This is a genomic window from Candidatus Poriferisodalis sp. (assembly GCF_965214215.1).
Classification (GTDB): domain Bacteria; phylum Actinomycetota; class Acidimicrobiia; order Acidimicrobiales; family Poriferisodalaceae; genus Poriferisodalis.
In genome coordinates this window covers 1,780,663-1,838,333 of record NZ_CBDCBD010000003.1, presented here as the reverse complement: position 1 = coordinate 1,838,333, position 57,671 = coordinate 1,780,663, and the positions used below count along the sequence as shown (strand labels likewise).

The window sequence follows — 57,671 nt, the reverse complement described above, 5'->3', positions numbered from 1 at the left end:
CACGAAGATGCGGGCCACCACTTCCTTGCCCTCGCCGCCCTCGTCGACGTACGGGCGGACCGTGGCAACGTCGTCGGCCGAGAGCCAGTTGATGATCGCGCCGTCGGCCTCGCTGCCCGCCAGTCTCAGCATGCCGGGGCGCAGGGCAGCGAGCAGGATCGGCGGCTGGACCTCGGGCGGTCGGCCGAGACGGAAGCCCTGCACCTCGAAGGTGTCGTAGGTCTCGCTGATCCGCTCGCCGGTCAGGGCCTGGCGCAAGAACCGCGCGGTGTCACGCGTTCGTTTGAACGGCTCGTCGAAGGGGATTCCGTTCCAGCGCTCGACGATGACGTTGGAGGATGCGCCGATGCCCATGGCGAAGCGGCCGGGCGCGGCTTCACAGATGGCCGCCGTCTGCTGGGCCAACAGGGCAGGCCCACGGGTGAAGACCGGGATGATGGCGATGCCCAGTCGCACGTCAGGCACCCATTGGCTGGCCAGAACGAGCGGGGTGAATCCGTCTGTGCCGTCTGCTTCAGAGCTCCAGAACTCCGTGTAGCCGAGGTCTGCGAATTCGCGATAGAGGTCGGCTTGGGCGTGGAGGGGATCGCCGAAGGGAACCGTGATGCCGTAGCGCCAGCCATGTCGATTGTCGGTCACGGCGCGCAGGCTAGTGAGCCGTGGCGAGACGAATCTCTGTGACGTCTGGTCGCTGTGACATCTGGCCTCTGTGACATCCGGTCGGCCGGGCGGCGGTACGGCGCAACGCCATTCAAGCTTTCGTGTAACACCCCCTGATCACACTGGGCACATGGCAGAACAGCTTGATCTCGTACCCCAGCTCCGACTGGTGTCAACCAGCCGGATGCCCCACCGGCTGACCCGCGCGACCCGTCAGGAAGGATTGCGTGGCGTCGCCCGGGCACGGCTGGCGCTGGCCGCTACGGCACCTCCCCCTGAAATCGACCTTGACGCCGCCTGATGTTGGCGGAGGCAGGCCGACGTCGGGCAATCCGTTGGGCGGGCTGTGCAGGGTCGCAAGTACAGTGCCGGCCATGAGCAGCGCATCTGTGACCCCGCACTCCGACGACATCGTCATTGTCGACGCCGTCCGATCTCCCGTCGGCCGACGAGGCGGGGATCTGAGCGGCATCCATCCGTCCGACTTGCTGAGCGATGTACTCACGTCGCTGATGGACCGCACCGGGGTCGACCCGGCCGGCATCGGCCAGCTCGTGGGCGGCTGTGTCAGCCAAGCCGGCGAGCAAACGGCGAACATCGCACGCACAGCGTGGCTCGGCGCCGGCTACCCGCTGTCGGTTGCCGCCACCACCGTCGACGCACAGTGCGGTTCGAGCCAGCAGGCAACCACGCTGGCGTATGGCTTGGTGGCCAGCGGCGTGGTCGACTCTGCCATCGGCTGCGGCGTCGAATCGATGACGCGCAACCCGATGGGCTCGAGCTACAAGAAAGGTCAGCGCACCGCGACCTCCCGCTACAAGGAGCACTACGAGTACACCACGCAGTTCCAGGGCGCCGAGCTGATGGCCAAACAGTGGGGCATCAGCCGGGAAGAATGCGACGCCTTCGGCCTGCGCAGCCAGAACAACGCCGCCCGGGCGTGGGAAGAAGATCGTTTCGGCACCCAGATCGTCGACATCGATGCGCCGGTGCTCGACGAAGACGGCAAGCCCACCGATGAAGTGCGCCACGTCGTGCGAGACGGCGGCATCAGGCCCACGACTGCGGAGGGGCTTGCGGGCCTCACGCCGGTGATGGAAGGCGGCGTGCACACAGCGGGCGCCTCCTCGCAGATCAGCGACGGCGCCGGGGCGGTGCTGCTGATGCGTGCGGGCCGGGCCGCCGAGCTGGGCCTGCGTCCGCTCGCGCGCATCGTCGATACCTGCTTGGTCGGAAGCGACCCGGTGCTGATGCTGACGGGGCCGATCGAGGCCACGAACCACCTGCTCGAGCGCAACGGCATGGCGATGTCCGACATTGACATCGTCGAGATCAACGAGGCATTCGCCTCGGTCGTGCTGGCCTGGCAGCGCGAGGTGAACCCTGACATGGACGGCGTCAACCCCAACGGCGGCGCTATCGCGCTGGGCCATCCGCTGGGCGGCACCGGTGCGATCCTGCTGACCAAGGCGGTGCACGAGCTGCACCGAGCCGACAAGAGCACCGCTCTCGTCACGATGTGCTGCGGCGGCGGGCTGGGCACCGGCACCCTTCTCGAGCGACTCTGAGCAACGCCGGTCGGGCATCGCCGGGTCCGCTCAGGCGAGACCTGCCAACGCGCAGGTCGCCGGCCGCTGGGTGACGTAGCGAAGCGCGTCCGTCCCGTGTCTTGGCCGTCATCGCCCGACATTGCCGATGATCGCGTCGGACGCGGCGCCACTGACGATCTCCCTGCTCGACGGCGTCGTACCGCCGCGGCGGCACGTATCGGTGTGTTCGCCGCGGCCTGCGCAGCAGCGTGGGGCGGATGGCAGTACTTCGGCGCATCCGACGAGGCAGCGCAGTCGTCGTCAGCACAGCGCCCGTCGGACACGGCCCCGGTCAGCCTCGCCGGCAGCGCCCCTCAACATCCGCAGCCCAAAGCCACCGCCGCTTCGGCCCAGCAGAGCGAACCGGCACCCCAAATGGAAGTCGCCAGGCCCGCGCTCGAATCGAACGCAGTCGTGCTGACAGTGATCGACGGCGACACGATGGAGGTAGACCTCGGCGGGCGACGTGCGATGGTCAGATTCCTCGGCATCGACACACCGGAGAAGACCGGCGGCTACCTCCCAGCCGAGTGCGGCGGCGACGCCGCCACGCGGCGAACGGCCGAGCTGCTCCCACCCGGCACCGATGTGCACCTGCAACGCGACGCTGAGCTGTATGACCGCTACGACCGGCTGCTGGCGTACGTCTATCGAGCCTCCGACGGACTGTTCGTGAATCGCTACCTCGTGCTCGACGGCTACGCCGGCACCATGCACTTCGAGCCGAACACCGAGCACCGGGCGGTGCTCGACGCTGCCGAGGCCGACGCCCGTGCCGCCCGCCGAGGAATCTGGGCCGATTGCGGCGGCCCGGACCAGCAGCTCGAAGGGGGGCGTTAGCGTGGCGGTGTGTCACCGCTGCCGCAGCGGCTCGGCTACGGCCCCGACGACAGGCTGCTGATCATCAGCGCAGCCGGACTCGGCGGCTGCCACGCGATGAACGAAGGCGTGTACGCCGCTCTGCGGGACGGCTTGGCGACCACCGGAACGCTGCTCGTGCCGTGTCCGTGGTCCCGCGAGGCCGCAGCGAGATTCCGGGGCGAGGACATCGGTGTCGCGCTCACGCTGAACTCCGAGTTCGAGCTCTACCGGTGGGGGCCGATCACCTACGCCCCGTCGTTGCTCGACGGCAACGGCGGGATGCCCGCCACCGTGAGCGACGTGTGGGACCACGCCGATCTCGATGAGGTCCGACGGGAGTGTCGAGCGCAGATCGAGCGGGCGATCCTGTGGGGCTTCGACGTCACCCATCTCGACAGTCATCTCGAAGTCCTGAGTGTCCGCCCCGAGTTCTTTGACGTGTACCTGGAGCTCGCGGTCGAATTCGGGCTGCCTGTGCGGCTGATCTCTTCCGAGGCTCGGCGTCAGCTGGGTTTCCCCGCCGAGGACCTGATCGAGTCCGAGGGCGTCTTGACACCGGACCGGGTCGTGCGCGTCCCGCCCGGAACCATGGGGCGGTACCGGCGCATCGAGGCGCTGCTGGACTCGCTCGAACCGGGATTGACCGAACTGCAGCTGCAACCCGCCGCGGACCTGCCAGAGCTGCGGTCGCTGACCGCCGAATGGGGGTCCCGCGTCGAAGACCTGCTGCACCTGCGTGACAACGCCGAACTGCGCACCCACATCGAGCGCAGCGGGATCCGGCTCGTGGGCTACCGGGAGCTGCGGGCGCTGCAGCGGTCCGGTGCCGGCTGACCTACGCCGGCTCTGTTCAGCTAGGTGCGCCCAGAGTGCCCGCTGCGCGCCATGCAGGCAGGAGCTCCAGCCACAGCGCCATATCGCCGGACACCTTGAGGTCGCCGGCCATGTAGTGCCGGGCAGGATCGGCATCACCGCAGACCACATCGGCAGCGAGCTGCCACGGGGCTTCGAGCGTCAGATCGGCACCCCGTGTGGTTCCGGCAGACGCCGATGTCAGAACGCCGGATTCGAACAGCAGGCTGACGGCGACCTTGCCGTCGGGACCGCCGGCAGTCTTCATCACGATCGTGCCTGACACATTCCCGAGTGGTTCGTGGCCAGACGCTGCCCACGTGGCCAGAAACTCTTCGTCGAGAAAGCTCACCGGCGCAGTCCAGCAAACAGATCGCTCTCCATCGGCTCGGTCGATGTGCGCGACTCGAGCAGCATGTACTCCTCGTACGGATGGATCGAGTCAGCGACGTCGTCGGGCAAGCCGAACCAGAACGGCGAGTCGGGATCGACCTGGGTGGCATGGGCCAGCAGCGCCTTGCGCCGAACTGCGTTATTAACTTCGATGACCGCGGTGATGCGGTCATCCCGACTTGGCCTGCCCAGCCATTTCTCGTCGAATGGAGACTCCAATTCCAGGTCCAGGAAAGCTTGGTGCATCAGCTTCATGCGCTTGTGGGACCAAACGGGCGCATACATCTTCATCGGCGTGAAGGCCGGCCCGCACTCAGGGCGCCAAGCCGGCTCGCCGGCGTGAGCGAATGCAGGTATGCAGATGGCCGTGACCTGCAGGTGATCGGGGTGCGGGTAGCGAGATTGCACCAGTGGGTAGGTCAAGATGACGTGCGGGCGCACTCGGCGGATCACGGTCACGAGCCGGGCAACGGCTTCGTCGAGGTCTGCGTTGGCGAAAGCGTCGGGATGGGCGTTGGCTTCGGTGTCGGGCATTCCGGAGTCGCGGTAGCCCAACATGACCACCTCGTCGTATCCGATCTCGGTTGCGGACGCATCCAGCTCGGCGCGCCGGACCTCAGGCAGGTTTTCGGTTACCTCGGGCCGGTCCATCGCCGGGTTCAGGATGTCGCCTTCTTCGCCGCCGGTGCAGCACACGAGCGTGGTGCGGATGCCCTCATCCGCGTATCTGCGGACCGTGCCCGCGCCCTTCGATGCTTCGTCGTCGGGATGAGCATGAACAGCGAGAATTGACAGACCTGTGTCCTGCGACATCGGCGGTCAAGCTATCGGCACAAGCGCTGTTGTGACCGTCCGTGCGACGCCACCGGCGAGGATCACGGCGGTCATCTGGTCGGCGTCAGCTCGACGTGTCCGGTTTCCTCGTCGATGTCTATGGAGTAGCCACAGATCGCAGCGAAGCGGTCGCGCCCCTCCTCGGGACCCGATGCGAGCAGCTCGTCTCCGACCCACAGCCGCACCGTTCGCGGCGGGTTGTAGATGTAGCTGGCGGCGCGGCGGATGGCCAGCACGTGATAGCCGGGATCCACCGCCAGACCCAGTGACCCGAGCGTCGAGTCGTCGGCCTCAGAGCCGGGCGCAACCGGCACCTGAACCACCACGTCATCGGTGTCGCCGAGTGCGAGCGCCAGCACCGGGTGTATGTCCTCGTCTTCGAGGACGAGGGAGGTGATGTTGCGAGCCTGATCGCCGATGTCTTCTGCGGCTTCGGCCACGTGCAGCAGGCCGCGCAGGCCCGCGGGATCGGCGTCTGGGGCATCGGCGGCCATATCCGCCGCTGCGCGCAGCACCCACGTCTGCATGGAGACCTTCATGCCGTCAAGCCGCTCTTGCATGGAGCGCACCTCGCGGGCCAGCGACAGGTCATGCAGCACGAGGGAGGAATACGCCAGTCCGATGGCCGCTTCGGACAGGTTCTTCATCTCGACCAGCGTGTCGACGGCCCGGTCCAGGTCGCTGAGGGCATGCTCCTCATCGGGCTCGGGAGGACTCCAGCGCTCCATGGCGGCCAATTCCCGCAGCCGCACGATGCCCGCTGGGTCGCCGCGCATGAACAGCACGTCGCCGGGCTCCACGATGCTGTCGCCGCCGACGTCGGTCAACCAGTGACGTCCTCGCTGAATGGCGACTACGCGCATGCCGACGGCTACCGGCAGCTCCATGTCACGCAGCGGCCGGTTCGCCAAATGGCTGCCGGCGGCTACGACCAACCGGTGCGATACCTCGGCCGCTTGCGCCAGATCCACGATGAGCGCACGAGGAATGCCCAGGTGATGCAGCACGGTCTTGGAGATGTCCACTGCCGCGTTGGCAATCTGCTCAATCGAGGACACAACCTGCAGCACCGAGCTCATGCCGTCCACCTCGCGCGGGTGCCGCACGGCCAGCATCGCCAGCGACCGCATCTCGTGCACCAGGGCCGACATGTCTTCTTCGAGACCCAGCACCGCGTCGGCCATGCCCTCGTCGTCGAAGTAGAGCGCGGCATAAGCCAGATCGACCATGAGCTCGGACGCGTCCTTGGCCTCCGCGAGCATGGATTTCAGATTTCGAGGTTTGTCTTCAGGGTCTGATCGCATTTCAGATCGTCAACGGGCGACGCGACGAGCTCCGTTCAGCTTGGGGACACGATTGCGCCGCCGCCCACAGCGTAGGCACAGCGGCACGGGGAGGAAGAGAGAATTCACGACAGCTGCCACATGCGCCTGTCATGACAGGCTGTTGCACTGCGCCTGTCATGACAGGCCGACCCAGCTGACGGCCAGCACGAGCGCCGCAGCACCGGCGAGGTCGACCGTGCTGTTGACGAGCGGGATGCCATAGGTGTCTGGGTCGACGCCGATACGAGTCGCGACAACCGTGCCGTAGTAGGCGATGACCCCGGCCAGCGCCGTCGCGATCATGCCGCCGATGAGCGAGATGGCCACGAGCCGAGCCACGCCCGGCGTCGACATCGAGAACACGGTCGCTGCTGCGCTGGCGAGCACGCCGTTCAGCACAAACACCGGCACGGTCAGGGTGAAGGCAAACAGAATGTCGAGCCGAGCGCCGCGTTGAGGCAGCGCCCGGGGCTCGATGACACCGAGATGCAGCTTGGTCGACAGCCGGCTCGACAAGATGCCCCCGATGGCACCCGCGGCTGCCAGACACGCGGGCACCAAGATGAGCACCGCCCGCTTGTCGATGAAGTCATCGAGGCGGTGTTCGATGACCACGCCGGCCACGATGAGCACGAGGCCGCCGACGCACAGTACCGGTATGGATTCGCGCAGGATCTGCCAGAGCTGTTCGAGTCCGCAACGCCACGCCCAAGCCATCGCAGCAGCGGCCCCGATGACGCTGACGATCGCGATAAGCGGCGTGAGGGCCGTGATCCCGACGAGGTAACTGGCCAGGAACAGCGCCGGAAGCGTCACGACGTCGCCCACCGCGGAGATGAGGGGCGCGCTGACATTGTCCAGGTCCCAGCCCCGCCGGGCGGAACTTGCTGCGAGCCCGAGCGTGACGACGAGCACGACTATGGAAGCGAGCTGCGCGCCGACGACGGAGACCACGATGAGATCGGTGACACCGATGATGTCCGACAGCCCGAACACCGGCGCCAGCACCTTGGCCATCACGCCGAGCGCGACCGCCGTCACGAGTGTCAGCACGGCTGCGCCGATCACGTTCTGGCCGACGACCGTGTCGCGCCGAGCGGTCGCGCGGAACGTCCCTGCGTGAATGGTTGTGGCGAGACGGCTGCCGAGCGCGCCGAAGATGTCGCCCCGCATGCCGATCGCAGCAGGAACCAGCACGAGCAGGCCCGGCAGGCGCTCGAGAGTCCCGGTGACCGCGGCCAGCAGCACACCTGCCGCTGTGGCGGTCAAGCTGCTGACCGCGAGCGCCGTGAGGCTCTGGCGGGCGCCGGTGATGTCGGGGCCGAGCAAGCCGCGCAAGAAGCCGAACGGGTGCAGCCTGGCCACCGGACGGAGCAATGCACGGCCAGCAGGCCGCCCGCGGGCGGCCCCTGCGAGGGCGCGCCAGGTCTGCGTGCCGATACGCCTCAGGGCGCGGCGCGGCGCAGCTTCGCCCTCAGCCATAGGCAAAGAGTGGCAGCCTTGGTCGTGGTCGCGCGCGTTGGTGCGCCCGCTGTGGAGGCGGCAGGACCCTCTGCTCCAACGATCCGGCAGGCGAGAATTGCGCACCTCGCCGCATTTCTCGCCGACATCATCGGCACATCACGGTTGGCAAGATGGGGAACCGGTCGCAACGTCGCAGAGTCTCCTGCCGCCTCCACAGCTATGGCATCTGTGCCTCGCAGCTCAAACCCTCTAGGAGGGGGGTTCGAGCAGAGAGCTGAAGAACGCCGCTATTTCGTCCGCGCCGACATTGCCGGCGAACCGCAAGACCACCTCGTTGTTTGCATCGACGGCAACGAGATAGGGCACCGACTGCAGCCCGAACGCATCGACGACTGACAGCGCCGGCGTATCGGCAACGACGGGGTGCTGCCAGCCTGCGTCGCGCAGCCACTTCTCCGGAGGATGGTTGCCGCGGGTGGGATCTTCGAGCACCGAAACGGCGTAGAAGTCGACGCCGGCGGGCAGCTCATTGGACTCCAACCACTCGGTGAGATCGTCCACCTCGGCTTGGCAGTGCGGGCACCAGTGGGCATAGAAGGCCACGACCATCGGCCGCCCTCGGCTCTCGATGCGCACAGGCTCGCCGGTGATCAGGTCGGGACCGACCACCACCGGCGGCGTTCGCCCGACGGCGGGGTCGTCTTCCAGCTGCTCGAACTGCGGCAGCGCCGTGCCGAACACCTCCGTCTGGCCCGGCGGCGACGAAGTGTCCGATTCGGGGCGTGCGACGTCGGTCGCCGACGCAACATTTGCCGGCGAGACGATGGAAGCCTCTGGTGACGCGGACCCATCATCGCCGCAGGCTGCAGTCAACAGCACCGCACCGAAGAGCACCGCACACAGACCGATCTGGACTCGCCGCACGACACTCAAGGCTAGGCAGGGCTCGAATGCGGTCGGTCAACCCGCATCAGCCGGACCAATATGCCCGGGGCTCACCGGGCGGGCGGTGGCAGACTTGGCCCGTGGAGACCCGCCAGCTCGAATCGACACCCGGCTTCGTCATCTATGACCTGCCCGGCGCCCAGCACTATGTCGGGGAGACCCGACTCGGCAGCCGCCTCATCCCCGGCAATGCGACGATGCTGGTGCGGCATCTCACCTATGTGTTCGCCACCGTGGAGCACCAGCGCAGCGGTGCCAGCATCGGCTTGAAGTCTGACCCGTCCGAGGCTGCCACCGCTGTTGAGGCACTGGCATCGGAGCTCGCCGACGACTTCGCGAGCGGCAAGCTCTCCACCAGCCCGGGGCTGCGACTTGATGCCGACACGCTGGCACCCGTGCTCGCCCACGACCAGCGCAATCTCATCGGCAACGACGACCGCGACGGCATCTCGTTCAACAGCGAGCTTCTCGGCGTCGGCGCTGCGGCAGCGGCGTCCAGCCTTGTCGGCGGTCTCGACGGCAAGCGCATCGCGATCGAGGGATTCGGCGCCGCAGGTCTCGGCATTGCACGCGAGGCCGCGGCCGCGGGCGCCACGGTCGCCCGGGTCGCCACCGCGAAGGGCTGCGCCGACGATCAGAACGGCGGCGGCGGGCTCGACCCGATGACGCTCGCCGAAGCCTGGCTGGCCGACGGCGATTCTTGCGTGGCCACCCTGACGGGCGACGGCGAACCAGCCAAGCCGTGGACAGTCTGGCGGGATGACGTGGACGTGCTGTTCTGCGGCTCCAAGCCGGGTGCCATGTCGGGCGACGGCGCATCGATGGCGGGCGCCACACCGGTGGTCGCATTCTCGGCCGCGGCGGTGTCGTCGAAAGCGCTGGCAGTCCTGCGCGCTGCAGGCACCCCGGTGGCCGCCGACTTCGTTGCCGCCATGGGACCGGCACTGGGATGGTGGGCCGATCCCGCGCTCACCCACGACGATCTGCGCTCGGCAACCGCCGACACCGTCAACGCAGTCATGTCCGAGACCGCAGGCCATGACGACGGCGCGTTCATGGCCGCCTGCTACCGCGCTGAGGCCTTCCTGCGCACCTGGCAGGACGAATTGCCGTTCGGCCGCCCACTGGGCTGAGCACGACTCGCGTCTGCCGCATCGAAATCGACGAATGACATTCGGCAATCAGCTGCGAAGCGTCGCCTAGCCGGCCGGTGTGTGCCAGGCGTCGAGTGCCGCCCCGAGGCGTCGTGCGCCGTCGACGGGATCCATGCCTCCGGTCAGCACGCCAACGCTGACTGCCCGCAGCTCGTCCTCGAGCCTGGGCTCGCCACGGGAGAGCATGTGGGACGAGATGCGGATGGTCGATTCGCAGTCGTCGCGCCATGACGAAAACTCCTGCGCGAGCAGATCTGCCGAAGCCACCGGCGAGTCCTGCAGACTGAAGAATCCCGGCAGCGCGTTCACCAGTACTCGGGCGAACTCACTCGACGCCACCCACGCCAAGAACGTCCGTGCGGCCTCCGGGGCGCCCGATGCCGCATTCAGTCCCAAGCCGATGTCGGTGTGGTCGCTGAGGTAACAGGTGTCCTGGCCGGCGCGAGGAGGCGGGGGGAACGCACCGAGCTCGAAATCGGACTCGGCATTGAAGCCCGCTATCTCCCACGAACCCGCCGGATACACCGCTGCGCCGCCCAGAGTGAACAGCTGCTGAGCATCGGCGTACGTCAATGCGGATGCACCGTCGGCCAGATACTCCGACCACCGCTGCAGCGTCGCCAAGGTGTCGACGTAGGCCCGATCGGTCAGCTTGGCGGTACCGCCAATGAGCGCTCGCCGGCCTTCTTCGCCCTTCCAGTAGTTGGGGCCGATGTTCTCAAAGCCCATGGTCGCCGCTTCCCACCGATCGGCGGTGCCCATCGACAGGGGAACGTAACTTCCGTCGTCGGAGATGGCCCCCAGCAACTCGAAGAACTCCTCCTCAGTGCGGGGTTCGACAAGCCCGAGTTCGTCGAACACTGTCTTGTTGTAGATGAAGCCGTGGATCACCGACGCCACCGGAACGCAGAACGGTGTGCTCCCGTCATCGGTGGACCATGCGATCTTGGCGACCGGGTTGAAGTTCTCCATACCCGGCAAGTCGATCAGCGATGCCAAATCGCCGCGTTCGAACAGTGCCAACGAGGCATCGAACGGGCGACAGGCAATCACGTCGCCTGCGGTGCCTGCGGCGAGCCGAGCGTCGAGCGCTGCGTCGTACCCGATGGGGGCGGTCGGTGTGAACGCCACATCGATGTGAGGGAACTGCGCCTCGAATGCCGGGATTATCTGCTCATCCCAGATTGCAGCGTCATCTGATCGCCAACTCTCGATGGTGATCGTCACCGCGTCCGCTGCGGCGGACTGTTCGACGGCTTCGTCTGTGATCTCGGCTTCGCCGGCCGCTGTCGCGCTCGTCGACCCGTCATCGGTCTCGTTGGCGGTGCCGCCATCGCCGCCGTACGCTGCGACCACAATGCCAAGTGCCATCACAATGGCAAAGCGCCTCACTGGGTATGGCTTCATGTCGGGGTCTCTGTTTATCCCCTGTCGGGCTCATTGGCGTGGACTGAACACCGCTCTCAGCGGAAGTCGCGGCTCGCTACCGACGCGGCCACATCGAGCGCTTCGATTCTCTCGGCGATCACGTTCGCCACCCCTTCATGGCGCTCCAGTCGCCCTGACACCACCAGCGCGGGCACGTCCCGAACCACCGAGCGGTACCGGATCCAGCAGCCTTTCGACACCACTACGTTCACCAGGCCCGTCTCGTCCTCAAGGTTCAGAAAGGTTGTGCCTCCAGCCGTCATGGGGCGCTGGCGGTGCGTGACCAGACCGGCGACGCGGATCTTTCCCGGTGGACACCTCAGCAGCTCCCCTGCCGTGCGGACCCCTGCCGCTTGCAGTCCCTCACGCAAGAATCGGGTGGGGTGCCCGTCGGGGGACACACCGGTCGACCACAGATCTGCTGCGGCAGTCTCGGTGCCCGACATCGACGCAAGCGCTGGCGGCGATGCCCCGGTCACGACTCCAGGCAACCGATCTGCACGTGCTTGGTGCACGGCCCCTGCCGCCCACAGTGCCTCGCGCCGCGAGAGCCCGAAGCAGTCGAATGCTCCGGCGGTGGCCAGCGCCTCCAGCGCTGCCAGCCCTACACCGGTCCGGCGGCACAGGTCCTCCATATCGCAGTACGGACCGCCGACCGCAATCTGCTCCGCGAGCTCGTCGCCGATCCCTCGCACTGACGACAGCCCCAGCCGGACTGCCACTCCCCCGCCCGAGGTGCCACAGGGCTCCAGCGTGGCTGTCTCGCAGGAGCGGTTGATGCATGGCGTGTGCACCACGACGCCGTGACGGCGGGCGTCCTGGCACAGCGAATGCGGCGAGTAGAACCCCATCGGCTGTGCGTTCAGCAGCGCTGCGCAGAATGCCGCCGGGTAATGCAGCTTGATCCACGACGAGGCGTACACCAGGTGGGCGAACGACACCGAGTGGCTTTCGGGGAAGCCGTAGTCGGCGAAGGCGACCATCTTTTCCCAGACCCGTTCGGCCACGTCACCGACCAGCCCCCGCTCTGCCATGCCGCTGAACAGGCGCTCGCGCAGGCGGCCCATCCGCTCGCGCGACCGTTTGGCCCCCATGGCCTGGCGCAGCTTGTCGGCTTCGGCCGCGCTGAACCCCGCAGCGTCGATGGCCATCTGCATGAGCTGCTCCTGGAACAGCGGGATGCCCAGCGTCTTGGCCAGTGAGTTCTCGAGCAGAGGATGCAGGTAGGTGACCGGCTCTTCGCCGTTGCGCCGCCGGATGTAGGGGTGCACCGAGCCGCCCTGGATGGGACCAGGGCGGATGAGCGCCACCTCCACCACCAGGTCGTAGAAGCAGCGAGGGCACAGCCGCGGCAAGGTGGCCATCTGGGCGCGTGACTCCACCTGGAACACGCCGATGCTGTCGGCGCGGCAGAGCATGTCGTAGACCTCGTCTTCCTGCGGCAGCCTGCCGAGGTCCACTTCGACGCCGTGCGCGTCAGCGATCAGGTCGACGGCGTAATGCAGGGCCGACAGCATTCCCAGCCCCAGCAGGTCGAACTTCACCAGCCCGATCGCTGCACAGTCGTCCTTGTCCCACTGCAGCACCGAGCGATCGGCCATGGTCGCCCATTCGGTGGGACAGACCTGCGTGACCGGCCGGTCGCAGATGACCATGCCGCCCGAGTGGATGCCGAGGTGGCGGGGCGCCCCTTCGAGCTCGGCGGCCAGCTCTGCCACGTCGGCGGGAATGCTGGGCTGGCCGGAACTGGGCTGGCTGGGCCTGGGCTGGCCGGAACTGGGCTGGGCAGCAAGACGGCTGACGGTCGGTTCGGGGCCAGCGTCGCGCCAGTCACGTGCACGCGGGCGGCCTGCGGAGCGGCGGCGACCTGCGGACCCGTTCGGGGCACTGTGCGAGGTGCCATTCGCAGTGCTGCCCGAGACGGGCAGCGGGCTGTAACGGTCCAGCGATTTCGACCAGGCGTCGGCCTGGCCGGGTTCCCAGCCCAGTGCTCGTGCCATGTCACGCACCGACGAGCGCGCACGGTAGGTGATGACGTTCGCCACCTGCGCGGTGTGGGCACGGCCGTAGCGCTCGTACACGTACTGGATGGCTTCTTCGCGACGGTCGCTCTCGATGTCGACGTCGATGTCGGGCGGACCGTTGCGCTCGGGCGACAGGAAACGCTCGAACAGCAGCCCGAGCGCGACCGAGTCGACATTGGTGATGCCGAGCGCGTAGCAGACCGCTGAATTCGAGGCAGAGCCGCGGCCCTGGCAGTAGATGTCGCGGCTTCGGCAAAACCGCACGATGTCGGACACAACCAAGAAGTAGCCGGCGAAGCCGAGCCGGTCGATGAGGTCGAGCTCGTGGCGGAGCTGCGCCCACGCGCCCGGCACCCGCTCGGCCTCCGGGGGGCCGTAGCGCTCCAGTGCTCCCCTGGCGGTGAGATGACGCAGGTACGACATCTCGTTGTGGTCGTCTGGACAGGGGTATGGCGGCAGGTTCGGCGCGATCAGCGACAGGCTGAACGCGCTGTCGCGACCGAGCTGTGCAGCAGCGGCCACCACGCCCGGCCAGCGGGCGAACCGGCGCTCTTGCTCGGCGCCGGAGCGCACATGGGCCGTGGCCGCCGGCGGCAGCCAGCCGTCGAGCTCGTCGAGGCTGCGCCGGGCGCGAACGGCAGCCACGGCAGCGGCGAGCCGCCGGCCGCTGGGAGTGGCGTAGTGGACGCCGTTGGTGCAGATCGGCTCGACGCCGGCCCTGATGGCCAACGCAGCCAGGGCATCGTTGCGGTCGCTGTCGAGCGGGTCGCCGTGATCCCACAGCTCGACGAAAACGTTGTGGCGGCCAGCTGCGTCGACGAGCCGGTCGAGCTGGGCGGCCGCAGCGCGCGGCCCTCCGGCGGACCCCTCAACCATGAGCGCGGCGGGGACGGCGCCCTTGCGGTGCCCGGTGAGGATCGCCCACTCGTCGCGGTGCGCTGCGGCGGCTGCGAGGAATTCGCCGGTGCTCAGGCGCGGGGCGTGCTTGCGGCCCGCCATCTGCGCTGCGGAGATCAGCTCGCCCAGCGAGGCGTACCCCGCCGGCGAGCGGGCCAGCACCACCACGTGGGATCCCACGGGGTCGGCGCACCCGGTGCGCTCGGGGCGTGCCCGCGACGCCCGCCTTCGGTTGCCCGCACCCCGACGGGGATCGCCGCCGGTGCTGCTGGCGCCGCCGGTGCCGGCACTGGCAGCGCCATACGCGTCAAGCGTCAACTCAGCGCCGAACACTGTCGGCAGGCCGGCTTCGGCGGCAGCCTCGGCGAAGCGCACCACGCCGTAGAACCCGTTGTGATCGGTCAGCGCCAGCGCGTCAAGCCCCAGCCGCACTGCTTCGTCCACCAGCTCAGCCGGGCTCGACGCCCCGTCCAGGAAGCTGAAGTTGGAGTGGGCGTGCAGCTCCGCATACGGCACCGTGGGGCCCGCCGGCCGCTGCGGATGCGGAGGTCGCTCCGACCGCGCGCCGACGGCTGCACTGTCCAATCCGCTCGCTGATCCGTTCAGCCCTGTCTGCTTGCCATAGCCAGGTGAAGGCGGCCGGTCGGACAGCCGTCGCTCCAGCTCTCGCCAGGGAATGCCTGGATTCGTGAAACCCATGGCGCAACACTAACGAACCTCTGTTCTGAGTACAAGAGTTCCTAGAACAGAGGTTCTGGGGTCGTACCCGACCAGGTGCGCGACAGCGCGTCCCGTGACCCCGCCCGGGAACCGCACTACGTTGCGCCCATGGCCCAAACATCACTCCTAGGCACATCTGGCGACGCACCAGCCAGCGACCTGCCCGACGGCGTGGCCACCGCTGAGCTGTTCGCCTCGGGCGCCGCCTCGGCAGTCGAGCTCCTCGACGAGGCCATTGCCCGGGCCGACCGGCTCAACCCCGAGATCAACGCCATCATCGGGCGGCTCGACGACAGTGCCCGCCAAGCGGCCAAACGGCACGACGCCGCACGGGACGCAGGCTCCGTCGGCGGCCCGCTGGCAGGGGTCCCGTTCCTCACCAAGGACCTGACCTGCACCACCGAAGGCCAGCCCTACCACGCCGGCAACGCAGCGCTCAAAGACGCGGGCTATGCCGCATCGAGCACGGCACACCTGGCCACCATGTTCGCCGCACTGGGATTGGTGAATTTCGGGCGCACCAACACACCCGAGTTCGGCCTGACCATCACGACCGAGCCGACGGCCTACGGCCCTACAGCAAACCCATGGAACACCGACCATTCGACTGGCGGTTCCAGCGGCGGGTCTGCCGCGGCGGTGGCCGCAGGCATCGTGCCCATCGCGCACGCCAACGACGGGGGCGGCTCGATCCGTGTGCCTGCCGCCAATTGCGGGCTCTTCGGGCTGAAGCCCAACCGCGGGCGAGTCTCGCTGGGACCCGACTCGGGCGACGGATGGGCCGGCTTCAGCGTTGACGGTGTCGTCAGCAGAAGCGTTCGCGACAGCGCCCGGGTGCTCGACGGCATCAGCCAGCCGTGGCCCGGTGACCCGTACTGGGCACCGCCGCCGTCGGACACCTTCGAATCCGCTGCGGGCCGCGAGCCCCAAGCACTGCGCGTCGGGCTGTGCGCTCACTCCGAGTGGGGTCCGACCGATGCTGCGTGCCGTCGCGCCGTTGAAGCCGCTGGGCAACTGGCCGAGAGCCTGAGTCACGAGGTCGAATACTCACACCCCGCCGAGATGTTTCACGAAGAGTTCTTCGATCACTTCCGCACAATCGTGTCTGTGCAGAACGTCGTCATGCTGGCCGGATTCGAAGAAGCCCTGGGCCGGGCCATGAGCCGCCCCGATGTCGAAGGCGACACGTGGGCGCTCATGGAATTGGGGCGCGATGTCAGCGCAACGCAGTACTTGGCCGCGCTGGAGTGGTGCCATGGGTGGACGCGACGGCTCGCCGCATGGTGGGCCTCCCACGATGTCCTGGTCTCGCCGATCATGGCCGAGCCGCCGCCTCGCCTCGGCGAGTTGCGCAACCCCGAGACCGGCCGAGGCCGGCTGAACGACCTGCTGCAATTCACGCCGCAGTTCAACGTGTCCGGGCAGCCGGCGATGTCGGTGCCGCTGAGCCGGACCGAGTCAGGACTTCCCGTGGGCGTGCAGTTCGTGGGTCCCCACGCCAGCGAGGAGATGCTGCTGTCGCTCGCCGGTCAGCTGGAGCGGGCGGCGCCATGGGCGGGGCGCACACCACCTCTGTGGGCCGGGACGGCCTGAGCAGACGCGCTCGCCGTATGCCCGCCCGATGACCGCCGACCGCCGCAACGAGGACGCGACGGCGCTGGCGGCAGCCTTTGCAGCCGGCGAGACGAATCCGTCGGAGGCGATGCAGGCCGCGCTCGAGCGAATGGAGCGGCTGAACCCAGCGCTGAACGCAGTCATCCATCCTCGACCCGAGCGGGCCCTGGCTGAGGCCGCCGAGGCGACCCAGCGCTGGCTGGGTCGCCAGGCGAGTCCGGGCGATTACGGCGAGGTGCTGCTCGACGGCGTGCCCATCGCGGTCAAAGACCTCGGCTGCGAGCAAGCGGGCGAGTTCCACCACGCGGGAGCGCGCTTTCTCGTCGACCTCGAATGGCGCGGCACGCTCGACAGCCACCTGTACCGGTTGCTGCGCAGCGCGGGAATGGTCTCGGTCGGGCGCACGAACACCCCTGAGTTCGGCACCACCATCACCACCGAGCCGGCTGTCTACGGCCCGACCGCAAACCCATGGGACCCGACCCGCTCACCCGGCGGTTCGAGCGGCGGTTCGGCAGCGGCCGTCGCGGCAGGCATCGTGCCGCTCGCGCATGGCAACGACGGCGGCGGCTCGATACGTGTGCCGGCTGCGGCATGCGGCCTTGTCGGGCTGAAGCCCACAAGAGGTCGAGTGTCGACCGCACCACGACTCGGTGAGCACCGTGGCGGCTTCGCTGTCGACGGGATGCTCACGCGCACGGTGCGCGATGCGGCGAGGTGCCTCGATGTCATCAGGCGTCCAGCCCCCGGGGATCCCTACATCGCTCCCCCGCTGCGGCCCGACACGTCGTTCGCCGACTCGCTGACGGTCTCGTTGCCGCCGCTGCGCATCGCCGTGTCGACGGGCGGTCCCGGTCGAGCGAGCGCACCGGCTCGGCAGGCCGTCGAGCGCACTGCGGGCCTGCTGGCGGAATTGGGGCACCACATCGAGCCCGATACGGCACCCGATGGCTGGTACAGCTCCGAACTCGCCGATCACACGATCGTCGTGCGCACCGTGTCCATGGCGTCCGAGCTGGCCGGCTGGGCAGAGCGGCTGGGGCGTCCGATGACGACCGACGACGTCGAGCCCGCCAATTGGTGGTCGGCCGAACTGGGCAACTCGCTTCCGGCCTCCGCCTATGTGCAGTCACTCGAAGCGCTCGCACGCTGGCGAAGGCGCGTCATGCCGTTCTGGAGCACTGGGCCGATTGCCCGAGGGAGCCCGCGCAGCCAAGACACCTACGACGTGCTGCTCACGCCCGTGCTCGCCGACGTCACACCACCGCTCGGCTACCTGTCCGACCCCGCCGACGGCGCCAGGCGCATCGCTGAGTTGACCGTGTTCGTCAACCAGGCCAACGTGAGCGGGCAGCCAGCCGTCTCACTGCCGACGGCACTCGACCCCGATGGCCTGCCGCTGGGCGTGCAGTTGCACGCCGCTCACGGCGGCGAGCAGCTCTTGTTGGCCGTCGCCCAGCACATCGCCGATGCCGACGGGCTGATTCCCCTCGGCGACCTGGGTCAGCACTCGCGATGACTCCTCCCGAGCGGGCGCTCGCCCGAGCAGTCGAGCTCCTCGGCGAAGAAGGCGTCAGCGTGCGCAGGGCCGTGGTCGTCACCGATTCGGAGACCGCACGGGCTCACCGGCGCATCATGATCGTTCGCGTCGCCGCCTTCGCCCTCGGGGCTGGCTTGGCGATTGCGTGGGGTATCGGCTGGCTGTTGATCGTGGCGGCAGTCGTCGCGCACCAGCTCCTGTTCAACGTTCATCGATTGCTGGCGGCCACCGAGAGCGGTCTCGTGCTGGCCGACATCAGCTTCCGTCGTGCGGTCATCGTCGCCCGCTGGCTCTCCGGTACCGATGCCACCTTGGTGCTGCGCACGGACAGCCCACGGGTGGAGGTGACCGTCGAGCCTCCGCTGGACGAGCGCGGCGTCGGCGTGCCGTGGTCCGGCCACGTGAGCGGAACAGACCTCGACGGCTTCGAGGCCACCGTCCGGGCTGCAGGCGGCGAGCCGTTGCGTCGCACCGCGACCGACTGACACCCCAAGGGCGACGCAACGAACACGTCCTTTACCAGCACGTCTTGGGTAACAAGTACGGTGACGCGCCGTGAGAATGCTGCGTTACACCGTCGCCGGCGACAACGCGACCCACATCGGCGTGGCGACCGACGATGGAGTTGCACGGCTCGACGGCCGGGAAGCCGACGGTGAGCCAATCACCACTGTCGGACAGGCGGTTGCCGCTGCGCTGGCCGATCCGGCGCCGCTTGCCCGGATTCCAACCGAACGTGGGTGGGACGACATCACGTTCGCCGTCCCCGCAGACGTGGGCGCTCGCATGCTGTGCGCCGGTGCGAACTATCACAAGAAGTACCCGCTGGGCGGCAACGTGAAAGCGCCGGCGCAACCGGTCTACTTCAACAAGCCTCCGGGCACGCTCGTGGCTCACAACGAGAGTCTCGTCCGGCCCACGGCGTCGGTTCAGTTCGACTACGAGGTTGAGCTGGCAGTGATCATCGGTCGTGCAGGCCGTCATATTGACGCTTCCGAAGCGCTCAGCTTCGTGGGCGGCTACACGATCCTCAACGACGGATCGGTTCGGGACTGGCAGCGCCACAGCGTGGCCGCGGGTAAGAACTTCTTCCGCTCCGGATCGATGGGCCCGTGGATCACCACTGCCGATGAGATCGCGGACCCCGCCGCGCTGGAGGTGGCCTGCAGGGTGAACGGCGAAGAACGACAGCGTGCGAACGTCAGCGAGATGATCTTCTCGGTCGCCGAGATCATCTCGTACCTGTCGAAGGTGATGCCCCTCGAGCCCGGCGATGTCATCGCCACCGGCTCGCCCGAAGGCACCGGCGGATCGCACGAGCCGCCGCGCTGGCTGGCTGCAGGCGACCGGCTCGAGTTCGAGATCAGCGGCATCGGGGTCCTTCAGAACTCAGTGATCGACGAGTAGTCCGCTCAGCCCGGCTTGGGGTGGGCACTTCGATCGAAACGCTGCGGCGCCGCGACACAGAGAGCCGCGTCATCCGTGAGAACCGGTTGAGAATCTTCGAGGGCGACACCCGCAGGCATCGGCTCATCGGTACCTTGGGCCGAAGGTCGCGGTCGTCGCTTGCGACGGCCGCCGAGGGCCGCAGGCAGACGACGGCGCCGGCGCTGAGCCGGTTCCAGCAAGGACACGCCCGGTGCGAGGTTCACAGCGGCAATCGCGCTCGGGGGTACCACGCCGAAGCGTGGCACGGCGCGCAGCCGCAGCAGTCACGTTCGCCCTCGTGGCCGCCGCTGTTCCCATCACCACCGGGGGTGCGCAGACGCAGGCGTCCGACGCAGAGATGGCACGGGTGTGTGCGCGCGTCGCGGGCACACGCGCCTCGCAGTCAGGTTCGACCGACGCCGAGCTCCGGCAGCGTCGGCAGCAATTGGAGCAGGAGCAGACGTCGCTGCAAGCCGAGCTCGCAGAGGATGAGCGCATTCGCGAGGAAGCCCAGGCGGCCCTGTTCACCAAGGTGGGCGAGGTCGACCTCGCCACCGCCGACGTCAATGAAGTGCTGGAGGCCTTCGATCAGCTCAAGCTGTTAGTCAACCAACAGCGAGCCGACCTCGACCAAGCAGAGCTCGAGCTGGCCGCGGCCGAGGCATCCGTCGAAGCCGGACTCCAGCGGGTGATGGCACTCGACGGCCAGCGCACCGAGCTGGGCGAGCGGGTCGTGGATCTCATCGTGCAGAGCTACATCGGCCACGACGCCGCCGTGGAGGGCTCCTACGGATTGGTGCGCACCGGCGACATCTACGACGCCACCCGCATCCGGGTGCTCATCAGCGCCGCGCTGGGCGACCTCAACGCGACAGGCGATCAGCTGCGAGCCCTGAGCGTGGACGCCGAAGCCGCTGTGCGGGAATTCGAGCGAGCCGAAGAGCTGCGCGACATCCGCCGCGAGGAATCCGCGCGAGCGCTCGAAGACCTCCTCGACGCCGTGGAACAAGAGGCCATCCTGCTCGAAGAACTCGAGGACCGGCTCGACACGCTGCTCTTCGAGCAGGTCGCGCTGGAGGAATGGGACGCCGAAGCCGCCGCGGAGGTCGCCGAAACGACCAACGAGATAGCCGGCGCCCTCAACCAGCAGCAGCGCATCACGACCGAGCTGAAGCGCCGCAGCGACGAAGAACGATGCCGCGCGTGGCAGGCCGAGCAGGAGGCCAAGCGGCGGCGCGAGGGCACTGCGGGGCAGCCGACGGGCAACGATTTCGACCGCAGCGAGCTCACTTGGGTGGGCGGTATCCAAGTCCACGAGTCGATCGCAGACAACGTGCGAAAGCTGCTCGATCATGCCGCTCGCGACGGCATTCGCCTGGCCGGCGGCGGCTACCGCAGTGCTGCGTCACAGATCGCGCTGCGGCGGGCCCACTGCGGCACCAGTCAGTGGGCGATCTACCAGAAACCCTCCTACCAGTGCCGACCCCCCACGGCGCGCCCGGGGCGTTCGATGCACGAGCGCGGTCTCGCGATCGACTTCCGGTACAACGGCCGCTCCATCAGCAGCCGCAACACGGCGGGATTCAGGTGGCTCGCGGCCAACGCCGCTACCTACGGCCTGTACAACCTGCCCAGCGAACCGTGGCACTGGTCCACCAACGGCAACTGACCGGCGTGCGCTGCTGTGAGCGGCTCAGTCGTAGGTGGCTTCGCGCTGCCAGCGGCCGCCCTCAACGGCGCAGAGATGGGCGGTGCCGTCGTCGAGCACTAGTTGGAACCGGGCCTGACGGCGTCGTGCTCGCAGGTCCCACCAGCGCTCGTCCAGCGGCCACGGCCCTGCCCACGCCGTGATGGCGCTGGTGCGCCCGTCCGCTCGCCGCAGCACCGCGGGAGGAGCGCTGAGGTGCGCCCTGCCGCTCACACCCACCGGCTCGCCGTCCTCATCAAGCACCACGAGCGCTTCGGGTTCTGCCAGCACCTCGGCAGGGGCCGGTGCGCCCAGCCGTCCTGGCCACGGGGGTACCGGGCCAGATGAGTTTGATGCGCCAGATGGGCCGGCTTCGGCTGGGCCGACTGGGTTCAATGCACCGGCCCCAAGAGGGCCGACTGGGTTCAATGCACCGGCCCCAAGAGGGCCGACTGGGTTCAATGCACCGGCCCCAAGAGGGCCGGTGGTGCCGAACGGGAGGCGCTGTTCCAGATCGGCGAAGCGACGGCCGGAGCCCAAGCGACCAACGGTGACCCCGTCGAAGCCGACCAGCGTCTGCACCCGGCCCATGGCTCGCTCGGCCCGCTCGTCGGCCTCGGACTGACCGCCCCAGAAGCCAAGCTGACGTCCTTCATCGGGAGCTGTCTCGGCTACTGCCAGCCGGATGAGCGAGACACGGCCGCTGGGCCGGTTGCGGTTGTCGCTGCGCCAGCCGTCGAGCTGCCAGCGCACACGGTCGACCACATCGGGCGGGCTGAAACGAAACCCGTGACGCCACCGCCTGCTGGACGTCTCCCCGTGCTCGGTCTCGGCGCTGATCTCCACGCACACCAGCGCCTGCCCTGCCCCGATCAACTGGGCATCGAGCTGATCTGCCAGGGCCTTGGCCATGAACGCCACCGTGTCGAGCCGATCCGCAGGTGGATCGATCTCGGTCTCGACGCTGAGCTCAGGTCCCGCAGCAACTGGCTGACTCAGCCGGAAATCACGCCCGCTGGCCAGGCGGTGCGCCCATTCGCCCTGCGTGCCGAACCTGCCGATGAGATCCGCAACGGGCAAAGCCGCCACGTCGCCCAAGGTGCGCAACCCCAGCCGCCCGAGCACATCAGTGAACTCGGCGGCTGTGCTGGATGCGCCGACCCCACGAGGGCCGGCTGTGCTGGATGCGCCGACCCCACGAGGGCCGGCTGTGCTGGATGCGCCGACCCCACGAGGGCCGGCTGTGTCAAGGTTGTCTCCTAGCGGTGAGAACGCTTCGGCCAGGGTCCGCTGCGGCAGCCGACTGAGGAAAGCTGCACTCGCACCGGGCGGCACCACCAGCACCTGTGTCGATGGGTCTCGGGCCGATGCCAGCCGGGCGGCCAGACCAGCGGCGAACAGACCATCGGCGATGCCGACACGGACGGCGGCCCTGGCAGGTGCGTCAGCCTGCACTTCAGCCAGCACCCCAGCGACGGTCTGCTGCATCAGCTCGGCCAAGGCCTCGTCGCCGCCGTAGTAACGCGACGGTCCTCGGGTGGCGACGACGCAACATCCAGGTGCCAACACCTCGACTCTGGGCGTCAGGTCCTCCAGTGCCATGACCACGGGGGCGAAGCGTCGAGCGTCAAGATCAGGGTCACGCTCGACGAGCTCCAAGGCGGGGCATTCGGACTGGGCTTGGCGACGGCGCATTCCCGTGCGTATCCCCGCCGCACTGGCCGCTGGCGTGAGCGCGGCGATCCGTCCCGCGGACACCACTGCTGCAGGTGTGGCCGAGTCGAGTCCCGCTGCGATCGCGGACCAGTGCTCGATCTCCACCACCAGCATCCGCGGCGGAATGTCGGCCGGGCCGCCCTGGTTGTCTCGGCTATCCCGCACGGCGTTGGAGGGGGACGACCACATCGGTGCCGGTATCTGGGGTGCCAGTCTGAGAGGAATCAGCCAAAGCAGGCCATGAAACGGTGCCGATGGCACCACGGACCGCGGTAATGCGGCCGTCAGTGTCGGGCAGCCACAGGACGGCTCGTCGTGGCAACGACGCCGCGCCGCGGCCTACGGCAACTACCTCGGCCCGTCGTTCGCGCAGCCGTCCATGACCGTGACCCAGGCCGGTCCAAGCGGCACGCTCCACCGTCAGGGTCACATCTGGGCTGAATGCGCCGACCCCACGAGTGCCGGCTGGATTCGATGCACCGACCCCACGAGTGCCGGCTGGGCTGACCTCGATCACCACGGTCCCCCGCTCTCGCAGGCGGGTGCGCAGGCGCCGGCTGTGTGCGGCTGCCAGCCGCACCCCGGCCGCCAGCAGGATCACATCGACATTGCCGATCAAGGTGTTCAGCACCTCGGCTGCGGCGTCGCCGGGCTCGTCCACGAACACCCACCGGTCCAGCGACGCCCCTCGCTCAGCCACTGCTGAGACACCCATGCGCCCCAGGCCCACCGCCGTCACCCATCCGCCTGTGCGCGAGACCTCTGCTGCGAAGGCCGTCGCCAGGGTCAGTGCCCCCAGCCCCTGAGCGGCCAGCACCGAGCCACGGACAAGCCCCGGCTGGGCGAGCAGCGAGACAAGCTCGTCAGAGACGGGCAGCAGCCGCGCGGGATGCCCGATGTCCGCCGCACGCTGGATGTCTTGAAGCTGCGCTGCCATCGCGACAGACTAGACGAACAATCGTCGTCACGAACGAACGTATATCAAGTGACGATGCAGGTACGCGTGGCGGCCGTGCTTGTCGCCACCGCCAGCGAGCTAGCGGCCGTGCTTGTCGCCACCGCCAGCGAGCTAGCGGTAGTGAGCAAACAGCTCTTCGATGATCTCGGCGATGCCGTCAGAGGTGTGGCCCCGAGAAAGGTCGATGGTGGCCACGTTGCCGTACACATGGATGTGGTCGACGCCGCCCCGCTGGAACAGGCGGTACGCCAGCAGGTCGGCAGGGTCCTCGGCGCTGGCCGCATCTTCGGCACTGTTGTAGTAGCGGTGGCCCGCCCCGGTCAGCGGACGGTTCGTCTCGAATTGAACGGTGCCCGCACGGACGGACGACGGTCGTTCTGCGACACGGACGGGCTGACCCATGGCTGATGAGCGTAGCGAGATATGTCGCTAGCTTGGGGCTGCTTGTCCGCCGGACTTCCTCACAGTCCTCCCCACCATCAGGAGCCTGACATGGCCGCTGCCGACACCGTCGAGATCACCGAGGAGCAGTTTGCCGCTGAGGCACTGGAGTTCTTGGAGGCCAACGCCAAGCGCAAGGCCGAACGGCGCGAGTTCGTGTGGGGCCAGGGCCCCGACAATGCGGCACTCTTCGAAGAGGTCGACCGAGAGCGCGAGCGGCAGGAACTGGAAGCTTCCAAGGAATGGCGGGCCACCAAGTACGACGCCGGCTTCGGCTGGATCAGCGGGCCGACCGAACTCGGCGGCAGCGGACTGCCCCGCAAGTATGAACGCGTCTGGGGCCAGCTCGAGAGCCAGTTCGACACGCCCGACGGCGGGTTCTTCGGCATCGGCCTGGGCATGGTGGCGCCCACCATCTTGGCCCACGCCAGCCCCGAGGTGTCCGCCGACGTCCTGCCAAAGATGTACCGGGCCGACATCGTGGGCTGCCAGCTGTTCTCCGAGCCGGGCGCCGGTTCAGACCTCGCCAGCTTGCAGATGCGAGCCGAACGTGACGGCGAGGAATGGATCCTCAACGGCCAGAAGGTGTGGACCTCGGGTGCCCACTACTCCGATATCGGCGAGGTGATCGCCCGGTCCGACTTCGACCAGCCCAAGCACCAAGGCCTCACCGGCTTCCTCGTGGACATGAAAGCCCCCGGCGTGGAGGTGCGGCCGCTGCGCCAGATGACCGGCGGGGCGAATTTCAACGAGGTGTACTTCAGCGACGTGCGTGTGCCCGATTCGCAGCGCCTCGGCGACGTGAACCAGGGCTGGGGCGTGGCGCTCACCACGCTGATGAATGAGCGAGCGGCGATCGGCGGCGGCTCAGGGGGCGGCACTGGCGGTGGCAGCTTCACCAAGCTGGCGGCGATGGCCAACCACTACGGCCTGAGCAGCGACGCGCTGTCCCGCCAGAAGCTCGCCGAGATCTACACCCACGGCAAGGTGCTGGGCTGGTCGAACCAGCGCACGATGGATGCACTGCGTGCCGGCCGCACCCCCGGGCCGGAGATGTCGCTGTCGAAGATGGGGCTGATCCGTCAGATGAACGCCACCTGCGAGTTCGTGGCCGACACGATCGGGCCGAGGCTGGTGGCCGACTCGGGCGAGTGGGGCACCTTCTCGTGGGCCGGCTTCGTGCTGGGCTTCCCGGCCATGCGCATCGCCGGCGGCTCAGACGAAGTCATGCGCAACATCGTCGGCGAGCGTGTGCTGGGTCTGCCCAAGGAGCCCGGCATCGACACCACCAGCCCGTTCCGCGACCTGAAGGTCGGCACCCAACGCGCCGAGTGAGTCGGCCCGCGTGAAGGCCGGCTTGGCACGCCTCTTGGATCGCCGGCCGACGACCCGTCTGCGTCCTCACCAGGAACGCTGCAGCCCCTGTGCTCACGGCCGTTGCGTGTGCACAGGTCACTCGGACGGTGCGTGGAATCCGCACCGAGTCGGCTTCGGTTCAGCGCTCCGGGGGCAGGTCGAAGTGGGAGATGTACTGCTCGGCGGCGGCACGGATGCCCTCGGCGGTGAATCCCAATCCTCGGGCCGGTAGCGGTGCGTGCCGTACTTGCCCTTGGGCTTGTGCGCTAGGTAGTCCTGCACGGCTTTGGCGTAGGCATCGGTCATCGGCAGGCCCATCTGCTCGAGGGCTGCGCCCAACGCGCCGACGGGGTCGCTCACCAGTTGCGTGTAGCGGACGTCGACGAAGCGCTCATCGGGCACGGCGCCGGTGGTTCGCAGATTCACTGAGTCGTTGAGTGCGAAAGCGAAGGCGTCGTGCACGAATTGGGCGTTGCCGCCGACGTCGACGTCTTGGAAGCGCATCCAGTGGACCATGGCGGTGATGCTGGCGGTGGAAGTGATGGTGCGGGCCGGGTCGCGGTGGGTCTGGATCACCCAGGCGTCGCCGAAGGCCGCGAACAGCTGCGGCAGCGCGAAGAGGTGGCCGGGCGTCTTGAGCACCCATTGGGTGGGGCCCGCGCCGTGCTGGAGCACCCGGAGGATCTGCCGCTCGTAGCCGAAGTTCACGTCCAAGTCGGGAATCCACCCCGTCAGCGGAGCGATCATGCTCCAGTGGTAGCCGGCGAAGCTGCCGGTGGTGAGGGTGATGCACTCGACGGGCAGGTCGGCCCGGAACTCGTGCATGGCGAGGAACTCGGGCTGGATGTCGGCCCAGAACTCCTGCTCGCACTCGCCTATCTCCCGCCGATCCGCGAGGCCAGATTCGGGCAGCGGCACCGGATGGAGCGCCTCGGCGCCGAGCGGCGCTCGCAGGTCAGGGTGCAGGCCCAGCAGCTCGAACAGGATCGTCGTGCCCGAGCGGGCAGGACCGGCGATGATCGCCGGCGAAGCCACGGGCTCTGCGGTGATGGCGGGATTGGCGTCGATCGCAGCGGTGAGCAGCAGGCGCGTGCGCAACGAGCGCAGCAGCTCCTGCTTGGACATCAGCCGGCCGAGCAGGTGCATGGGCAATGCGTCCAGATCCGCAGCCAAGGATGCGAAACGCTCCTGCCATTGCGGGTCTCCCAAGTCGCCGGCAGGCATGCCGCCCACCGAAGCGGTGGCCAGCTCGAGCAGTTCGCCGGCGTCGATGGGCACCAGATCCTGCGGTCGGCCCCCGATCGAGTCGCCCATGAGGATGATGCGCCGCACCCAGTCAGGCCGGGTGTACCGCTCGTTCATAGGGGTGAGAGCGGCAGCTTCGGGAGGCATACCGACGGCAAGGTACCAGCACCTCGCCGCCCCCATAGCTGCCGCCATTGATGCCTCCTGCCAACGGCAAGCATGTTGCCCGGCTCAGCGAGCGGCGTCGCTGAAAGCAGCCAGGAATTCGGGAGCGGTGCACTCCTCGTGGACGATGATTCGGCAAGTGTCGAACTCCGCTGCCAGTTCCCGATCCCACGGAGTGTCGCCGCAGGTCCGATCGTCGCGCTGCAGCGAGGCGCCACTGCTGTCGAGACCCTCGACGGCGCGGAGATAGTCCGATGCATCCATCATCCAAGGAACACAGCCGCGCTCCTGCATTCGGCGGCAGATCGAGATGCCGTCGGCATCGAAGTCTCCGTGGTAGCTCAAAGCGGCCCCGGCGGCGGCCATCTGGGCGAGCAGATCGGTGACGGCTGTCGACGGATTGCCATTCGTGCAAACCAGTGCGAAAGATGTCCGGCTGGCCATCGCCGCCTCGACGACGCTCGGATTCTCGACGACGAGTACCGGGGTCTTCTCGGCGATCGCTATGGGGTGCTCACGAAGGAGCCTCAAGCTGAGATGCAGGGGCATCCCGCTGTCGGCGGCGTCGTTCAGCATCGAGGCAAGCGGCGAAGAGCCGAGCGGCCGCAAGCCCCACGTGAGCACCGGTGCTGAGACCGAATCGACCGGGACTCCTGCCGCCTCCCACAGCTGCCTGCCCTCCAGCTCCTGGCCCCGCGGCCCCAGTTCGCGGCGCAGCGCGCGCTTGGCTGCCGAGGCCAACTTTGTGCCCTCGTCGAGCGCGTGGGCAGAACCGAAGAGCTCAGCAGCCAGTTGAGCGCGGGTGGTCAAGATGGCTGGGGCATTTGCGAGATAGCCGAGCAGGCGACGGATGCCGTCCACCAACGAGGCAACCTCCATCTCGTCGAGTCCCCCGACGAGGCCCGACGAGCGCAGCTCCTCGGCCCACTCCCCCGCCCACGGCTCTGGCCAACCGGATACGGCGTCGGCCAGCGCTGCGTGCGCCCGCTTGGTTCGCGCCCGTGCCCGGCGCGCCGCCACAGCCGCCGGGTCAGGTGGGTATCCGAGCCTGGACAGCGCCGAGTCCAGATCGCGCCCGATGCCCCGACGACGCAGGCCGTCCTCCAGCACCCTCAAGTCCACACGAGCGCCCGGCGAGCGTTCGAGCAGAGTGGTCAACGTCAGCGAGCAGCGTGGCTCGATGGCAGGCATCGCCATGGTGCGTTCCATCGCCGGGCCAGCGCGATCGAGTCGGCGGCGAACTTCTCGCCACAGGATCGCCAGACCCGGGTCGGTCAGCGATTCGGGCACGGCATCGCGTGTGCCGGCCGAGGTCACAGCATCGTCTCTTGGTGGTGGGTCGCCTCGACGCGATAGCGGGCCGCTGCCGGCAGCACCACGACATCGTGATCGCCGAGTTCCACCAGACGGTGATCGGCGAGCAGCTCCAGCGCTTCGGCAGCGAGCCGGGCCGGGTCTTGCGCGAGCTGGGACCAGTACGGGCGATACTCCGCTGCAAATTCGGCGGTCATCGCGGTCACGACCTCTCGGCTGACGGGCGAGGCTGCGTGGCGCACCAGCGCGTCGGCCAGCAGGAGCGCTGCATGGCCGACAGTCCCCGTCGACGGGAACGCCACATCGGTGAGCTGCCCGTGCGGATCGACCGCCATCACGCCCTCCGCGCGCGCCTCGATTCGCAGCCCGAACATCTCGTCGAAAAAGTCGGCTTCTTGTCCGAGTCGGCGACGGAGCTCGGACCACTCGGCGTCGTCGAAATCGCCGCGGTACACCACCGGTTCTTCGAGCAGCAAGGCTCGCATCCACGCACGCGACGACCGGCGGCTCTCGGTACGGTCGAGGAGTTCATCGACGGTCTGCGAGCGGGCCAGAACGGGCATCGGCAGCATCGCAATGCGATCGGGCCGCATCTCGATCAGGGCATCGGCCTCCTCGTCATCGCGTAAAGCGTCGACCCGTTCGGCGAGCTCGGCTGCGAGCCCGTGGGCGATCATCCAGCGCAGCGCGGTCACCAGCGCCCGCCGGTCCGACGATTCCTGCCCGTGCTCCACACCCGCCTCCGCGGCGGCGGCGCGTACCGCGCCGACGAGATCGCGCAGGCTGATGATGCTCGGGCCCGATACGACTGCCGCCAGGATCAGCGCCAGTGCCCGGTACTCGGGCAGGCGGAAGGGCCGAGGCTGTGTGCCCGCAGTGCGAAGCGGACGACGGCGCGGGATCGCCATCGCCTTGTGGAGCCGGGCAGTGTCCGCGGTGACCTGCAAGCGATAGCCGAAGCGCTGTGTGAACCACTGGTCGAGGCGCTGGTGATTCCGCCGGATCAGTGCGAAGTGGTCAGGATGCCGTTCGGCTGCCACCAGCGGGTGCATGACGATGAATCGAGCCGCGTCGCGCAGGTCGGCGGCGAGACGGTCCGACATAGGGCTCTGGCTCATGCGGCGGGGACCTGTCGGGGTGCGAGCGGAAACCCTCGCCCCGACGCCGAGGCCTCCACGCGACCGGCCGCTTCGTCAGTCACGGGATCGCCCACGGCCGGGTCAACGATCACGACGGTCATGTCATGCATGGTCATGCGCCCCTGCGGGCAATGCACCACCGTGCTGGCGTGGTGCACGCGTCGCAGCTCGCACCGCAGTCCCCAAGCGTGGGAGGCCCTCATCCCCCCGGCGTCGGGGGCTTGGCGCCCGGCGATCGCCATGAGGTCTCGCAGGAACGCGAACGCGCCCGAGGACAGCTCGGCGCCGTCGACGCTGCCGTCAGCGTCGACCCATGACAGCAGTTCCGCAGCGGACGCCTGCCGCTCGACGCGCTCGCGTTCGATGCGTTCGCGCATGTGCTGCTGCGCTTCCCGGCGATCCCGCATCGGCGTGGGCCAGCCCCGCTGCATACGCTCGCCGCGCTCACGCAAAGAGACGGGCACCGACGCGCAGGGAGCGTCCCGCCAAGCGGTCGCAGTCGGCGCCGGGTCCTCCGCGTCGGCGGCGAGCAGTCCGCCGTGACGGCACGAGCCGAGCCCGAGCGCTGCCGAGAAGACGTCGTGCGCTTGCTGTGCGCTCGGCACGTCGTCCACGAATGCCGCGAGGCGCAGGAAGTCGGCTCGCCGCGAGGTGGTGAGCGCGCCGAGGCGCGACAGCCGGCTCAGATTCGCCGTCAGCGTCCTGACCGCAGCCAGCGCCTGGTCGGTGAGCTGCGTCAGCCGCGCGGGGCGGGCAGGCTCATCGCAGAACCAGCCCCGCAGCAGTCTCCAGTGCTCGGGTTCGGACCCCTGCAAGCGTCGTACGTCGAATTCGTCGTCGAGTCCGGCGTCGCTCACGCGGCCGGCGAGACCGGTGTCGATCGAGGCCAACAGCGCGTCCAGCCCTGCCAGGATCGTCTGGAGGCATCGCTCGATCGGCTTGCGCATCCGTTCGATCTCGTTGAGCCGCTCGTCGACGTAGCCGACAATCACGCCGGCCAGCAGTTGCACTTCCTCGGGGCTCAGGTCGTAACGGCTCTGCCACTGCGCGAGCTGCCTGAAGAATCCGGTCAGCTCGTCCGCGAATCGCTCGTGCGTGTCGAACACCGAGCGCACCGCTGCGGTCACGTCGGCGGCCGGAAGGTCCCGATACTGGCGGGGAGCGTGATCGGCCAGCAGTTGCAGGTGGCGGCGCAGTTCGCCCAGGCGTCCGGACTGAGGGTCGGCTACCTGATCGGCGCTGGCGAGCACGCGCTCGACGAGGTCGAAGACTTGCTGGCCCGCAGGCGTGATGAGATAGCGATGCCGGCGCCGGTAGTAGTCGTCGATGCTGGAGGGTCGCCCGATGTCAGTCGAGGCTTCGAGATTGCCCCAACGTCTCAGGCTCTCCAGGCGGTCGTGCACCGTGTCGGGGGACATGGCTTCGGCGAGATGTGTCCCGGCGAGACGGGCATGCACGTCGGCAGGGCCGAAGTCGGAGAAATAGGTGTCGGCGAAGACCGCGAGAATGGCACGGTACTCGGCCCATTCCTCGCCCCCGAGGTAGCGAAACAGCATGCGCGCCTCGGCGTTGGAACGCGAATCGGTCGAGACCTCGACATCCCGGTCCGGCCCGCCGTGTTCGTCCGGCCCGCCCTGCTCCGATCCGGCAACGCGGGCCCGCGAGTCGCTCATAGGGACACGGCCTGTTCGAGGGAGTGTCCTTGCCAGAGGTAGCGATCCAGCAGGATCGTGCGCAGCACCGGATCTCGCACGATCTCGACGACGGACAGCTCCGAAAGGGTCGCGTGGTCGCCCCACAGCCGCTCGCTCGTCGCGATGAAGTCCAAGTCCAAGGCCACGAGCAGGCCGAACAGCGCTGCATGGTTGTCGGCAGACACCTTCGCGAAAGCATCGTCGAGCAGGACGAAACGGGCAATGGCGGGTCCGTCGCCGTAGGAAGTTGCCTGCGACTCGGCCATGGCATCGCAGGAAGCTGCGACAGCGACGAACAGCGGCAGGTAGGTGACGAGCTTCTTCTCGCCTTCGGAGAGCGGCGTCCGCCTGCTCAGCCGCGCTTCGGGCGCCTCGGGTCGCGTCACCATCACGTCAAGGTCGTGCCACTGCTTGTAGTCGAGCGTGTGGGCGATGAGCTGCCGGTAGGGGGCATCGGGCTCGTCGGCTCGGGCGTCCTCGAGGCGTTGCGACAGCGCAGCACGCACTGCGTCGTTCTCGTCCGTAGTCCGCAGGTCGGGCTGCTTGGCGAGCAGTCCCACCATGGTGGACGTGGCTTCGTCGAGTTCTGGCGAACGTCTCCAGCGGAGCCGCACTCCGACGCGGTGCGCCGTCGCCACGGTGCTGAGGCGCTGGTTCATCAGATCGATCAGCCGTTTCGCTCCGTGCATCTTCTCTGCGATCTCGGTGGCGATGAGCCCTTGGAGCAGTTCGCGCAGCGCGTCGGTCTGCTTGCGGTCGAGCAGGCCGGCGAGTTGGCGAAGCTGCGCCGACGATGCGCTGTGGGCCTCGGCCAGCGTGGCGCTGGCGGCGAGCGGCCCGCTCACCTCGATCCGCAACGGACGGCTCGCGTCCGGCTGGAAGTCGTGAGCGTCCCAGCCCCCACCGAGGGCCTCGCGCTGTCGACGAAGCGATTGACGCATGCCGTCTGCGTTGACGGTCTCGGGCGGCCGGTCGGACGCGCCGTCGCCGTCGGGGCCGAGGCCGGGGCCGGGGCCGGGGCCCACGATGCGATCTGCGCCCTGCGCCAGCGCCTCAAGCCCCACGTGCCCGCCGGCATCGGACGTCGGCGTCGCGATCTCCGTCCCGCCCGTCAGCGCGTCCAGATAGCCCCGCATGCCCAGGATGTCTTCGAACTCGCTGCGGAACTCATCGCACTGCTCTTGTGCAGCCTGCACGCCATGTTCGGCAGTCCCGGCTTCGGCGCGCAGCCGTGCTTGCTCGCCGACGGCACGGTCCTTTCCTTCCCGCATCTGAGGCAGGCCCCTGTCGAGCTCGTCCAGCTCGGCCGCGAATCGATCCCGTTGGGCACGTACCCGCTCGTATTCCACACCGATCGAGCCGGTCAGCACGTCCAGCCGAGCTTGCTGCTGATCGCGCGCTGAGGCTGTCTCCTCCGAGTGCCTGGCCGCCTCGTCACGTTCGGCGAACCCAGAACGGAGCTGACCGGCCAGCCGGCCCCATTCGCCTACCGAACGCTGCAGCGTCGTCAGGCGTGACCTGCACTCCGCCGTGTGACGATCGAGCTCGGCGAGCCATCCCACGACCTCGCGCAGAGAGGAACGCTCGCGCGGCAGCGCGCGGGCGGCAGCAGCGCCATGCAGTTCCTCTTCGGCATGGACCGCTGCCCGCTCGGCTTCGTCTGTTTGCGCAGCAGCCGCCTGTCGGCGCGTCTGGGCCTGCGCCAGCTCGACATCGGCAGTCTCACAGGCGCTCTCGGCACGGTCGAGCGCAGTAGGGGAAGGAAAGGCGTTGCGGTGGCTGTGCAGCTCGTTGAGCAGGCTTCGCTGGCCGGCAAGCAGCTCATCGAGGCGGGCTTGCTCAGCGAGCAACCGCTGCAGCTCATCGTGTGCTGCCTCTTGGGCGCGCCGCAGCGCTTCGAGCCGCGCCGCGGCGCCGATGTGCTCGGCGCGCTCTTTGCGATGGCGGCCTGCGAGAGCGCCCACACGGAACGAGCCGTCGATGCCGACGGCGGCGCCGGCCGTGTCGGTCGTGGCCTCGTCGCCGGCTCGGGCAGACTCACCGCCGCTGCTCACCGGTTCGCAACTCACCGACTCGAGCAGGCGGACGATCACGCCTTCGTCGACGCGGCCTGCGAGATGGGTCGGCACCGTGACCTCAAGCAGTCTGCTCAGCGGGCGTTCGCACGGCGCGGCATCAATAGCCACCAGCTCGCCGGTCGCCAGCTCCACGGTCCCCGCGGCGACCGGCCGCGCCGACAACAGGCCTGATGCCTCCAAGCCTGCTTCGAGGCCTGCCCGGTCGCCGGGTTCGACGTCTGCGGCGAAGTCGATGACATCGGCAAGGCAGTACTCCGCACGAGACTGCCACGCCAAGCGGGGCGACTGCGGCTCGGTTCGGCCCATCAGTTCATCCAGCACTGCCTGCTGGCTCATCGCAGCCGTCTGAGCTTCGCCGAGGCGGTGACGCGTCGCCGCAGCACGCTCCTGTTGCATCTCGACCGTCGCCTCGAACTCGCCGACGAGCTGAGCGCGCAGCTCCTCACGAGCTTGGGGCGTCAAAGCCGCCGACGCTGCTGCGGTGCGGCCGGCCGCGGCCGGCGGGCCGACGGCGTCGCACAGCCGAGCCGACTCGCTGCACCACTGCTCGACCTCGAGCGCCCAGGCGCGCATCGCTTCGGCCCGCGCTCGGTCATGGGAGGCGCATCGCTCGCTCGCCTGCTCATGTGCATCGGCAGCGGCCTCGAGCGCCTGCCGGGCGCCGGTAAGCCGAGTCTCGGCCTCGTCGAGCAGGTCCCGCGCGGCATTGACGACCTCGACGTCGTCGCGCCGATGCCGCACCGCTGCAACGACGCCTTCGGTGCGCCGCTGCGCCTCGCTCACGTCGAGCGGCTCGGGAGCGAAGGCATCGGCGCCGTCGATGGCCGACCGTCGCAGTTCCAGCGCAGGCGGGGGACGTTCGGCAACGCCGCAGCGGTCGGCGACCTGCGCTGCTTGCGACAGCGACTCGTTCACGTCGCGGAGGTCATCGTCGCTCCTTCGTCGCGCAGCGTCCAGCTCGGCGGTCGTGCTGCGAATCTGCTCGTCGGCGCGCTCGACGCGGTTCTGCGCAGCGTCGGCGTCCTGCCTCAGCCGCTCGACCAAGTCCCGCAGGGCGTCGAGTTGGCGGCCTTCCTGGTACGCGCGGGATTCCTCGATCGCGGAGACCTCGCTGCGCAATCGCCGGATGCTGCTCTCAGCCTGCGAGATCTCGCCTTCGATGCGCTGCACTCGCTCGTCAGCCTCGCTTGTCTCCGCGCGCAGCCTCGCTGCGGCCCGGCGACGGCGCTGGTGCTCTGCGAGCAGCCGTCGCGCCTCGGCTGTCCTGGCCTGCAAGTCGCCGACGCAGTAGGCGCGGTAGCGGTTGAGCAGGCTTCGCAGCGTCGAGACCGTGCGTTCCAGCGTTGCCACATTGCGACGATGCTCGTCGAGGTCGTCGAGTGGCGCCGCCGCATCGGCAAGCGCTTGGTCGGAGAGCTGCGGCAGCGCGTCCATCAGATCGTCGGGCAGGTCCTTGTCGATCCGGTCGCCGACTCTCGGGTTGCGCACCTTGTCGATCAGGCGGATGTGCTGGTCGAGGCCGGCGCCGCCGAAGAGCTTCTGCTCGATGAGCCGCCGATACTCCCGCCGGTCCCGCTCGGGGAACACCGGGTCGCCGTCGAGGCGATCTCGCAGCACGTCGGCGGACAGCGCGACGCTTTCCTCGACGAGATCGACATCGATGCCGGGCCGCTTGGACGTCGCGAACCACCATGTCCTCACGTTGTCTGCCTGCCGATTGGCCCGGATTCCACATCCGCAGGCGAAGCACTCGGTGCCGCGCCGGAATTCGATCCACAGGTATCCGACCGGCTGAGGGTCGTCGCGGCCGTCGAGCATCCACGACCGCAGCAAGCCGTGCTGGTCCTGCGCGGCGTCGATGTTGCGTTGGCTCGCCGTGAGCAGGAACGGCAACAGCATGTTCATCGCCGTCGACTTGCCCGAACCGTTCACCCCGCGCAGCAGCAGCCGTCCGCCGGCGAAGTCGAGCACTTCGTCGCCGTACTGATAGACGTTGATGATTCCCGCGCGCTCGAGCCGCCACCGCTGCGGCGCTTCGGTCAAGCCATCACTCACGGCGCAGAACGTAGCCAACCGGTGTGACACGAATGCACGAAGCAGGCTGTCGAACGGCACGGGCTCGATTGCCGGCAAGCGGTGCCACCGTTCAAGCGATGCCGCAGCGTCGAGCATCGGACGGGGCAGAGGGTGCAGCTCAGAACTCCTCGTGCTCGCAGTACGTGTCGCCCACCGACGCGAGGCTTGCCGCCGCGATTAGATGCCAATGCCCGTCCGTCTCGCAGATGCGCCTCTACCCGGCGTCGCCGACCCCCGACCGAGATATGAGGTCGCCGCCTTCAGGGCAGCTCACTCGACTCCGAACGCGGCAACGATGCAGTCGCGAATCTCATTCGGGTGATGTCACACCGGTTCATTACCTTCCACGCTGTGCGCAACCCACATCAACGAACACAAAGACACGGGCTCCGGTGAGCGAGACGTTTTCGTCGGCGAGGGCTCGGCGGCTGCTCCGCGACTTGACGGGCGATTCTGCAGCCAAGTTTCGAGACGACCAACTCGGGGTCGTCCGTCGGTTGGTTGAGGACCGAGGACGGGTGCTGCTGGTGCAGCGAACTGGCTGGGGCAAGAGCGCGGTCTACTTCATCGCCACCAAGATGCTGCGAGGTGCAGGATTCGGGCCGACGCTGCTGGTCTCACCGTTGCTCGCACTCATGCGGAATCAAATCGACGCGGCAGAAAGGATGGGTGTCCGCGCTGTCACGATCAACAGTTCGAATCGGGACGACTGGGAAGAGCTAATCCAGCAGATCGAAGATGACGAGGCTGACATCGTCCTGATTTCACCGGAACGACTGGCGAATCAGGAATTCCGTAGCGAAGTGTTCCCGACAATCGGAAACCGTTGCGGTCTGCTGGTCATCGATGAAGCCCACTGCATCTCCGATTGGGGTCATGATTTCCGCCCCGACTACCGCCGCCTTGTCCGGGTGCTGGACTTGCTGCCGAGTGGGGTTCCCGTGCTGTGCTGCACGGCGACGGCCAACGACCGCGTCGTCGCCGATGTAACGGCTCAGCTTGGGTCGGAGTTCGAGTCGGCGCGCGGACCACTCGGTCGGGAAGGCCTCCGGCTGCATGCTCTCGCCATCCCGTCGCAGGCAGAACGCTTGAGCTGGCTCGCAACGACCTTGGAACGGCTGCCGGGCACCGGAATCGTCTATTGCGCAACGGTTCCCGACACTCGACGCGTAGCCGATTGGCTGACATCCCGGGGCATCTCGGCAGCGGCCTACAGCGGGGATACCGATCCCGACGAACGGCCAAGAATCGAACAGCGGTTGCTGGACAACGATCTGAAGGTCGCTGTGGCCACGTCTGCCCTGGGTATGGGCTTCGACAAGCCGGACCTCACTTTCGTCATCCACTACCAGTCGCCGGGCTCGGCGATTGCGTACTACCAGCAAGTTGGACGCGCTGGTCGAGGTGTAAAGGCGTCTTGGGGCATCTTGCTGCGCGGCACCGAGGATGCCGACATCCAGAACCACTTCATCGATACCGCGTTTCCCGACCCACAAGTAGCCGCCGACGTCGCCCGCTTGCTGGAGGAGCACCCCGAACCGATGCGCATGGGCGAACTGCTGACGGCTGTCAACGTGGCCCAAGGCCAGCTCGAGAAGCTGCTCAAGAACCTCGAGGTCGACCTGGCTGTCGAACGCATCGGTTCAGCGTGGCAGCGCACCCTGCAGCCGTGGTCCTTTGACCATCAGCGAATGGAAGCCGTCACTGCCCAGCGCCGCGCGGAATTGGAGCAGCTCGACGAGTACATCCACAGCGGCGAGTGCAGGATGCAATTCCTGCGCCGATGCCTCGACGATCACTCGCCGGACCCGTGTGGCATCTGCGACAACTGCAACGGCGAGACGATGACCATCGAGCCGGATCCGGCTGTAGTTCAGGAAGCAGTGAGATTCCTTCGACGCGGCGAGAACGAGATTGCTCCTCGCAAGCGATTGGGCGTCGGTGGGTCCATACCAGCCGGTTTGCAACTTGCTGAAGGCCGCTCGCTCTCGCGATGGGGCGATGGCGGATGGGGCACTTTGGTGCGACGAGGCAAACAGGACGACGGCCGGTTCGACGACAGGTTGGTCAAGGCTTCAGTGAAATTGATCAAGAAGCGCTGGCAACCTGAGCCTTCACCGGCTTGGGTGACTTTTGTGCCATCGATTCGACATCCGAGACTCGTTCCTGAGTTTGCGCTCAGGCTCGCCAAGGCGCTCGGCCTGCCGTGTCAGGATGTCATCGTGAAGATGCGGGAGACATCGCCGCAGAAGGCCTTGCAGAACAGCCAACAGCAGTTTCGGAACGTGGCCAACGCATTCGAGGTGCCTTCGAGCGTGCCCGGTGGACCGGTGCTGTTGGTCGATGATGTGGTCGACTCACGTTGGACGTTGACCGTCATCGGGCAGCAGCTCCGCGAGGCAGGCTCTGGCGAGGTGCTCCCGTTTGCGCTCGCAGACTCGGCGGGGAGATCAAGTCGATGAAGCGCAGCGACGATGCTCTGGCGACGATTGCGCTGGTCAGCCGGCTGTGCGCCGATGAACTGCGGCCCTTGAAGGCATCAGAGTTCTGGAAGCTCATGGCCAAGCCGGATTCTCGACCGAGTGACCTGCTCGGCATGAGTGCGGGTGACTTGACCTCAGATGACGGCTTTTCGACGGTCCTCGCCGAACGCTTGGTTGCGTTGCTAGGACGCGCGACTTCGCTTGCCTTCGAGATTGAGCGCCTGCAGCACTCGGGAATCAAGGCGATCACTCCGTTCGATGAGCACTACCCGAACTGCTGGTCAGATCGCCTCGGGGCCAAAGCACCTCCGTTGTTGTATGCAGCAGGCGCTGCTGAGTTGCTCGACTGCCGAGGCCTGGGCGTCGTCGGCAGCCGCGACGTAAGCCCAGATGGCGCCGAGGTTGCGGTCGCTGCTGCGCAGAGCGCTGCCTCCCGCGGCCTACCTCTCGTTTCGGGCGGCGCTCGCGGCGTTGACCAGCTCGCCATGAATTCGGCACTCGATTCGGGTGGGACGGTCGTCGGCGTTCTTGCGGACTCGCTGGCTCGCAAGCTCCGCAACGCAGACATCCGTGCAGCGATCCACGATGAGCGGATCGTCATGTGTACGCCCTATAGCCCCGATGCCGGCTTCAGCGCTGGAAACGCCATGGGTCGAAACAAGTTGATCTACGCGCAGGCAGCGCTGACGCTTGTAGTCGCGAGCGACAACGGCAAGGGCGGCACATGGTCAGGCGCCACCGAAGCCCTCGACAACAAGTTCGGCCGGGTTGCCGTGTGGCGAGGACCGGGCGAGGGATCAGGTAACGAAATTCTTGACCGGCGTGGTGCTGCGCCAGTCGCCACTATCGACGAACTCAAGTCGTTGCTCGATGGCGATGGTCCGCTCACTGGTGCCGATGTGCCGCCGTCGAACGGCCATCTTGAGCAACGAACGCTCTTTGACGACCAGCCGGCCGTGCTATGAATCGCGCGGATTCGCCATTCCTCGGTCTCCGAGCGCGAAGCTGACGATCGAGCAAGGAAGCCCGGTTGCCCTGGGAGCAATTCGGCTCCCAGCGGTAGCTTCACGCCATGAGCCAATCGGGCCTGCCGCGATACGACGAGTTCATGCTTCCAGCCCTCGAAGCGCTGACGGGGCTTGGAGGCTCGGCGCGAAGAGACGAAGTCATATCTGCGGTGGCCGATAGCGAAGGACTCACCGACGAGCAACTCGAGGCCCGCTACGAGACCACGGGAGCGTCGGTCGCAGCCGATCGGATCGGATGGGCGTTGAGCTACCTGAAGAAGATCGGAGCAGTCGACAATTCCAGCCGCGGCGTCTGGGCGATCACCGATGCCGGACGACGAATTGAGTCGCCATCCGAGATTGACGAGCGACTACGGACCGTTCGGGCCGAACTCGCTGCCCGCGCGGCGGAGCGGAAACTCCGCGTCCAGTCAGGTGTGGATGACAACAACGAACTCGACTTCACCGACGAGACCGACCCAGATGCCCATTGGCAGTCGACCTTGCTGAAACGGCTGCTCGAGATGACGCCCGCTGCGTTCGAGCGATTGACCCAACGGCTGCTGCGTGAAGCTGGGTTCCGCGAGGTCGAGGTCCTCGGGCAAAGCGGCGACGGCGGACTTGACGGGGTTGGCGTCTACCGCCTGTCGCTCGTGTCGTTCCCGATCTACTTCCAGTGCAAGCGGTACAGTGGTTCGGTCTCGTCCAGTGCCGTCCGCGACTTCCGTGGAGCAATGGCCGGCCGCGGCGAGAAAGGCCTCCTGGTGACGACGGGCACCTTCACCCGCGGCGCTCGTGACGAAGCGAGCCGAGACGGCGCGCCGCCGGTCCAGCTCATCGACGGCGAAGACCTCTGCGACCTGCTCAAGGAATACAGGCTCGGCGTTTCCACGCGCATCCGCTCGATCGAGGACATCGAGATCGACAACTCCTGGTTCGAGCAGTTCGAACCCGCCTAAGCGCTCACAGGGAGAAGGACATGAGCCAGATCACCGTCCGAATGCCCGACGAACTGGTGGCAGCGTTGGATTCCGCCGCAGCTCAGCTCAAGCGGAGCCGTGCCGAAGTGGTTCGGCACGCGCTGGAGCGCTACCTGGAAGACTTCGACGACCTCGACATCGCCCTGCAGCGCTTGCGCGACCCATCGGATCCGGTGATCGATTGGGACCAGGCCAAGCGTGCACTACTCGATTCGGATTAAGCGCAGCGCCGAGGGAGAAATCGCCCGCATTCCCCTCCCACATCGTCGGCGAATTGTCACTGCAATCGACCAGCTCGCCACAGAGCCGCTCGCCGGCAGCACGCTCAAGGGCGGCCTGCGAGGACTGCGCCGAATCCGAGTCGGCGACTACCGAGTCGTATACGAGGTGCTCGACGATGAGCTGGTCGTGCTCGTCGTGCGCGTCGCCCACCGACGAGAGGCATACCGCCGTGATTAAGCGGCGATCCACTCGTCGCGGCGGCTGCGGAGTGTCGTCGGTTCGCGAACCATCCCGCATCACAGCGCGACCGACTCGGCGACTGGTCGATGGCCGTCCACCAGCGCGGACCCTTATGTACAATTCGGAATATTCTTTTTGTACATTTAGATTCCGCTGATACGGTCTGAATGTGAACGTTGCCGCCACGGAGTTTCGAGCCAAGTTGCGTCACTGGCTGGACTGCGCTCGCTCTGGCGAGGAGGTGGTCATCACCGAACGTGGCGTTCCTGTCGCAAGGCTCTCAGGTATCGACTCGGCGCCGACCATCGAGCGGCTGACTGCAAATGGCGTGATCTCGCGACCCGTGCGAGACGAACGACCCAAGGCGACAGGACAACGGCGTCCTCGTCCTCGCTCGCCCTTGTCGGATCTGGTCAGCGATCAGCGCCGCTGAGCAGTGGCAATCGCGTACTTCGACGCCAGCGCGTTGGTGAAGCTGATCGTCGATGAACCCGGCAGCGAGATCGCAGAGGCGATCTGGGATGGTTGCGACGCGGCCGTATCCAGCAGGCTGGCGTTCGCCGAAGTCTGTGCTGCGCTCGCCGCGGCTGGCCGGCGGGGCGACCTCGACGAGACGGAAGTCGTGGACTGCGAGGAGCGTTGGCAACAGGTTTGGTCAAGCGTCCAGCCAGTCGAGCTCAGCGAGAACGTCGAACAGTCCGCCGGCCTGCTCGCGCGGCGCCACAGACTGCGCGGAGCCGACGCCGTCCATCTGGCAAGTGCGCTGGTGCTCAACACCGCCGACTTGGTGGTCGCGGTATGGGATCGCCGCCTCCACGACGGAGCAGTGGCCGAACATCTAGCCGTCGTGCCCGCCACGTTGCAACGGCCTGCGAACAACTGAGAACCGCAACGCCGAAGATCTGGGTCGCCTCCATCACCATATGATTTAGCATATGCCTATGGCTCGGCGTGAAGTACTGGTTCAGCTCGACGACGAACTCATTGAACGACTTGCGGCGATCGCAGCCGCTGAGGGAACGAACAGGTCCGCGTTGCTTCGTCGCGGTGCGCGAGCTGTGATCGAAGCCACCGATCTGGCCGCGGCCGATGCCGAGCTCGCTGCTGCATATCGCCGCCAGCCGCAGGATCCGGCATTCGTCGAGGCGGCAGCACGATTGGCGGCCGAGACAGCGCCGCCGTGGTAACGCGCAACGAGATCTATTGGGGTGATCTCGGGGAGCCCGGCGGGCGACGACCCCTGTGCGTGCTGACGAGGGACGCGGCGGCTTCGGTGCTGACAGCAATCACTTGCGCTCCCATCACCCGCACGATGCGCGGCATCCGCTCGGAGGTCGAGATCGGCGTCGATGAGGGACTGCCAGCGATGTGCGTCATCAGCTGCGACAACATCGTGACCGTGCAGATTGCGCGCCTCGACCCTGAACCAGTCGGCCGACTCGGTGCCCTCAAACGGGCACAACTCGATCAGGCACTCCGCTACGCCCTCCACATCGCGTACTGATGGGCCCCGTCCCGGAATCTGAAGATGCGCTCGGCTTGCTGCGCAAGCTGACGGGTGATCCGGCTGCCGACGTTCGCAATGACCAGCTTGGCGTGATCCGCCGATTGGTCGACGAAAGGGGCCGAGTCCTGTTGGTGTAACGGATTGGCTGGGGCAAGAGCGCCGTTTATTTCATCGCTACCAAGATGTTGCGTGATGTGGCTCGAGGCCCGAGGCTGCTGGTATCGCCGCTCGGCTCGCGGACGCACTCGGATTGCCCTGTCACGATGCGGTCGTGCAGGTTCGCGACACGCAGCCACAGAAGTCGATGCGGAACAGCCATCAGCACTGCCGCGCCCGCCAGGCGAGCAGCTGAGGATCGAGCAAGGAAGCCCGGTTGCCCTGGGAGCAGTCCGGCTCGCAGCGGTAGCTTCACGCCATGAGCCAATCGGGCCTGCCGCGATACGACGAGTTCATGCTTCCGACCCTCGAAGCGCTGACGGGGCTTGGAGGCTCGGCGCGAAGAGACGAAGTCATATCTGCGGTGGCCGATAGCGAAGGACTCACCGACGAGCAACTCGAGGCCCGCTACGAGACCACGGGAGCGTCGGTCGCAGCCGATCGGATCGGATGGGCGTTGAGCTACCTGAAGAAGATCGGAGCAGTCGACAATTCCAGCCGCGGCGTCTGGGCGATCACCGATGCCGGACGACGAATTGAGTCGCCATCCGAGATTGACGAGCGACTACGGACCGTTCGGGCCGAACTCGCTGCCCGCGCGGCGGAGCGGAAACTCCGCGTCCAGTCAGGTGTGGATGACAACAACGAACTCGACTTCACCGACGAGACCGACCCAGATGCCCATTGGCAGTCGACCTTGCTGAAACGGCTGCTCGAGATGACGCCCGCTGCGTTCGAGCGATTGACCCAACGGCTGCTGCGTGAAGCTGGGTTCCGCGAGGTCGAGGTCCTCGGGCAAAGCGGCGACGGCGGACTTGACGGGGTTGGCGTCTACCGCCTGTCGCTCGTGTCGTTCCCGATCTACTTCCAGTGCAAGCGGTACAGTGGTTCGGTCTCGTCCAGTGCCGTCCGCGACTTCCGTGGAGCAATGGCCGGCCGCGGCGAGAAAGGCCTCCTGGTGACGACGGGCACCTTCACCCGCGGCGCTCGTGACGAAGCGAGCCGAGACGGCGCGCCGCCGGTCCAGCTCATCGACGGCGAAGACCTCTGCGACCTGCTCAAGGAATACAGGCTCGGCGTTTCCACGCGCATCCGCCCGATCGAGGACATCGAGATCGACAACTCCTGGTTCGAGCAGTTCGAACCCGCCTAAGCGCGTTCGGAGCACGTTGACGGCTCGGCGACTGCTGAGCAATTCCCGAATCGTCCATTTGGCGCGAGCAAAACCGCAGGTCAGAGACTTGCCGCAGGTGCCAAAAGCGAATAAATCAGCAGTCTCCTTGGCGAAGATCAGCGTCTTGGGGATGTGCTGCAACAGGCCGTCGTCGCGGCGCTCACGATCGGCGAACATCTCGGGCAGCGAATTGCGCAAGGTGCGCACGACCGTGCGGATCTGATCGGGCGTCACCACCCGTCTGTCGAGCTGGTTCGCGTCGTAGGCGATGTCCTCGTCGATCTTCTCCAAACGATGCTCGCGTGTGTCGCGGTCGCGGAACTTGGTCACGAACTCAGCCGGGACGATGCCGCCGGACTCAGTGATCTCGGTGCGGATGCGGAACACGTCAAAATCGACATTCACGCGGTCGGCCACCGCCTGGGCGTGTCCGTACTCCATGACGAGGTTCTGGTCGAAGAACCCGAACGTTTGCATCCCAGGGGTCGCGGTCAAGCCCACGAGGAAGGCGTCGAAATACTCGAGCACCTGACGCCACACGCCATAGATGGAGCGATGGCACTCGTCGATGATGATCAGGTCGTAGGACTCGATCGGCACCGCCGGGCTGTAGGCGACCTCGACCGGCTCGGGCGGAGCGGTCTCGAAGCCGCTCTTCTCGTCGAGGGATTCGTCGAACTCGTCGTCGCCTCGCAGGATCGAATGCAATCTCTGGATCGTGCAGATGTGGACCTTTGTGGCTGCCTCGTTTGCCATGTCGAGCCGTGACGACGTGAGATGGCGGACGTTGTACAGCTCAGTGAACTTGCGCCCGTCGTCGGGCGTGGCGAACCCCTGGAACTCTCGCAGCGCCTGGCGACCGAGATTCGCCCGGTCGACGAGGAAGAGGATCCGCTGGGCGCCCGCGAACCGCAGCAGGCGATAACAGACATTGGCAGCAGTGAACGTCTTGCCCGAACCGGTAGCCATCTGGATCAGCGCCCGGGGCCGATTGTTCTGAAACGACTGCTCAAGATTCCCGATCGCCTCTGCCTGAGCGGGCCACAGGCGCCCAGCGTCAGCGTCGAGCCCAGGCAGGAGCATCACACCCGCACGCAGGCCCGGTTCGCGACCCTCCCCCTCGGCATGATCCGCCAGCCAACGCGCCAGCGTTTCGGGACGGTGGAACGTGAACACCCGACGACTCGCAGGCACAGGGTCCAGCCCGCTCGTGAACCGCGTCTCGGCACCGGTCGACTCGTAGCCGAACGGCAGCGCCCCATGGATCTCGACAGCAGGCAGAGCCTCCGGATAGGCAGCCTGATACTTACGCGTCTGCGGCTCAACCCCAGTCAGCGTCATGCCGGCCTTCTTCGCCTCGATGACACCCACCGCCTGGCCGTCTACGTACAGCACATAGTCAGCAGGGCCAAGCGCAGTCGGCACCTCACGAACGGCAACACCCTGAGCCGCAGCCACCGCTGCGCTCGTGTAGTCGTGCACCACCCAGCCGCAAGCTTCAAGCTGCTCGTCGATATCTCGCCGGGCCAGCTGCTCGGGCGCCATGTACTCGTTCACAGCGTCCCCGCACTCAAGACCGCCACCTCACACCGGCAGCCATCGTACGATCTCGCCGTCGGCTGCCACATTCTTCGCCGCGCCGCTACGGGCGGCGTAGCTCCGCAACCGAGCCACGCGTCGCAGGTCGCGGCCGAAGGCCACTGTCTGATCGCCCTGTCAGTCGTAGAGCCCCAGATCCTGGGCCTCGGCAGTCAACTGGTCGGCGATCTTGCGGCGGTGCGCATCGTCGCGATCGCTATGGCCTGCCGCGTCGGGCGGGGCCAGGGTGTGCTCGATGAGGTGTTGCACTACTTCGGCTAGGGCCTCGTCGATGTCCGCGCCGGCGTCGAGCGCCGCTTGGTAGACGGCGAGCTGGTGGCTCGCTGAGGTACCTCGCTCACAGATGGTGCGCAGGTGACCGATCTCATCAACGCAGTCGAGCGCCTCCGCATCGGAACTCACCAGCTCGATGAGTTCGTCGACCAGATGCTCGTTGGGCACCAGCGTGCCCTTGCCCAAGTCGATCAGCGAGCCGCCGATGCCGTAGCGCTCCGCACGCCACAAGTTCTCGCCGATCAGGAAGTTGGCATAGCTGCGCCACCGCTGATTCCCGTCTCGCAGCCGCCACAGCATCCGCAGCACGCAGACATACGCAGCAGCGATGGCGATCGCGTCCTCCATGCGGGTCGGCAGGTCGGTGACCCGCATCTCCAGGGTCGGATAGCGCTCCGAGGGCCGGATGTCCCACCAGATCTTCGACGAGTCCTCGATGATCCCGGCGTTCACGAGCACATCGACATGACGCCGGAACTGCGCCCAGGAATCGAACTTCGGGGGCAGGCCGGTGCGCGGCAGCGTCTTGTACACCGCCGACCGGTAGCTGGCCAGCCCCGTGTCGCGACCCTGCCAGAACGGTGATGAGGTGGACAGGGCCAGCAGGTGCGGCAGGAAATAGGTCACCTGGTTCATCAGGTCGATCCGCAGCTCAGGGTCTTCGATGCCCACATGGACATGCATCCCCGAGATGACGAGCTGGCGGGTGATCTCTTGGAGATCGTCGGCGAGGACCCTGTAGCGCTCCTTGTCGGTGATGTCGAGCTCGTGCGGCCTGGCGAACGGATGGGTGGACGCGGCGATCGGTGCAAGCCCGTGTTCTGCCGCGGCCTCGGTGACCGCCAGTCGCAGCAGGCCGACATCGGCGCGCAGGTGCTGCACGTCGCGGCACACATCAGTGCCGATCTCGATCTGCGCGCTGAAGAGCTCGGGGCTCACGAGCCCGTGACGCAGCTCGGCGACCCGCTCGATGAGGCCAGGCGGCTGTGCGGCTACCAACGCACCGCTGTCACGGTCGACGAGGAGATACTCCTCCTCGATCCCCATCGTCCAGCTCGGCTCGTCGATCACCGCCCACGAGTTTGCCAAGCCGTGCGCCTGCTGCGCTCGCGACTCAATTGCTGGCGGTGACGATCCAGGCCGCGGCGGGGAACACCACTCCGCGGGCTGTCTCAAATGGGGCGAGGGCTGCGGTCACGGCCTTGCGTACTTGGGCGTGCGCCTGCGCGGGATGGCCCTGCAACGCCCGGCGTGCAATGCCGAGATCCATCGCGAACTCGACCGTCTCCTCCAGCGGTCCGGTACTGAAGAGAACTTCGGTCTCGTGGGATTCCAGCGAGACATTCGACCACCCCGCATCGCCGAGCACGCCTCGCACGAAGTCGGGATCGGCGAATGCGAACGGATCCACCGACGGCCCCCCACTGGGCATCTCCACAATCTCCAGCACCGCCCGGTTGACCGTGACCAGCCACGGATTCTGTCGTGGCGTCTGCCAGCAGGCGAAGGCGAGCCGGCCGCGGGGCCGAGTTGCCGCCCGCAGGTTGGCGAACGCCGCCACCGGGTCCGCGAAGAACATCACGCCGAACCGGGAGTAGACCAGATCAAAGCCGTCGAAGGCGCCGTTTCCGCCAGAAGCGATGGCGGCGACGTCCGCCGTTTGGGCGTCAGCCACCTCGAATGCGACGGGTGCGGCCGCCGGGCGCCGGGCGGCATGTGCAGCCGCCCGCTGCCGAGCTACCTCAACCAACGTCTCGCTGATGTCGAGGCCGAGCACCGAGCCTGTGACGCGTTCAGACCACTGCAGGGAGGTCTGACCGCAACCGCAGCCAATGTCGAGCACGTTCGCACCGGCCAGCAGACCCCCGACAGCATCCATCGCCGCTGCGCCGATATGAGTCAGCTGTGCGTCGAGTCGCTCTTGCTGCTGCACCCAGATGTCGGCGTTGCGCCAGAACTCGCGCTGCTCCGCGTTGGGGTCGTCACTCTCACTCATCGAGGGTCCCTCCCTGAGGCTGCCTCCTTCTAGCAGCCTCGGCGCAGCCGAGCGGCGAGCAGCCGTTCCACACAGTGAAGATATTGGCAGCGAGCGGGCCGTCGGCGTGTTTCACCGTTGCTCTAGCCAGTGGCTCAAAACAGGGCCGTTTCGGGTCCTGCGACGGCGCTGGCGTAGGTCGCTAGCGCCGTGGGGGTGTCGCAGTGCGCTGCACGCGGCACGGGCTCGGCGTTGGGCAGAGCGTCGGCGAACGACCAGCTCAACCGGTGGAGGGCGCAGGGGCCATGCGTGGCGAGCGCTGCGCGGTGGACCGGAGCCGGGTAGCCCTTGTTGGACTCAAACCGGTATGGCGGGAAGTCGGCCGCCAGAACCGTCATGATCCGGTCACGGACGACTTTGGCCATGATCGACGCCGCCGCGATCGACAGGCAGCGCCGGTCGCCTCCGACGATCGCTTCGCTGGGACGCCAGTCCACGAAGTTGAACTTTCCGTCGAGCAGGACCCGGTCGGGGTCGACCCCAAGTACGCCGAGGGCCCGTCGGGTCGTCAGCCGCAACGCATCGGTCATTCCCAGTTGGTCGCACTCGACTGGTGTGGCGTGCCCCACCGACCACGCCCGGGCCCAGCCGTCGATGCGGTCGAAGAGTTCTTCGCGCACCGAAGGCCGGAGCTCTTTCGAGTCGCGGATGCCGTTGACGCGACCGTGCGGCGAGACCACGACTGCGCCGACCGTCAGAGGTCCTGCCCAGGCGCCACGGCCCACTTCGTCGACGCCGACGACCGTCGCTTCGCCGGCCTCCCAGCACTGCCGCTCGAAGGTCAGGCTCGGCCGCGCCGTCATGGCTTCGAAGCTAGTTGGCGGCCCTGTGCCGCTCTGGGCCTGCGCTCAATTTCTGGAGCCCTGCCGCTCTCGACCCGCGCCCCTCTAGACCCCTGCTGCGATCAGTCGCTGCTGGGGCGCCGCTATCCCGCCGGGGACGGCATCGGCGCGAGCAGCGTTTCGCCCCGCCACTGCGTCGCGCTGAACGCAGGGTCCAGTCCGGGCGCAGTGACCGTCGGCGCTTCGCCGCGGGCGTCGTGCGGCACCACGTCCCACAGCAGCGCCGGCCGCTCGCCGTGCCAGCGGACCGCCCACGACACAGGGCCGATCCGGGTCGGAACATCGTGCACCTCAACCGGCTGACCCAGCCACGCCGCCGGCCAGTGCGCGGCGAGTCGCAACTCGGCCCGCCCGCTGCTCGCCACGCCGCGGTCGGGTGCATCGACCAGCAGTCGCAGCAGCGCCCGCACGAATGTCCCGCCCACCACGAGGTCATGTCCTGTCCCGTTTGTGCCCGTGTGCAGATCGGGATGCATGAACGTCGGCCAGCTCAACGTCGGCGATGCCACCGAGACCAGAGCCTCAAGTCGCTCGAAGGCACGCCGCGGCGCGGGTCGCGCCTCAGCGAAGGCGAGCAGCGCTGTGGCCACGATGTCATGACCGCACGACGCAGCAGTGTCGGCTACGAAGTCGGTCGGTGTGCCATCAGCTGGCTCGGACCCTACGAACGGCAACGGCGGCGCCCACGGCACGGCGGCATGGATCCACAGCCCGGTGTCCTGCGAGAGCCATTCCCAACGTTGGCTCGGGGCCGCCGGCGCCTCATCCCACGACGTCTCCCACGGCACGCGCCCCAGGGCGTCGCGGTAACTCGGCGGGGACTCGGGGGTGCCTTTCACGTCGATGCGCAACGCCTCGGGCAGCGACATCGCCTCACGCCATAGAGCATCCGCCGCACGCGTCGCTCCCAGCCGAAGCAACAGCCGGTGGCCGGCTCGCAAGCCCTCCCGAATCGTCCATGACTGTTCTCGCTGGTCAGCGCGACGCGTCAGCAGCCATCGGGCGCCCGATGCCGCAAACTCCCCGATGGCCTCCGCATATTCCGGGTCAGGATGCAAAGACAGCAGATGCTCGGCGAGCACGAGAGACGTGCCCGTCACCGAAGCGCCCATGCTGGAGGACTCGCCTGACGAATCCTGCGCTTGGGCCTGCCGCAACAGCAGATCCCGGACCTGTGCGGGCAAGCCCGACTCGACAAGCGCCAGCAGCTGCACGAGGTCGTCGCCGGGCAGTTGCCCATCGGCGTCCAACGCCGACGCAAGCATCGGTCCGTCTATGCCGGGGCCGTCATCGAACGGAGCCGTCGACAGCAACTGCGCCGCGCGTGCGCCCAGCGCAGCCTCCGCCAGCCGACCGCCGGGCAGCTCAAGTCGGCAGCCCGCCTCGACCCGCTGGCGCCAGCCATTGGCCACCCGCTCCACGCCGGGTACCGCATCGAGCACAGCGCCTCCGAGCGCGGAGCTGCCGACATCGTCCCATGCGATAGCCGAGCCTCGCCCGACGACGGCGGCGCGCAGCGTCGCGCCGGCGACCAGCGGGAAGACCGATGCGGTGTTGGCCAACCGCTGCGGGCACATCACCGAGGCCGGGTCGCGCTCGATTCGCGGCGCATACGCCGGATCGGCGGAAGGCGCGCCTCCCCCGATACTGACCGGAGTCGCACTTGGCTGGCCGGTGGAGACCTGACCGCCAGACTCGGCAAGCGTCGCCGCGCAGTCAGTCCCGTGACTGCCGACCACGACGTCGCCCGGGACGCGATCGAAGATCACCGCTGCGCGGCCCACCGCACGGCTCAGACCGTCGTCGATCGTCATCACCCGGCCATCGACGGAGATCTCGCCGATGCCCCACGCGTCCGACCATCCCCACATCCCGCCTTCCGCATGCCCAAATGCGCCCAGGTGGTACGGCCGCGCGGCGAGCGCAACCGCCACAGGCGCCCGGGTGCGATTGGCGATCTCCACCACGAACACCTCAGGAACGGCACTCGCGCCGTCGCCGGAGGGCCGTTTGCCTCGTCGCTGTCGGACATGGCGTTCCGTGTCATCGATCTGTACCGAGGCACCCCGGGCCGCCGCCACCCGGTGCACAACGTCGCCGCCGCCGACGCGCATGATCGTCTCGACCACCGGCATTCCGTCCACCAGGCGCTGCCGCACCGAGGCCGCCCGTGACGGGAAAACCCAATCCTCGCCAGCACGCACCCACCAGTCGAGCGACCATCGCGACCACACCACGAGCCCGCGGGGATCGACTCGGGCACGGTCGAGCGTTTCGGGAAGCCCGATGGTTGTCCATGATCGGCCGAGGGTGTTGGACAGCACACCGTCGGTGACGTGCTCGGAGCCGCTCCAGTAGCGGACTTCGCTGGGCCCAGGCGCATGGGCAGCCGAGCCCGGATCGAGCTGGCGCTCGGCCCACCACGCACGCACCCATCCCGCTGGGGGTTCACTCAGCACCGCCTTGTCCTAGCAAACCGCTGGCTCCGATCCTCGGCAGACGCGGCTCGGGCCCAACCCCGTGGGTCCCCGACTGCACCACAGCCCGAAGCATCCCCATACACTCGCCGCGGGTGACCGCTACCGGCGTCACGCCGACCGTGCTCATACCCGTGAAGGGCTTTCGACTTGCGAAGGGCCGGCTCGCGGATCGCCTGAGCGAGAGCCAGCGCCATGAGCTGGCCCGCACGATGGCGGCCCAGGTCGTCGAGGCTGCAGGCTCGTTGGCTGTCCGGGTCGTCTGCGACAACGACGAAGTGGCCGACTGGGCCCGTTCGGCGGGAGCAGAGGTGCTGTGGATCGAGGCCAAAGGTCTGAATCCCGCCGTCACCGCCGCCGTCGCAGCGCTCGAAGCGAACAACCTCGGCGCTGACGGCACAGGTCCCGGCCACGTTCTGATCGCTCACGCCGACCTGCCCCACGCCGAGACGCTCGGCGGCCTCGCCGAAGCGGGCACCGTCACGATCGTCCCCGACCGCCACCTCGACGGCACCAATGTGATGGCGCTCCCGCTGGGGACCGGTTTCGAGTTCCACTACGGAGCGGGCTCGTTCGCGGCCCACTGCGAGGAGGCACTTCGCCGCGGCCTCGATCTGCGAGTGCGGCGGGTGCGCGCACTTGAGTTCGATGTCGACACGCCCGACGACTTTGACGCCGCCGGCCTCGACCTGCCCAGGCCCTCCGATGCCTCCTCAAGCTGACTTCGCTGGATCGGGATTCTCCGTGGACCTGCGGGTTCCGGCCTCCGCACTCGTCATCGCCGCACATCCCGACGACGCCGAGTTCGACTGCGGGGCGACGCTCGCGAAGTGGGCGGCTGCGGGGACGGTCGTGCATCACTTCGTCTGCACCGACGGTTCCAAGGGCACGTGGGACCCTGAGTGCGACCAGGCCGCCCTGGTGCAGACCCGCCAGGTCGAGCAGCGCGCCGCAGCAGCCGCGCTCGGTGCCACAGGGCAGGTGCGCTTCGGCGGCCATGTCGACGGCGAGCTCGACAGCGATCTTGCAACCCGTGCGCAGATTGCACAGGTCATCCGCGAGCTGCAGCCCGCTGTCGTGCTGGGCCACGATCCATGGAAGCGCTACCGCCTGCATCCCGATCATCGCCACGCCGGGCTGCTGGCCGTCGAAGGCGTCGTCGCCGCACGCGATCCGTTCTTCTTTCCCGAACAGGGCCTGCCGCCGCACCGGCCCGACGAGTTGCTGCTGTTCGAGGCCGATGAGCCCGATCACGCCGAGAACGCCGAGGGCTGGACGGCCGCCAAGACCGTCGCGCTGCTGTGCCATCGCAGCCAATTCGTGGCCACCCACGACATCACCGACCCCGACGACCCAGCCCAAGTGCAGCGATTCGCCGACTGGGTAGACGCCGTGGCAGCCGCCAGCGGCCTGCAGGCGGGCCTCGCCTGCGCCGAGCTGTTCAAGCGCATCGACAGCCTCTAGGCGTCTGGTCGGAAAGGGGTCTCGGCTGGCACGGCAAGCCGCTGGCCTACGACTTCGCATTCGTCGGCCATCCGAGAGCCGACCCATTCAGCACCCCGTCAGCGTTGCAGCCGATGGGCTGGACCAGCGCGCCACCTCGTCGGCGTCACGCTGTCGCCAGAGTCGGCAAGGCACGCTTGCGACGCGGCCTACAAGACCGCTTCGATCTCGGTGTCGTCCCAGCAGCCCGCCAGCGGAATAGCTGCCCCATCGGAATAGCGCGCGAGCCGCGCAGCAGCAGCACCATCGAACAACTCGATGACATCGAAGACGGCAGACGGTCCAAGCGTGTGCAGTGCGCGATGGCCCTCGGCGCCCCGACGGGGCAGATGCGGCGTCAGCAGCAACAGCCGGGCGTCGGGCTGAGCGGCGGCGAGTACCGACGCCCGCCCCAGTGCCTTCCACAGCGTGTCTGTGCGAAGCAGACCCGGGCGCACAGTCGTGAACGCACCGGCGACGTCCGCCCACCACTGCTCACCGGCACGGTCCACCACCAAGAAGCTGAACTGGACACCCGTGCCGCGCAATTTCGCAGGGCTACGAAATATCTCGAAACCGCAACGCTCGAGCAGTTCGGCGGCGATGTCATGCGCTTTGCGACCTGACTCGACGGCCTGTTGGGCGAATGCATCCGCCGTGATCGAGTCGTCGATGGCCGGCGGCCCGTCCGCTGCAACGAAACCGGTGTCCCCCGGGACATCAGCGCTCTCGACTTCGGAGAACAGGCCACCTGCACGCACCGGCATCGACGGCAACACGGCGGCGGCCGAGATCCCCGGCGTCGGCTCTGCATCCGCGGACGCCGCAATTGCTGCGGAACGGTCGAATAGTGGCGGCTGCATGACGGGACGCTGGCGCTGCCGCCACGAGCCGTGCGCCCGGGCGACCCGTGAGCGGGCCAGCTCCACGTAGTCGGGATCGAGGTCGTAGCCCGCCGGGCGCCGGCCGCACAGCACGCTCGCGACCAATGTGGTGCCCGAGCCCATGAATGGGTCGAGCACCAGGTCGTCCTCGTAGGTGTACAGGTCGATCAGGCGACGGGGCAGCTCGAGCGGGAACGGGGCGGGGTGCCGCACCCGCTGCGCGCTCTCAGGACCCATGTCCCACACGTCGAGCGTGGCTTCCATGAATTCATCTGTCGACAGGCTGGTGCGGAACGGCAGTCCCTCTGCCTCGCGCTGAGATGCCGAGCGGGCCCGGTCGAATCTGCCCTTGCTGGCGATCACGATCCGCTCGGTGGTGTCGCGCAGGGTCGGGTTGGACGGGCTGCGGAACGACCCCCATGCGCACGACCCGCTCGAACCCTTGCTCTTTTGCCACACGATCTCGCCACGCAGCAGCAAGCCGAGTTCCTCGAAGATCTTGGCCACGTCGCCCGACAGACTGCGGTAGGGCTTGCGGCCCAGGTTCGCCACGTTGACGGCGATGCGGCCGCCCGGCTCGAGCACCCGCACGCATTCGGCGAACACGTCACGCAACATGTCGAGATAGTCGAAGTAGCTGGTCGGGATGCGGCTGTCGGAGTCTGCAGCAAGAGCGTCCTCGTAGGACTTGCCCACGAAGTACGGCGGTGAGGTGACCACCAGCGCCACGCAAGCATCGGGCAAGGCAGACATCTGGCGAGCATCGCCGCAGAGACAGCCGTCGCCGAGACGTTCGGCCAGCTCCCCGTCGAACTCGGGACCGCGGGCCACCGTGTCGTCGTCAGACAAGACCGGCGGGGTGAAGCGTTCATAGAACGCCGACGCGTCGTGGCCTTCCCGCCGGGAGGCGCCGAATCTCGACGTGGCCGTTCGGCGAGCGGTCGGCGTGACGGTACGCGTTCCGCCCAATGGCTCCCGGAGAGTCATTTCCCACAGGGTACCGCTCAACTCCAGCGATATCGAACGAACGCGCGCCTGCCAAGAGCACGCCGTCGAGGCAGCCTGGCTCAGGCGTCGTGGACAGGGTCTGTCAGAGTCCGATCAGGTCGGCAATGAGTTCGCGGATCTGTCGCAGCACGACGGGTCCGATGTTCGTGCCGGTCTCCTCGACGACGCGGTCGACGCTGAGGGTGGTGGGCAGGTGTGCCTGGGCGACTCCGAAGCCGGCGACGTCAACCTCGCTCAGCCACCCTCGGTTGGTCGTGGTCAACGGAACGACCACGATCGCGCGCTGCCGGAACTCCAGCACCTCGTCGGCCGTGACCACGACGGCTGGCCGTATGAACCCCGGTTCACCTCTCGCAGGCGTTCCGAAGTCACAGCGGACGACGTCACCCGCTTGCATCGGCGACATCGCTCGCGGAAGCATCGAGCACGGCTTCGTCGTCGGGATCGAGCGGTGCGCTTGCGAGCTGGGCCCCGATGACGCGGCGGCGCTCCCGCCGGATCAGCTTCTCGATCTGCGCGTCGAACGTCAGCCCCTCGCGATCGGCAAGTTGACGCAAGGCATCGCGAGTTCGCACCGAGACCTTGATGGTAGTCGACTCAGGCATACCATGCAATATACCAATCGGTTGTGACTTTCGGTTGTTAGCTCTGCCAATACTCAACTCGGCGATCCGCTGTCGCCTCGCCGTGCATACGTGGCGCGGTCAACCGTCAGCTAGGCGTCGTGGAGAACCATGCGGACTGCCAGCGGTTCCATGTTGCCGCCGGTCACCAGCACGCCCCACTCGTTCCAGATGACGCCGCACAGGATGTGCAGTGCGGTGTGGGTGCGCATGAGCTGCAGGCGCCGCTCCCAGTCGATCGTGCCGGTGACCGTCTCCCCCGCCGCAGGTTGCCATTGCCGAATTACGGTGACGCCGTGCGCATCGTGACCTGGAACCTGTGGTGGCGCTTCGGCGACAACTGGGAGGCTCGCCATCAGGCGATCACCACCACGCTCGCCGAACTCGAACCCGACATCGTGTGCTGCCAGGAGATTTGGGCAGAGCGCGATGGCGCCAACCAGGCCGACCTGCTCGGCGAGGCGCTGGGCATGAACGTCGCTCACCATCCGAGATTCGGGCAGCGGGGACTGTCGTTCAGCAACGCGATCCTCGCCAGCGCGCCGATCAACGCATCAAGCTCGCACTCGCTCGCGGTGGGCGACCAGGCCGCCCACCGGACGGCCGTGGTGGCCCAGGTGGCTCGCCCCGGCGGCGACCTGACCATCATCTGCACTCACCTCGAGCACCGCTTCCACCTCAGCGAGATCCGCCAGGGGCAGGTAGCCACGCTGTGCGAGCTGGCAGCACCGCATCACGACCCCGAGGGATTTCCCGTGGTCATGGCCGGCGACTTCAACGCCGTGCCGACCTCGGACGAGATCCGGCTGCTCACCGGCGAGCGGCCGCCTCCCGTTCCCGAACTGGTCTGGAGCGATGCCTGGGCGCAGGCCGGCGACGGCCCGGGCTGCACATGGAACGGCCAGAACCCCTACCTGTCCCAAGCCATGTGGCCGAACCGGCGCATCGACTACGTGTTCGTCGCCACGCCCCGGCCGCGCCCGCACGGCAATATCGCGTCCATCGAGATGATCGGCGCCGAACCTGTCGACGGCGTGGTGCCCTCGGACCACTACGGCCTGGTCGTCGACCTCATCGACTGACCTCGTTCACTGAGCATCGGGTGCCGCTCAGAGGCTGAGCCCCGGCCCCAAGCGGCCTGCGAGCGCAGTGAACGAGAGCGGGAGACAACCGGTGCGACCACGGGAAAGCTCGCCTGTGGGCGGGTCCTCTAGTTCTCGTACAGCTCCAGGATTGCGGCGGCGGTCGACTTGCCGGCTTCGGCCAGCTCGGGCGGCAGCTCTGCTGCGTTGACGATGCGAGTGTCGGCACCGAGGCGCAGCAGCATCTGGCTGAGAACCCACGGGCTGCTGAGCGCATAGGTCGCGACGCAGCGATCCCCGTCGGGCACCACGTCACGCGACGCAAAGGCCTCGATGCGCCACAGGTCCGATCGGGGAATCGACAGCACGACATCGGTGGTCTCATCGAACTCAGCGGGTGTCACACTCCTCATTTCCCGCGCACGGGCGGCGCTGTCATGGGGTTCTCCGGTATCGATGCATTCCTCGATGCGGTCGACCCGAAACGAGCGCATGTCCGCCCGCAGATGACACCATCCCCGCAGGTACCAGTGGCCGTCATGAAGCGAGACCTCCAACGGGTCCACCCGGCGTACGGACACCTCGTCAGTGCTCGGCGTGTAGTAGTGAATCCGCACCGTCGTGCGGGCGTCGCGTGCCGCCTGCAAGGTGGGCAGGCTGCGCGGCAGCGGCAGGTCGACCGACACACGGATGCGCTCGCCGTAGGCCCGACCCAGCTTGTCGAGCGCAGTCGCCAGCGCACCGGACCGGTCGGCGCCACGCAGTGCGAGCGCGGACTGGCCCGCCACCAAAATCCCGAACGCCTGGCGCGCCGACAGGTCGAGAGGGCGGTCCAGCATCGCGCCCGGCTCGACATGCACCCAGGCATCGCCCGCGTCGCTGTCGCTGTCTCCGAAGACGACGAAGCCGAGGTTCTGATACGCGCCCGCTCCCACGACCTCGTAGCACATGGCCGCGTGCAGCAGTTCGTATACCGCCTCGGGTGGCATCCCGAATCGCTCGGCGATGTCCGCGACTTTCGCACCGCCGCGCTCGACAACCCACGGAACGATCGCAAGCAGCTGCTCGATCTTCGCCGTGGTGCTGGGGCCTCTCACCGCTGCACCGCCTCGGTTTCGCCGGCCAACGCCGTCAGCCACGAGGTGATGTCGGCCACGAGCTCGGGCGGGGATTCCACGACGGCGTGACGGCCCATGTCCAGCAGCCACGTGCGAAACGCCGCGCGGTTGCGGACCCGCGCCTCGACGGTCACCGAGCCGTCGTCGTGCCGCTCGATCACCGTGCCGCGCTCAGCCGTGGGCTGGGAAGCCATGGTGGCGTCGATGCGAACCCGAGCCATGAGGTCGTCGCCGAAGTCGATCTCCATCGGCTCGGACGGCAACAGGCCTGCCACATCGACATCGGCCCTTCCGAAGGCGCCCCGCTCGCCCACCCGCACGTCGCCCTCCATGCGATCCACCCTGAACGTCTTGGCGGTGTCGTCCTCCATTGCTGCGAGGTACCAGTAGCCGGCCCGGCACAGCAGTGCGAGCGGCTGCACATCACGCGCGCGCCCGCCGTAAGCGAACCGGACCGTCGCTCGCTCAGCCGCAGCGACCGCCAGTGCAGGCAGCAGAGCGCTTGCCGACTGCTCCGCAGCATCTGCGGTCTCCAACGCCAAAGCAGCCTCGGGCTGATCGACATCTCCGAGGGGCTCGGCGGCGGTCTCGCTCGTGAGCTTGGCAACGGCCTCGAGGTCCCACGTCTCGCCGATGTCCACCGCGGCCGCAGCGAAACGAAGCGCCACCTGCTCGTCGGGTGTCAACTGCAAGTCGGGCAGGAAATAGTCCTGGCGCCGGATCGTGTAGGACGTGGCGCCGTCGTGCTCCATCGTCTCGGTGATGCGCACGCCGAGATTGCGGATCAGTGCTTTGTCTCGCTCGAATGAAGCGCGGGAACTCTGCAACAGGCGCCGGTCGGTGGTTCCCTCAGGCGCATACAACCCGGTGTCGCGCCAGATC

The 57,671-nt window shown here is 67.6% G+C and carries 49 protein-coding genes and 1 pseudogene (2 of these 50 only partly in view); 24 read left to right on the top strand and 26 right to left on the bottom strand.

Annotation, left to right across the window (positions count from 1 at the left end; all coding sequences use genetic code 11):
• Positions 1–639, bottom strand: partial view of an LLM class F420-dependent oxidoreductase gene (locus ACOOF5_RS10685; protein WP_420438946.1) — the 5' portion only. Its footprint begins 351 nt before the window's first position; 639 of the gene's 990 nt are visible here — the first part of the coding sequence; the start codon lies at positions 637–639; its stop codon lies off the left edge, out of view.
• A 151-nt stretch (positions 640–790) separates the two neighbouring features.
• Between ACOOF5_RS10685 and ACOOF5_RS10680 the strand changes: the two genes are divergently transcribed.
• The 4 genes from ACOOF5_RS10680 to ACOOF5_RS10665 all read left to right on the top strand — a co-directional run bounded on the left by ACOOF5_RS10680 (position 791) and on the right by ACOOF5_RS10665 (position 3,944).
• A complete protein-coding gene (locus ACOOF5_RS10680) occupies positions 791–961 on the top strand; it encodes a hypothetical protein (protein WP_420438944.1) in 171 nt (56 codons plus the stop codon).
• 73 nt (positions 962–1,034) lie between these two features.
• On the top strand, positions 1,035–2,228 hold the full coding sequence (locus tag ACOOF5_RS10675) for a steroid 3-ketoacyl-CoA thiolase (protein ID WP_420438942.1): 1,194 nt from the start codon (positions 1,035–1,037) through the stop codon (positions 2,226–2,228).
• A 96-nt stretch (positions 2,229–2,324) separates the two neighbouring features.
• Positions 2,325–3,089, top strand: coding sequence for a thermonuclease family protein (locus tag ACOOF5_RS10670; RefSeq protein WP_420438940.1), 765 nt, complete (start codon positions 2,325–2,327; stop codon positions 3,087–3,089).
• A 9-nt stretch (positions 3,090–3,098) separates the two neighbouring features.
• Positions 3,099–3,944, top strand: coding sequence for a ChbG/HpnK family deacetylase (locus tag ACOOF5_RS10665; protein ID WP_420438938.1), 846 nt, complete (start codon positions 3,099–3,101; stop codon positions 3,942–3,944).
• A gap of 16 nt (positions 3,945–3,960) precedes the next feature.
• Here the strand turns inward: ACOOF5_RS10665 and ACOOF5_RS10660 are convergent, their stop codons facing one another.
• The 5 genes from ACOOF5_RS10660 to ACOOF5_RS10640 all read right to left on the bottom strand — a co-directional run bounded on the left by ACOOF5_RS10660 (position 3,961) and on the right by ACOOF5_RS10640 (position 8,902).
• Positions 3,961–4,314: an SCP2 sterol-binding domain-containing protein gene (locus ACOOF5_RS10660; RefSeq protein WP_420438936.1), complete on the bottom strand. Its 354-nt coding sequence runs from the start codon at positions 4,312–4,314 to the stop codon at positions 3,961–3,963.
• The gene (locus ACOOF5_RS10655; protein ID WP_420438934.1) at positions 4,311–5,168 is read right to left on the bottom strand and encodes a PIG-L family deacetylase; all 858 of its coding nucleotides are present in this window, start codon (positions 5,166–5,168) and stop codon (positions 4,311–4,313) included. Before ACOOF5_RS10655 ends, ACOOF5_RS10660 begins: the two co-directional genes overlap by 4 nt.
• Before the next feature lie 71 nt (positions 5,169–5,239).
• Positions 5,240–6,451 (bottom strand): potassium channel family protein, encoded by a 1,212-nt coding sequence (locus tag ACOOF5_RS10650; protein WP_420438932.1) that lies wholly within the window; start codon positions 6,449–6,451, stop codon positions 5,240–5,242.
• A 198-nt stretch (positions 6,452–6,649) separates the two neighbouring features.
• Positions 6,650–7,996: a magnesium transporter gene (locus ACOOF5_RS10645; protein ID WP_420438930.1), complete on the bottom strand. Its 1,347-nt coding sequence runs from the start codon at positions 7,994–7,996 to the stop codon at positions 6,650–6,652.
• Between the two features lie 231 nt (positions 7,997–8,227).
• A complete protein-coding gene (locus tag ACOOF5_RS10640) occupies positions 8,228–8,902 on the bottom strand; it encodes a TlpA family protein disulfide reductase (protein WP_420438928.1) in 675 nt (224 codons plus the stop codon).
• A 101-nt stretch (positions 8,903–9,003) separates the two neighbouring features.
• Here ACOOF5_RS10640 and ACOOF5_RS10635 point away from each other — a divergent pair, with 101 nt between their 5' ends.
• Complete coding sequence (locus ACOOF5_RS10635; protein WP_420438926.1) at positions 9,004–10,056, top strand: hypothetical protein; 1,053 nt, start codon at positions 9,004–9,006, stop codon at positions 10,054–10,056.
• Between the two features lie 66 nt (positions 10,057–10,122).
• Here the strand turns inward: ACOOF5_RS10635 and ACOOF5_RS10630 are convergent, their stop codons facing one another.
• Both ACOOF5_RS10630 and ACOOF5_RS10625 read right to left on the bottom strand, forming a co-directional pair.
• Complete coding sequence (locus ACOOF5_RS10630; RefSeq protein ID WP_420438924.1) at positions 10,123–11,484, bottom strand: ABC transporter substrate-binding protein; 1,362 nt, start codon at positions 11,482–11,484, stop codon at positions 10,123–10,125.
• A 56-nt stretch (positions 11,485–11,540) separates the two neighbouring features.
• Positions 11,541–15,125 carry an error-prone DNA polymerase gene (locus ACOOF5_RS10625; RefSeq protein WP_420438922.1) on the bottom strand — a complete coding sequence of 1,195 codons (3,585 nt, stop codon included), beginning with the start codon at positions 15,123–15,125 and terminating at the stop codon, positions 11,541–11,543.
• Positions 15,126–15,254: 129 nt separating this feature from the next.
• Between ACOOF5_RS10625 and ACOOF5_RS10620 the strand changes: the two genes are divergently transcribed.
• From ACOOF5_RS10620 to ACOOF5_RS10600, 5 genes are all read left to right on the top strand, one after another.
• A complete protein-coding gene (locus tag ACOOF5_RS10620; RefSeq protein ID WP_420438921.1) occupies positions 15,255–16,739 on the top strand; it encodes an amidase in 1,485 nt (494 codons plus the stop codon).
• A 28-nt stretch (positions 16,740–16,767) separates the two neighbouring features.
• Entirely contained in the window at positions 16,768–18,279 is a 1,512-nt protein-coding gene (locus tag ACOOF5_RS10615) for an amidase (RefSeq protein WP_420438919.1), read from the top strand.
• The gene (locus tag ACOOF5_RS10610) at positions 18,276–18,785 is read left to right on the top strand and encodes a hypothetical protein (protein ID WP_420438917.1); all 510 of its coding nucleotides are present in this window, start codon (positions 18,276–18,278) and stop codon (positions 18,783–18,785) included. The genes ACOOF5_RS10615 and ACOOF5_RS10610 overlap by 4 nt, the downstream gene beginning before the upstream one ends.
• 76 nt (positions 18,786–18,861) lie before the next feature.
• Positions 18,862–19,707 (top strand): fumarylacetoacetate hydrolase family protein, encoded by an 846-nt coding sequence (locus ACOOF5_RS10605; RefSeq protein WP_420440953.1) that lies wholly within the window; start codon positions 18,862–18,864, stop codon positions 19,705–19,707.
• A 280-nt stretch (positions 19,708–19,987) separates the two neighbouring features.
• Positions 19,988–21,397, top strand: a complete 1,410-nt coding sequence (locus ACOOF5_RS10600) for a D-alanyl-D-alanine carboxypeptidase family protein (protein ID WP_420438915.1) — start codon at positions 19,988–19,990, stop codon at positions 21,395–21,397.
• A 24-nt stretch (positions 21,398–21,421) separates the two neighbouring features.
• On the opposite strand, the gene ACOOF5_RS10595 is transcribed toward ACOOF5_RS10600, so the two are convergent.
• The 3 genes from ACOOF5_RS10595 to ACOOF5_RS10585 form a co-directional block, all read right to left on the bottom strand.
• Complete coding sequence (locus tag ACOOF5_RS10595) at positions 21,422–23,296, bottom strand: DNA polymerase Y family protein (RefSeq protein WP_420438914.1); 1,875 nt, start codon at positions 23,294–23,296, stop codon at positions 21,422–21,424.
• Complete coding sequence (locus tag ACOOF5_RS10590) at positions 23,286–24,068, bottom strand: hypothetical protein (protein ID WP_420438912.1); 783 nt, start codon at positions 24,066–24,068, stop codon at positions 23,286–23,288. Before ACOOF5_RS10590 ends, ACOOF5_RS10595 begins: the two co-directional genes overlap by 11 nt.
• A gap of 132 nt (positions 24,069–24,200) precedes the next feature.
• A complete protein-coding gene (locus tag ACOOF5_RS10585) occupies positions 24,201–24,491 on the bottom strand; it encodes a hypothetical protein (protein ID WP_420438910.1) in 291 nt (96 codons plus the stop codon).
• 90 nt (positions 24,492–24,581) lie between these two features.
• Here ACOOF5_RS10585 and ACOOF5_RS10580 point away from each other — a divergent pair, with 90 nt between their 5' ends.
• Entirely contained in the window at positions 24,582–25,865 is a 1,284-nt protein-coding gene (locus tag ACOOF5_RS10580; RefSeq protein WP_420438908.1) for an acyl-CoA dehydrogenase family protein, read from the top strand.
• Positions 25,866–25,982: 117 nt separating this feature from the next.
• Here the strand turns inward: ACOOF5_RS10580 and ACOOF5_RS10575 are convergent, their stop codons facing one another.
• The 5 genes from ACOOF5_RS10575 to ACOOF5_RS10555 all read right to left on the bottom strand — a co-directional run bounded on the left by ACOOF5_RS10575 (position 25,983) and on the right by ACOOF5_RS10555 (position 35,576).
• Positions 25,983–27,248 carry a sulfotransferase family protein gene (locus tag ACOOF5_RS10575; RefSeq protein WP_420438906.1) on the bottom strand — a complete coding sequence of 422 codons (1,266 nt, stop codon included), beginning with the start codon at positions 27,246–27,248 and terminating at the stop codon, positions 25,983–25,985.
• Positions 27,249–27,362: 114 nt separating this feature from the next.
• The gene (locus ACOOF5_RS10570; RefSeq protein ID WP_420438904.1) at positions 27,363–28,613 is read right to left on the bottom strand and encodes a DUF2399 domain-containing protein; all 1,251 of its coding nucleotides are present in this window, start codon (positions 28,611–28,613) and stop codon (positions 27,363–27,365) included.
• Entirely contained in the window at positions 28,610–29,728 is a 1,119-nt protein-coding gene (locus ACOOF5_RS10565) for a TIGR02678 family protein (RefSeq protein ID WP_420438902.1), read from the bottom strand. Before ACOOF5_RS10565 ends, ACOOF5_RS10570 begins: the two co-directional genes overlap by 4 nt.
• Positions 29,725–31,422 carry a TIGR02677 family protein gene (locus tag ACOOF5_RS10560; protein ID WP_420438900.1) on the bottom strand — a complete coding sequence of 566 codons (1,698 nt, stop codon included), beginning with the start codon at positions 31,420–31,422 and terminating at the stop codon, positions 29,725–29,727. Before ACOOF5_RS10560 ends, ACOOF5_RS10565 begins: the two co-directional genes overlap by 4 nt.
• Positions 31,419–35,576: a TIGR02680 family protein gene (locus ACOOF5_RS10555; protein WP_420438898.1), complete on the bottom strand. Its 4,158-nt coding sequence runs from the start codon at positions 35,574–35,576 to the stop codon at positions 31,419–31,421. The genes ACOOF5_RS10560 and ACOOF5_RS10555 overlap by 4 nt, the downstream gene beginning before the upstream one ends.
• Positions 35,577–35,989: 413 nt before the next feature.
• Between ACOOF5_RS10555 and ACOOF5_RS10550 the strand changes: the two genes are divergently transcribed.
• The 10 genes from ACOOF5_RS10550 to ACOOF5_RS10505 all read left to right on the top strand — a co-directional run bounded on the left by ACOOF5_RS10550 (position 35,990) and on the right by ACOOF5_RS10505 (position 43,345).
• Positions 35,990–38,059 (top strand): RecQ family ATP-dependent DNA helicase, encoded by a 2,070-nt coding sequence (locus ACOOF5_RS10550; protein ID WP_420438896.1) that lies wholly within the window; start codon positions 35,990–35,992, stop codon positions 38,057–38,059.
• A complete protein-coding gene (locus ACOOF5_RS10545; protein ID WP_420438894.1) occupies positions 38,056–39,045 on the top strand; it encodes a DNA-processing protein DprA in 990 nt (329 codons plus the stop codon). Before ACOOF5_RS10550 ends, ACOOF5_RS10545 begins: the two co-directional genes overlap by 4 nt.
• A gap of 107 nt (positions 39,046–39,152) precedes the next feature.
• Positions 39,153–40,046: a restriction endonuclease gene (locus tag ACOOF5_RS10540; protein WP_420438892.1), complete on the top strand. Its 894-nt coding sequence runs from the start codon at positions 39,153–39,155 to the stop codon at positions 40,044–40,046.
• Between the two features lie 20 nt (positions 40,047–40,066).
• A complete protein-coding gene (locus ACOOF5_RS10535; RefSeq protein WP_420438890.1) occupies positions 40,067–40,288 on the top strand; it encodes a ribbon-helix-helix protein, CopG family in 222 nt (73 codons plus the stop codon).
• Positions 40,266–40,526: a type II toxin-antitoxin system RelE family toxin gene (locus tag ACOOF5_RS10530; protein WP_420438888.1), complete on the top strand. Its 261-nt coding sequence runs from the start codon at positions 40,266–40,268 to the stop codon at positions 40,524–40,526. Before ACOOF5_RS10535 ends, ACOOF5_RS10530 begins: the two co-directional genes overlap by 23 nt.
• A gap of 172 nt (positions 40,527–40,698) precedes the next feature.
• Complete coding sequence (locus tag ACOOF5_RS10525) at positions 40,699–40,962, top strand: type II toxin-antitoxin system Phd/YefM family antitoxin (RefSeq protein ID WP_420438886.1); 264 nt, start codon at positions 40,699–40,701, stop codon at positions 40,960–40,962.
• Between the two features lie 3 nt (positions 40,963–40,965).
• Positions 40,966–41,412, top strand: a complete 447-nt coding sequence (locus ACOOF5_RS10520) for a type II toxin-antitoxin system VapC family toxin (RefSeq protein ID WP_420438884.1) — start codon at positions 40,966–40,968, stop codon at positions 41,410–41,412.
• A 58-nt stretch (positions 41,413–41,470) separates the two neighbouring features.
• A complete protein-coding gene (locus ACOOF5_RS10515) occupies positions 41,471–41,716 on the top strand; it encodes a ribbon-helix-helix protein, CopG family (protein ID WP_420438882.1) in 246 nt (81 codons plus the stop codon).
• Positions 41,710–42,033 carry a type II toxin-antitoxin system PemK/MazF family toxin gene (locus ACOOF5_RS10510; RefSeq protein WP_420438880.1) on the top strand — a complete coding sequence of 108 codons (324 nt, stop codon included), beginning with the start codon at positions 41,710–41,712 and terminating at the stop codon, positions 42,031–42,033. Before ACOOF5_RS10515 ends, ACOOF5_RS10510 begins: the two co-directional genes overlap by 7 nt.
• A 418-nt stretch (positions 42,034–42,451) precedes the next feature.
• The gene (locus tag ACOOF5_RS10505) at positions 42,452–43,345 is read left to right on the top strand and encodes a restriction endonuclease (RefSeq protein WP_420440951.1); all 894 of its coding nucleotides are present in this window, start codon (positions 42,452–42,454) and stop codon (positions 43,343–43,345) included.
• Positions 43,346–43,765: 420 nt separating this feature from the next.
• Here ACOOF5_RS10505 and ACOOF5_RS10500 read toward each other — a convergent pair.
• From ACOOF5_RS10500 to ACOOF5_RS10480, 5 genes and pseudogenes are all read right to left on the bottom strand, one after another.
• Positions 43,766–44,449 (bottom strand): annotated as a pseudogene (locus ACOOF5_RS10500) (DEAD/DEAH box helicase family protein); the annotation flags it as partial.
• Positions 44,450–45,082: 633 nt separating this feature from the next.
• Positions 45,083–46,306, bottom strand: coding sequence for a carboxylate-amine ligase (locus tag ACOOF5_RS10495; protein WP_420440949.1), 1,224 nt, complete (start codon positions 46,304–46,306; stop codon positions 45,083–45,085).
• A 46-nt stretch (positions 46,307–46,352) separates the two neighbouring features.
• On the bottom strand, positions 46,353–47,234 hold the full coding sequence (locus ACOOF5_RS10490) for a class I SAM-dependent methyltransferase (RefSeq protein ID WP_420438878.1): 882 nt from the start codon (positions 47,232–47,234) through the stop codon (positions 46,353–46,355).
• Between the two features lie 134 nt (positions 47,235–47,368).
• Positions 47,369–48,076, bottom strand: coding sequence for a ribonuclease HII (locus tag ACOOF5_RS10485; RefSeq protein ID WP_420438876.1), 708 nt, complete (start codon positions 48,074–48,076; stop codon positions 47,369–47,371).
• A gap of 122 nt (positions 48,077–48,198) precedes the next feature.
• A complete protein-coding gene (locus ACOOF5_RS10480) occupies positions 48,199–50,574 on the bottom strand; it encodes a hypothetical protein (protein WP_420438874.1) in 2,376 nt (791 codons plus the stop codon).
• Positions 50,575–50,687: 113 nt separating this feature from the next.
• On the opposite strand from ACOOF5_RS10480, the gene cofC reads away from it, so the two are divergent.
• Positions 50,688–51,314, top strand: a complete 627-nt coding sequence (gene cofC, locus ACOOF5_RS10475; protein ID WP_420438872.1) for a 2-phospho-L-lactate guanylyltransferase — start codon at positions 50,688–50,690, stop codon at positions 51,312–51,314.
• A 22-nt stretch (positions 51,315–51,336) separates the two neighbouring features.
• Positions 51,337–52,056: a PIG-L deacetylase family protein gene (locus ACOOF5_RS10470; protein WP_420438870.1), complete on the top strand. Its 720-nt coding sequence runs from the start codon at positions 51,337–51,339 to the stop codon at positions 52,054–52,056.
• A gap of 188 nt (positions 52,057–52,244) precedes the next feature.
• On the opposite strand, the gene ACOOF5_RS10465 is transcribed toward ACOOF5_RS10470, so the two are convergent.
• From ACOOF5_RS10465 to ACOOF5_RS10455, 3 genes are all read right to left on the bottom strand, one after another.
• Positions 52,245–53,945, bottom strand: coding sequence for a DNA-methyltransferase (locus ACOOF5_RS10465; protein ID WP_420438868.1), 1,701 nt, complete (start codon positions 53,943–53,945; stop codon positions 52,245–52,247).
• Between the two features lie 103 nt (positions 53,946–54,048).
• Entirely contained in the window at positions 54,049–54,363 is a 315-nt protein-coding gene (locus tag ACOOF5_RS10460) for a type II toxin-antitoxin system PemK/MazF family toxin (protein WP_420438866.1), read from the bottom strand.
• The gene (locus tag ACOOF5_RS10455) at positions 54,350–54,571 is read right to left on the bottom strand and encodes a toxin-antitoxin system protein (protein ID WP_420438864.1); all 222 of its coding nucleotides are present in this window, start codon (positions 54,569–54,571) and stop codon (positions 54,350–54,352) included. The genes ACOOF5_RS10460 and ACOOF5_RS10455 overlap by 14 nt, the downstream gene beginning before the upstream one ends.
• Before the next feature lie 314 nt (positions 54,572–54,885).
• Between ACOOF5_RS10455 and ACOOF5_RS10450 the strand changes: the two genes are divergently transcribed.
• Complete coding sequence (locus ACOOF5_RS10450; protein WP_420438862.1) at positions 54,886–55,671, top strand: endonuclease/exonuclease/phosphatase family protein; 786 nt, start codon at positions 54,886–54,888, stop codon at positions 55,669–55,671.
• Between the two features lie 128 nt (positions 55,672–55,799).
• Here ACOOF5_RS10450 and ACOOF5_RS10445 read toward each other — a convergent pair whose 3' ends face one another.
• Together ACOOF5_RS10445 and ACOOF5_RS10440 are read right to left on the bottom strand one after the other, a co-directional pair.
• Positions 55,800–56,768 carry a helix-turn-helix transcriptional regulator gene (locus tag ACOOF5_RS10445; protein WP_420438860.1) on the bottom strand — a complete coding sequence of 323 codons (969 nt, stop codon included), beginning with the start codon at positions 56,766–56,768 and terminating at the stop codon, positions 55,800–55,802.
• A protein-coding gene (locus ACOOF5_RS10440) for a helix-turn-helix transcriptional regulator (protein ID WP_420438858.1) crosses the window boundary here: on the bottom strand, positions 56,765–57,671 show its 3' portion. 92 nt of this gene lie beyond the right edge of the window; the window shows 907 of its 999 coding nt (coding positions 93–999); the start codon falls outside the window, past its right edge — the gene reads right to left on this strand; it ends in the stop codon at positions 56,765–56,767. Before ACOOF5_RS10440 ends, ACOOF5_RS10445 begins: the two co-directional genes overlap by 4 nt.

Coding starts and splice junctions, on each gene's coding strand:
- ACOOF5_RS10680 (WP_420438944.1), top strand. CDS start 791: ATGGCAGAACAGCTTGATCTCGTACCCCAGCTCCGACTGGTGTCAACC.
- ACOOF5_RS10675 (WP_420438942.1), top strand. CDS start 1,035: ATGAGCAGCGCATCTGTGACCCCGCACTCCGACGACATCGTCATTGTC.
- ACOOF5_RS10655 (WP_420438934.1), bottom strand. CDS start 5,168: ATGTCGCAGGACACAGGTCTGTCAATTCTCGCTGTTCATGCTCATCCC.
- ACOOF5_RS10650 (WP_420438932.1), bottom strand. CDS start 6,451: ATGCTCGCGGAGGCCAAGGACGCGTCCGAGCTCATGGTCGATCTGGCT.
- ACOOF5_RS10645 (WP_420438930.1), bottom strand. CDS start 7,996: ATGGCTGAGGGCGAAGCTGCGCCGCGCCGCGCCCTGAGGCGTATCGGC.
- ACOOF5_RS10630 (WP_420438924.1), bottom strand. CDS start 11,484: ATGAAGCCATACCCAGTGAGGCGCTTTGCCATTGTGATGGCACTTGGC.
- ACOOF5_RS10625 (WP_420438922.1), bottom strand. CDS start 15,125: ATGGGTTTCACGAATCCAGGCATTCCCTGGCGAGAGCTGGAGCGACGG.
- ACOOF5_RS10620 (WP_420438921.1), top strand. CDS start 15,255: ATGGCCCAAACATCACTCCTAGGCACATCTGGCGACGCACCAGCCAGC.
- ACOOF5_RS10615 (WP_420438919.1), top strand. CDS start 16,768: ATGACCGCCGACCGCCGCAACGAGGACGCGACGGCGCTGGCGGCAGCC.
- ACOOF5_RS10610 (WP_420438917.1), top strand. CDS start 18,276: ATGACTCCTCCCGAGCGGGCGCTCGCCCGAGCAGTCGAGCTCCTCGGC.
- ACOOF5_RS10605 (WP_420440953.1), top strand. CDS start 18,862: ATGCTGCGTTACACCGTCGCCGGCGACAACGCGACCCACATCGGCGTG.
- ACOOF5_RS10590 (WP_420438912.1), bottom strand. CDS start 24,068: ATGGCAGCGCAGCTTCAAGACATCCAGCGTGCGGCGGACATCGGGCAT.
- ACOOF5_RS10585 (WP_420438910.1), bottom strand. CDS start 24,491: ATGGGTCAGCCCGTCCGTGTCGCAGAACGACCGTCGTCCGTCCGTGCG.
- ACOOF5_RS10580 (WP_420438908.1), top strand. CDS start 24,582: ATGGCCGCTGCCGACACCGTCGAGATCACCGAGGAGCAGTTTGCCGCT.
- ACOOF5_RS10575 (WP_420438906.1), bottom strand. CDS start 27,248: ATGAACGAGCGGTACACCCGGCCTGACTGGGTGCGGCGCATCATCCTC.
- ACOOF5_RS10565 (WP_420438902.1), bottom strand. CDS start 29,728: ATGAGCCAGAGCCCTATGTCGGACCGTCTCGCCGCCGACCTGCGCGAC.
- ACOOF5_RS10560 (WP_420438900.1), bottom strand. CDS start 31,422: ATGAGCGACTCGCGGGCCCGCGTTGCCGGATCGGAGCAGGGCGGGCCG.
- ACOOF5_RS10545 (WP_420438894.1), top strand. CDS start 38,056: ATGAAGCGCAGCGACGATGCTCTGGCGACGATTGCGCTGGTCAGCCGG.
- ACOOF5_RS10540 (WP_420438892.1), top strand. CDS start 39,153: ATGAGCCAATCGGGCCTGCCGCGATACGACGAGTTCATGCTTCCAGCC.
- ACOOF5_RS10535 (WP_420438890.1), top strand. CDS start 40,067: ATGAGCCAGATCACCGTCCGAATGCCCGACGAACTGGTGGCAGCGTTG.
- ACOOF5_RS10515 (WP_420438882.1), top strand. CDS start 41,471: ATGGCTCGGCGTGAAGTACTGGTTCAGCTCGACGACGAACTCATTGAA.
- ACOOF5_RS10505 (WP_420440951.1), top strand. CDS start 42,452: ATGAGCCAATCGGGCCTGCCGCGATACGACGAGTTCATGCTTCCGACC.
- ACOOF5_RS10490 (WP_420438878.1), bottom strand. CDS start 47,234: ATGAGTGAGAGTGACGACCCCAACGCGGAGCAGCGCGAGTTCTGGCGC.
- ACOOF5_RS10485 (WP_420438876.1), bottom strand. CDS start 48,076: ATGACGGCGCGGCCGAGCCTGACCTTCGAGCGGCAGTGCTGGGAGGCC.
- ACOOF5_RS10465 (WP_420438868.1), bottom strand. CDS start 53,945: ATGACTCTCCGGGAGCCATTGGGCGGAACGCGTACCGTCACGCCGACC.
- ACOOF5_RS10460 (WP_420438866.1), bottom strand. CDS start 54,363: ATGCAAGCGGGTGACGTCGTCCGCTGTGACTTCGGAACGCCTGCGAGA.
- ACOOF5_RS10455 (WP_420438864.1), bottom strand. CDS start 54,571: ATGCCTGAGTCGACTACCATCAAGGTCTCGGTGCGAACTCGCGATGCC.